Annotated in this window: 58 protein-coding genes (2 of these 58 only partly in view); 16 read left to right on the top strand and 42 right to left on the bottom strand. The window is 46.4% G+C overall.

Annotation, left to right across the window (positions count from 1 at the left end; translation table 11 throughout):
* The 13 genes from LQ567_RS20570 to LQ567_RS20510 form a co-directional block, all read right to left on the bottom strand.
* Positions 1-639, bottom strand: partial view of a hypothetical protein gene (locus LQ567_RS20570; protein ID WP_231007627.1) — the 5' portion only. It extends 75 nt beyond the left edge of the window; only the first 639 of its 714 coding nucleotides appear in the window; the start codon lies at positions 637-639; its stop codon lies beyond the left edge, outside the window.
* Positions 640-769: 130 nt separating this feature from the next.
* A complete protein-coding gene (locus LQ567_RS20565) occupies positions 770-1,795 on the bottom strand; it encodes a glycosyltransferase (RefSeq protein WP_394800424.1) in 1,026 nt (341 codons plus the stop codon).
* Between the two features lie 129 nt (positions 1,796-1,924).
* Complete coding sequence (locus LQ567_RS20560) at positions 1,925-2,506, bottom strand: acyltransferase (RefSeq protein WP_231007625.1); 582 nt, start codon at positions 2,504-2,506, stop codon at positions 1,925-1,927.
* Positions 2,490-3,437 (bottom strand): glycosyltransferase family 2 protein, encoded by a 948-nt coding sequence (locus LQ567_RS20555; RefSeq protein WP_231007624.1) that lies wholly within the window; start codon positions 3,435-3,437, stop codon positions 2,490-2,492. Before LQ567_RS20555 ends, LQ567_RS20560 begins: the two co-directional genes overlap by 17 nt.
* Before the next feature lie 140 nt (positions 3,438-3,577).
* Positions 3,578-5,125 carry an oligosaccharide flippase family protein gene (locus tag LQ567_RS20550; RefSeq protein ID WP_231007623.1) on the bottom strand — a complete coding sequence of 516 codons (1,548 nt, stop codon included), beginning with the start codon at positions 5,123-5,125 and terminating at the stop codon, positions 3,578-3,580.
* Positions 5,126-5,326: 201 nt separating this feature from the next.
* A complete protein-coding gene (locus tag LQ567_RS26225) occupies positions 5,327-6,328 on the bottom strand; it encodes a Gfo/Idh/MocA family protein (protein WP_231007622.1) in 1,002 nt (333 codons plus the stop codon).
* Positions 6,329-6,332: 4 nt separating this feature from the next.
* Positions 6,333-6,911, bottom strand: coding sequence for an acyltransferase (locus LQ567_RS20540; RefSeq protein WP_231007620.1), 579 nt, complete (start codon positions 6,909-6,911; stop codon positions 6,333-6,335).
* Between the two features lie 58 nt (positions 6,912-6,969).
* The gene (locus LQ567_RS20535) at positions 6,970-7,374 is read right to left on the bottom strand and encodes a cupin domain-containing protein (RefSeq protein WP_231007619.1); all 405 of its coding nucleotides are present in this window, start codon (positions 7,372-7,374) and stop codon (positions 6,970-6,972) included.
* Position 7,375: 1 nt separating this feature from the next.
* The gene (gene rfbA, locus LQ567_RS20530; RefSeq protein ID WP_231007618.1) at positions 7,376-8,233 is read right to left on the bottom strand and encodes a glucose-1-phosphate thymidylyltransferase RfbA; all 858 of its coding nucleotides are present in this window, start codon (positions 8,231-8,233) and stop codon (positions 7,376-7,378) included.
* A 73-nt stretch (positions 8,234-8,306) separates the two neighbouring features.
* Complete coding sequence (rfbB, locus tag LQ567_RS20525) at positions 8,307-9,359, bottom strand: dTDP-glucose 4,6-dehydratase (protein ID WP_231007617.1); 1,053 nt, start codon at positions 9,357-9,359, stop codon at positions 8,307-8,309.
* Between the two features lie 86 nt (positions 9,360-9,445).
* A complete protein-coding gene (locus LQ567_RS20520; RefSeq protein WP_231007616.1) occupies positions 9,446-11,815 on the bottom strand; it encodes an exopolysaccharide transport family protein in 2,370 nt (789 codons plus the stop codon).
* Between the two features lie 53 nt (positions 11,816-11,868).
* The gene (locus LQ567_RS20515; RefSeq protein ID WP_231007615.1) at positions 11,869-12,696 is read right to left on the bottom strand and encodes a polysaccharide biosynthesis/export family protein; all 828 of its coding nucleotides are present in this window, start codon (positions 12,694-12,696) and stop codon (positions 11,869-11,871) included.
* A gap of 9 nt (positions 12,697-12,705) precedes the next feature.
* Positions 12,706-13,200, bottom strand: a complete 495-nt coding sequence (locus LQ567_RS20510) for a UpxY family transcription antiterminator (RefSeq protein ID WP_231007614.1) — start codon at positions 13,198-13,200, stop codon at positions 12,706-12,708.
* A gap of 172 nt (positions 13,201-13,372) precedes the next feature.
* On the opposite strand from LQ567_RS20510, the gene LQ567_RS20505 reads away from it, so the two are divergent.
* A complete protein-coding gene (locus tag LQ567_RS20505) occupies positions 13,373-14,554 on the top strand; it encodes an acyltransferase family protein (protein WP_231007613.1) in 1,182 nt (393 codons plus the stop codon).
* On the opposite strand, the gene LQ567_RS20500 is transcribed toward LQ567_RS20505, so the two are convergent.
* Positions 14,555-15,127 (bottom strand): 2'-5' RNA ligase family protein, encoded by a 573-nt coding sequence (locus LQ567_RS20500; RefSeq protein WP_231007611.1) that lies wholly within the window; start codon positions 15,125-15,127, stop codon positions 14,555-14,557.
* 119 nt (positions 15,128-15,246) lie between these two features.
* Between LQ567_RS20500 and LQ567_RS20495 the strand changes: the two genes are divergently transcribed.
* The 3 genes from LQ567_RS20495 to LQ567_RS20485 all read left to right on the top strand — a co-directional run bounded on the left by LQ567_RS20495 (position 15,247) and on the right by LQ567_RS20485 (position 17,912).
* Complete coding sequence (locus LQ567_RS20495; protein ID WP_231007609.1) at positions 15,247-16,131, top strand: penicillin-binding transpeptidase domain-containing protein; 885 nt, start codon at positions 15,247-15,249, stop codon at positions 16,129-16,131.
* Positions 16,132-16,308: 177 nt separating this feature from the next.
* Positions 16,309-17,313 (top strand): VWA domain-containing protein, encoded by a 1,005-nt coding sequence (locus LQ567_RS20490; RefSeq protein WP_231007606.1) that lies wholly within the window; start codon positions 16,309-16,311, stop codon positions 17,311-17,313.
* Entirely contained in the window at positions 17,310-17,912 is a 603-nt protein-coding gene (locus LQ567_RS20485) for a tetratricopeptide repeat protein (protein ID WP_231007604.1), read from the top strand. Before LQ567_RS20490 ends, LQ567_RS20485 begins: the two co-directional genes overlap by 4 nt.
* Positions 17,913-18,090: 178 nt before the next feature.
* On the opposite strand, the gene LQ567_RS20480 is transcribed toward LQ567_RS20485, so the two are convergent.
* Together LQ567_RS20480 and LQ567_RS20475 are read right to left on the bottom strand one after the other, a co-directional pair.
* Positions 18,091-19,350: a DUF4861 domain-containing protein gene (locus tag LQ567_RS20480; RefSeq protein WP_231007603.1), complete on the bottom strand. Its 1,260-nt coding sequence runs from the start codon at positions 19,348-19,350 to the stop codon at positions 18,091-18,093.
* A 13-nt stretch (positions 19,351-19,363) separates the two neighbouring features.
* Positions 19,364-19,801 (bottom strand): nuclear transport factor 2 family protein, encoded by a 438-nt coding sequence (locus LQ567_RS20475; RefSeq protein ID WP_231007602.1) that lies wholly within the window; start codon positions 19,799-19,801, stop codon positions 19,364-19,366.
* Between the two features lie 111 nt (positions 19,802-19,912).
* On the opposite strand from LQ567_RS20475, the gene LQ567_RS20470 reads away from it, so the two are divergent.
* On the top strand, positions 19,913-20,491 hold the full coding sequence (locus tag LQ567_RS20470; RefSeq protein ID WP_231007601.1) for a C40 family peptidase: 579 nt from the start codon (positions 19,913-19,915) through the stop codon (positions 20,489-20,491).
* A gap of 119 nt (positions 20,492-20,610) precedes the next feature.
* Here LQ567_RS20470 and LQ567_RS20465 read toward each other — a convergent pair whose 3' ends face one another.
* The 6 genes from LQ567_RS20465 to LQ567_RS20440 form a co-directional block, all read right to left on the bottom strand.
* Positions 20,611-20,856 (bottom strand): DUF6952 family protein, encoded by a 246-nt coding sequence (locus LQ567_RS20465; RefSeq protein WP_231007600.1) that lies wholly within the window; start codon positions 20,854-20,856, stop codon positions 20,611-20,613.
* Positions 20,837-21,151 carry a thioredoxin family protein gene (locus LQ567_RS20460; RefSeq protein WP_231007599.1) on the bottom strand — a complete coding sequence of 105 codons (315 nt, stop codon included), beginning with the start codon at positions 21,149-21,151 and terminating at the stop codon, positions 20,837-20,839. The genes LQ567_RS20465 and LQ567_RS20460 overlap by 20 nt, the downstream gene beginning before the upstream one ends.
* Positions 21,152-21,161: 10 nt before the next feature.
* Positions 21,162-21,797 carry a peroxiredoxin gene (locus LQ567_RS20455; protein WP_231007598.1) on the bottom strand — a complete coding sequence of 212 codons (636 nt, stop codon included), beginning with the start codon at positions 21,795-21,797 and terminating at the stop codon, positions 21,162-21,164.
* A 205-nt stretch (positions 21,798-22,002) separates the two neighbouring features.
* The gene (locus tag LQ567_RS20450) at positions 22,003-22,662 is read right to left on the bottom strand and encodes a phosphatidylserine decarboxylase family protein (RefSeq protein ID WP_231007597.1); all 660 of its coding nucleotides are present in this window, start codon (positions 22,660-22,662) and stop codon (positions 22,003-22,005) included.
* Positions 22,663-22,992: 330 nt separating this feature from the next.
* Positions 22,993-23,811 (bottom strand): energy transducer TonB, encoded by an 819-nt coding sequence (locus tag LQ567_RS20445; RefSeq protein WP_231007596.1) that lies wholly within the window; start codon positions 23,809-23,811, stop codon positions 22,993-22,995.
* Between the two features lie 88 nt (positions 23,812-23,899).
* A complete protein-coding gene (locus LQ567_RS20440) occupies positions 23,900-24,475 on the bottom strand; it encodes an ExbD/TolR family protein (RefSeq protein ID WP_231007595.1) in 576 nt (191 codons plus the stop codon).
* Positions 24,476-24,568: 93 nt separating this feature from the next.
* On the opposite strand from LQ567_RS20440, the gene LQ567_RS20435 reads away from it, so the two are divergent.
* Together LQ567_RS20435 and LQ567_RS20430 are read left to right on the top strand one after the other, a co-directional pair.
* Positions 24,569-25,138 carry a pentapeptide repeat-containing protein gene (locus tag LQ567_RS20435; RefSeq protein ID WP_231007594.1) on the top strand — a complete coding sequence of 190 codons (570 nt, stop codon included), beginning with the start codon at positions 24,569-24,571 and terminating at the stop codon, positions 25,136-25,138.
* Positions 25,139-25,190: 52 nt separating this feature from the next.
* Complete coding sequence (locus LQ567_RS20430) at positions 25,191-25,853, top strand: mycothiol transferase (protein ID WP_231007593.1); 663 nt, start codon at positions 25,191-25,193, stop codon at positions 25,851-25,853.
* 94 nt (positions 25,854-25,947) lie between these two features.
* Here the strand turns inward: LQ567_RS20430 and LQ567_RS20425 are convergent, their stop codons facing one another.
* The 6 genes from LQ567_RS20425 to LQ567_RS20400 form a co-directional block, all read right to left on the bottom strand.
* Positions 25,948-27,897: a M1 family metallopeptidase gene (locus LQ567_RS20425; protein ID WP_231007592.1), complete on the bottom strand. Its 1,950-nt coding sequence runs from the start codon at positions 27,895-27,897 to the stop codon at positions 25,948-25,950.
* Positions 27,898-28,282: 385 nt separating this feature from the next.
* Positions 28,283-29,284, bottom strand: a complete 1,002-nt coding sequence (locus LQ567_RS20420) for an aldo/keto reductase (protein WP_231007591.1) — start codon at positions 29,282-29,284, stop codon at positions 28,283-28,285.
* Positions 29,285-29,418: 134 nt separating this feature from the next.
* On the bottom strand, positions 29,419-30,657 hold the full coding sequence (locus LQ567_RS20415) for a multidrug effflux MFS transporter (RefSeq protein ID WP_231007590.1): 1,239 nt from the start codon (positions 30,655-30,657) through the stop codon (positions 29,419-29,421).
* A 77-nt stretch (positions 30,658-30,734) separates the two neighbouring features.
* On the bottom strand, positions 30,735-31,646 hold the full coding sequence (locus LQ567_RS20410) for a helix-turn-helix domain-containing protein (protein ID WP_231007589.1): 912 nt from the start codon (positions 31,644-31,646) through the stop codon (positions 30,735-30,737).
* A 602-nt stretch (positions 31,647-32,248) separates the two neighbouring features.
* Positions 32,249-32,986, bottom strand: coding sequence for a nucleotidyltransferase family protein (locus LQ567_RS20405; RefSeq protein WP_231007588.1), 738 nt, complete (start codon positions 32,984-32,986; stop codon positions 32,249-32,251).
* A gap of 47 nt (positions 32,987-33,033) precedes the next feature.
* Positions 33,034-34,518, bottom strand: coding sequence for a RapZ C-terminal domain-containing protein (locus LQ567_RS20400; RefSeq protein ID WP_231007586.1), 1,485 nt, complete (start codon positions 34,516-34,518; stop codon positions 33,034-33,036).
* Positions 34,519-34,692: 174 nt separating this feature from the next.
* Between LQ567_RS20400 and LQ567_RS20395 the strand changes: the two genes are divergently transcribed.
* On the top strand, positions 34,693-35,241 hold the full coding sequence (locus tag LQ567_RS20395; protein WP_231007585.1) for a gamma carbonic anhydrase family protein: 549 nt from the start codon (positions 34,693-34,695) through the stop codon (positions 35,239-35,241).
* A 200-nt stretch (positions 35,242-35,441) separates the two neighbouring features.
* Here LQ567_RS20395 and rsgA read toward each other — a convergent pair whose 3' ends face one another.
* Positions 35,442-36,371, bottom strand: a complete 930-nt coding sequence (rsgA, locus tag LQ567_RS20390) for a ribosome small subunit-dependent GTPase A (protein WP_231007584.1) — start codon at positions 36,369-36,371, stop codon at positions 35,442-35,444.
* Between the two features lie 68 nt (positions 36,372-36,439).
* The gene (locus LQ567_RS20385; RefSeq protein ID WP_231007583.1) at positions 36,440-37,246 is read right to left on the bottom strand and encodes a 2,3,4,5-tetrahydropyridine-2,6-dicarboxylate N-succinyltransferase; all 807 of its coding nucleotides are present in this window, start codon (positions 37,244-37,246) and stop codon (positions 36,440-36,442) included.
* Positions 37,247-37,420: 174 nt separating this feature from the next.
* On the opposite strand from LQ567_RS20385, the gene LQ567_RS20380 reads away from it, so the two are divergent.
* From LQ567_RS20380 to LQ567_RS20370, 3 genes are all read left to right on the top strand, one after another.
* Complete coding sequence (locus LQ567_RS20380) at positions 37,421-38,590, top strand: glycosyltransferase family 4 protein (protein ID WP_231007582.1); 1,170 nt, start codon at positions 37,421-37,423, stop codon at positions 38,588-38,590.
* A 3-nt stretch (positions 38,591-38,593) separates the two neighbouring features.
* On the top strand, positions 38,594-39,160 hold the full coding sequence (locus LQ567_RS20375; protein WP_231007581.1) for an L-threonylcarbamoyladenylate synthase: 567 nt from the start codon (positions 38,594-38,596) through the stop codon (positions 39,158-39,160).
* 713 nt (positions 39,161-39,873) lie between these two features.
* A complete protein-coding gene (locus LQ567_RS20370) occupies positions 39,874-41,286 on the top strand; it encodes a CCA tRNA nucleotidyltransferase (RefSeq protein WP_231007580.1) in 1,413 nt (470 codons plus the stop codon).
* Between the two features lie 123 nt (positions 41,287-41,409).
* On the opposite strand, the gene LQ567_RS20365 is transcribed toward LQ567_RS20370, so the two are convergent.
* Together LQ567_RS20365 and LQ567_RS20360 are read right to left on the bottom strand one after the other, a co-directional pair.
* Positions 41,410-42,591, bottom strand: coding sequence for a TlpA family protein disulfide reductase (locus tag LQ567_RS20365; protein WP_231007579.1), 1,182 nt, complete (start codon positions 42,589-42,591; stop codon positions 41,410-41,412).
* A 148-nt stretch (positions 42,592-42,739) separates the two neighbouring features.
* The gene (locus LQ567_RS20360; protein ID WP_231007578.1) at positions 42,740-43,027 is read right to left on the bottom strand and encodes a hypothetical protein; all 288 of its coding nucleotides are present in this window, start codon (positions 43,025-43,027) and stop codon (positions 42,740-42,742) included.
* Positions 43,028-43,357: 330 nt separating this feature from the next.
* Between LQ567_RS20360 and LQ567_RS20355 the strand changes: the two genes are divergently transcribed.
* Entirely contained in the window at positions 43,358-44,257 is a 900-nt protein-coding gene (locus LQ567_RS20355; protein WP_231007577.1) for a DUF6528 family protein, read from the top strand.
* A 21-nt stretch (positions 44,258-44,278) separates the two neighbouring features.
* On the opposite strand, the gene LQ567_RS20350 is transcribed toward LQ567_RS20355, so the two are convergent.
* The 4 genes from LQ567_RS20350 to LQ567_RS20335 all read right to left on the bottom strand — a co-directional run bounded on the left by LQ567_RS20350 (position 44,279) and on the right by LQ567_RS20335 (position 49,369).
* Entirely contained in the window at positions 44,279-45,151 is an 873-nt protein-coding gene (locus tag LQ567_RS20350) for a carbohydrate kinase family protein (protein WP_231007575.1), read from the bottom strand.
* 58 nt (positions 45,152-45,209) lie between these two features.
* A complete protein-coding gene (locus LQ567_RS20345; protein WP_231007573.1) occupies positions 45,210-46,658 on the bottom strand; it encodes an alpha-L-fucosidase in 1,449 nt (482 codons plus the stop codon).
* A gap of 9 nt (positions 46,659-46,667) precedes the next feature.
* Positions 46,668-48,137 (bottom strand): alpha-L-fucosidase, encoded by a 1,470-nt coding sequence (locus tag LQ567_RS20340; RefSeq protein WP_231007571.1) that lies wholly within the window; start codon positions 48,135-48,137, stop codon positions 46,668-46,670.
* Between the two features lie 260 nt (positions 48,138-48,397).
* A complete protein-coding gene (locus LQ567_RS20335; RefSeq protein ID WP_231007569.1) occupies positions 48,398-49,369 on the bottom strand; it encodes an aldo/keto reductase in 972 nt (323 codons plus the stop codon).
* Between the two features lie 274 nt (positions 49,370-49,643).
* On the opposite strand from LQ567_RS20335, the gene pyrH reads away from it, so the two are divergent.
* From pyrH to LQ567_RS20320, 3 genes are all read left to right on the top strand, one after another.
* On the top strand, positions 49,644-50,351 hold the full coding sequence (gene pyrH / locus LQ567_RS20330) for a UMP kinase (protein ID WP_231007567.1): 708 nt from the start codon (positions 49,644-49,646) through the stop codon (positions 50,349-50,351).
* 105 nt (positions 50,352-50,456) lie between these two features.
* Positions 50,457-51,104: a pyridoxamine 5'-phosphate oxidase gene (gene pdxH / locus LQ567_RS20325; RefSeq protein ID WP_231007565.1), complete on the top strand. Its 648-nt coding sequence runs from the start codon at positions 50,457-50,459 to the stop codon at positions 51,102-51,104.
* 94 nt (positions 51,105-51,198) lie between these two features.
* The gene (locus LQ567_RS20320) at positions 51,199-52,446 is read left to right on the top strand and encodes a PepSY-associated TM helix domain-containing protein (protein WP_231007563.1); all 1,248 of its coding nucleotides are present in this window, start codon (positions 51,199-51,201) and stop codon (positions 52,444-52,446) included.
* Positions 52,447-52,524: 78 nt separating this feature from the next.
* Here LQ567_RS20320 and LQ567_RS20315 read toward each other — a convergent pair whose 3' ends face one another.
* The 4 genes from LQ567_RS20315 to LQ567_RS20300 form a co-directional block, all read right to left on the bottom strand.
* Entirely contained in the window at positions 52,525-52,644 is a 120-nt protein-coding gene (locus LQ567_RS20315) for a 30S ribosomal protein THX (protein WP_231007562.1), read from the bottom strand.
* Positions 52,645-52,796: 152 nt separating this feature from the next.
* Complete coding sequence (locus LQ567_RS20310) at positions 52,797-53,066, bottom strand: HU family DNA-binding protein (RefSeq protein ID WP_231007561.1); 270 nt, start codon at positions 53,064-53,066, stop codon at positions 52,797-52,799.
* Between the two features lie 301 nt (positions 53,067-53,367).
* Positions 53,368-53,685, bottom strand: coding sequence for a DUF4286 family protein (locus LQ567_RS20305; RefSeq protein ID WP_231007560.1), 318 nt, complete (start codon positions 53,683-53,685; stop codon positions 53,368-53,370).
* The gene (locus LQ567_RS20300; RefSeq protein WP_231007559.1) at positions 53,685-54,452 is read right to left on the bottom strand and encodes an exodeoxyribonuclease III; all 768 of its coding nucleotides are present in this window, start codon (positions 54,450-54,452) and stop codon (positions 53,685-53,687) included. Before LQ567_RS20300 ends, LQ567_RS20305 begins: the two co-directional genes overlap by 1 nt.
* 96 nt (positions 54,453-54,548) lie before the next feature.
* Here LQ567_RS20300 and LQ567_RS20295 point away from each other — a divergent pair, with 96 nt between their 5' ends.
* Positions 54,549-55,298 carry an LOG family protein gene (locus LQ567_RS20295; RefSeq protein WP_231007558.1) on the top strand — a complete coding sequence of 250 codons (750 nt, stop codon included), beginning with the start codon at positions 54,549-54,551 and terminating at the stop codon, positions 55,296-55,298.
* Positions 55,299-55,302: 4 nt separating this feature from the next.
* Here LQ567_RS20295 and LQ567_RS20290 read toward each other — a convergent pair whose 3' ends face one another.
* Positions 55,303-56,853, bottom strand: a complete 1,551-nt coding sequence (locus tag LQ567_RS20290) for an ArnT family glycosyltransferase (RefSeq protein WP_231007557.1) — start codon at positions 56,851-56,853, stop codon at positions 55,303-55,305.
* 8 nt (positions 56,854-56,861) lie between these two features.
* A protein-coding gene (locus LQ567_RS20285; protein ID WP_231007556.1) for a phosphatase PAP2 family protein crosses the window boundary here: on the bottom strand, positions 56,862-57,416 show its 3' portion. 105 nt of this gene lie beyond the right edge of the window; 555 of the gene's 660 nt are visible here — the last part of the coding sequence; the start codon falls outside the window, past its right edge — the gene reads right to left on this strand; the stop codon is at positions 56,862-56,864.

Raw genomic sequence — 57,416 nt, 5'->3', positions numbered from 1 at the left:
CTCAGAAATAATTTTATACCCCTTTCTATGAAGTATGGTTTTTACTTCCTCTGTTGTTGCCCCATATACGCCATGTGTTTCAACAATAATCACCCTTGGCGAATATGAAAGGTTCGATAAAATCATTTTTTCAGATCCCTCACAGTCCAACTCTAACACATCACAAAATGGAAGACTTTCTATAGGAAATCCCGGCCCATGAGTGCCATATACATGCTCTGAACTACCAATAAAGCTATTCTCAACAATTATACTTTCCTTTGGAACTAGATGTTCATTGTAAGATATGCTGTCCTGTACATACTTAACATATTCTTTTGATCCTTCAAAACAAAATAGTTTGCCATCTTTACCGATTTTTTGGAGAGCTCTTACCACTGTCACTCCGTATCCTCCCCCCACGACCACCACTGTGTCGCCACTTGTTACATGCTCATTTATAGCATCGACTATTGCATCTTCATAACAAGGGATGTCCTTCATTGGCTTATGAAAGAAGGAAAAATATTTATCCAATGCTTTTATCGGTTCTACTCGCACTTCATTATACTTTACGTATCCTCGTACCGGCAGGAGGTTTCTTATAGTTCTTCGATAAGCAAAGCCAAATAATCTAGGGAAAAAATCTTTACTGGTCATATTCTTACTATGATGATTAACAAACTCAATTAGTGTGGTACAAAAGCTACATCAGAAACACCATTTAAATACCTTTAAAAATAATGCATATAAGAATTTGAATATAAATGTAACGATGTCCTGATCTATGCTATCTATATAAATCTGCTATTTTCGCTAAATAAGTATCCACAGAATACGTTTTCAGGCAACTATTATAATCACTCAGAGAAGGTATAAGCTTTGCTTCCAGGATTGATTTAACTTTATCAATAAAGTCTCCTACATCATACGGATTAAAAAAAGTTGCTGCGGATTTGGGAGCCACCTCTTTAAATGCCGGTATATCAGAAACGAGTAATGGAAGCCCAGCTCTTACTCCCTCCATTAGAGCTATTCCAAAAGTTTCAGAAGTTGAAGCTGAAGTAAACAAATTATACTTATCTAAGACTTGAGGAACATTGGCGACTTCGCCTTTGAATCGAATGTTATCCAATTTCAGAGCACTGACACGCTGCCGATATTGGGCAAGAGAATCGCCACCGCCATATATATCGATTGAAACCGGAAAATCTCGCAACCCATTAAATGCCTCAATATAGAATGAGTAATTCTTTTCACTTTTGATCGTTCCAACAGCTACCATATTTAATTGTTCTTTCGAATAATAATTCACAACTCTATTTATAGCTTCTTCACCTAAAACAAAATTAGGTACGCAAACATTTTTTCCTTTTGGAAACGTTGAATTAAGTATTCGCTCAACATATTTTGAAACGCCAACCCTGGTTAGTAACTTTCTTTCTGTCAACCTGTCTAAAACAATCATTCTTCTCACTGACTTTTTATCCTTCATTGTATCATAATCCGCGAAATGATAATGATTGATAACTTTAACATTTTCAGGCGCAGCTACTCTAGAAACAATATTTGTCCAATAAGAGTGCGCATGCAATACATCCGCCTTATATTTATTTATGAGTTTCCGTAACAGGAGAATTGCAAACAGATTACCACCTTTCCCCATCTTGTTTAAACAAATCACATTGGCATTTTGCACATCATTTTCCAATGTATTCGGTGAATGAAAATAGATAAGATAATTTTTACTACTATCCATTCTATTAATTGAATCAATTAATATGCGCTCCGCCCCACCCCGGCCTAAGGAATCAATTATATGAAATACAGTTCTCAGCTAAATAAATTTAAGTAATAATGAATTATCATTATCAATTTTCGGAATCAGAAGTTTGTCTTTTGCCACTTCATTTGATCAAATCAATTAAGAACGTCTTTACAGGTCTCAAATGTGTTTCGAGTTGTTTGCTCCTATATGAGAAATATCTCCTCTGGTTATCACTTTTATCTTTCTTGCAGGCGCACCCACATATACTGCGTCACCATCCAATTTGTTTTTTACAATCGAATGAGCCCCAACTACACAGCCATCCCCGATATCAGAACCTTTTAAAATGGTTACCTTAGCTCCTATCCATACATTTGCGCCTATGAAAATTGGTGCAGTATTAAATTGTGACAAATCATTTATCTGATGGTCCTGGTCGCGGATCACAACCATTTCCGCAATCTTTGTCCCTTGTTCGATCCTTATTAGTTCCCTCGCTACAATAACACAGTTGTCACCAATATAACTATTTCTGATATAAACTTCACCTCCATGATCTGCAATAATTTTTGTTCCCCTCTCAATAAAACTATTCTCGATAACAATTACGGATCCCTTCACGCAAATAATCTTACACCCGGAAGCAATAGTAGACCCAATAATTTTCAAACCAGGATAAAGCAACTTTAAAACTCCTATCCTGATGGTACTTCTTGCAATATCCACTTGTGCAGTTATGAATCTAAACAACCTTCTCAATATGTCTCCTTTTGGGTATTAAAAACAGAATCAAATATTTCAAAGCCGTTTTATAATAATAGGGCTCATTTTTAAAATATCGAAACAAACGTAACCAGTCACCTCGCGTTAATATATCACTCTTTAAATTCTTATACAAAAGATTATGATAAATCTCATCTATTGCCTTTTTTTTCCATTTCTCAGCCTCCCGTGTGCCGATATAAGGCTGCGCGAATTCAGCAACATGTGTCCGAGATTTTATTTCTCGTTCAACATATTTTTCCAGTTTTTTTGATTCATTAGCAGAATGAATATTCCACACTCCACAAATCCTCTTATCGAGTATCACTTCGCCCAATAATGATAGCTTAGCTATGGAATTCAAATCCGAAAATAAAGTATCCCATTCATAGAACTTAACACGGCTTGCATTGAAATGATTATAGATTGTTGTAAGATGGGACCGCGCGTTTAGCGAAAAAAAATTAATAAAATAATCTGTTCCATTTATCAAACAAATATCATCCGGTATTTTTGGGATACTTTTAAACGTCTCCTCCGGAGTAACAACCTCAATGGCCGACTGGTAAAAAACAATCTCATGCCCTTTCCTTTGATATCTCAAAATTGCATCGATAGCGTTCGTTATAAATTTAGGATTCTTATAGTAGTCATCACCATCCAGATTCACCACCCACTCACCGTTAACCAACTCGTTAAATAACCTCTTATAATTACCCACTCTTCCGAGATTAGCTTCATTCCGGAAAACCTTTACAACTCCCGATTCATATGTCTTAGCAGCTGAAAAAGTGCCGTCTGTAGAGGCATCATCGCAAACTATAATTTCAAGATTCTGATAATCTTGACAAATACAGCTCTCAATAGCCCTACAAATTGTAAGCTCCTGATTATAGGTAGGAATTTGAATGGAAACTTTCGGGAACATAATATATAGAGATCTAAATGTGTAAAAGAGATATCCTGCTAAATTGATAACAAACTAAAAATAGTAAAAGATCTGGCCAATAAATTCAAACATTATTTTTCTGATACTTTAGATTATCAAAATCGGTCTTTTAACGTCGCTTAGCTGTCACCTGTCCTGGACATTTCTTTTCCATGCCTTATAATCTTATTGTATATCAGAAGCAGAGATGTTCTAGTATCTGTTATTAAAAATGCGTATAGTGTAAACAACAAAAGGTTTATACCCATTAACTGGATCAGATTAAGATCAGGGTAGTAGAGCTTCTGAATGTATCTTCCGCCCACGAACACTATTATAGCAACACAGACAGGAACACTCAATATATTTTTCAGCCAAAAAATATACTCCCCTTTCATATAAATCGAATGAAAAATCGGAAGCGATACCGACAGCAACAAGGCATTGTATATTAAGGTACAACTAGCGGCACCAACGGCGCCATACTTTATTGTTAAAACAAAAATTAATGGCAATATTACTAATAGACTGAATAGATTTTGATAGAGTCCAAACCTTGTATTTCCCTTTGCCAAAGTATAAGAATAAAAAGTAGATGCTATGCTGTTCATTATAGCTCCTAAAGAGGCTACTCTAAGTATTGGAGCTGTTACCAGCGCAATTTTTCCATTTTTAGTCCATAAAAACAAAATATCGGGAGCAAATACCGCAAGCGCCAATCCTGCAGGCATTACGAGCACTATCACCCATCGATTATACTTATAATACAGTGAGCGGAGTTCATCGAATTTATTTTTTGCTTCCAGTTCATTAAACTTGGGGAGCGCAATTTTATGAATGGGAGCTGATATCATCACCAGCAAATTTGACAGCAAAAATGCAATATTATAGTACCCAACAACCTCCAGCATTAAAAACTTTGAAACAACTACTTTATCAATGCCTGATATAAAAAAAGTAACCACTGCAATTCCAGTCATGCCAACGGAATAGCGTCTGATTCCCAGCAGCATTTTTCTGGAAAAAAATTTCTTAACAGACTTGATACTAATCACTCGGTAGGCATATATCCTAAGTATAAGCGTTCCGAGCAATGTAATCACGGCCTGCCATATAAAGAACGCAATGATACTAGAATTAACGTACTTTAATATAAAGACAACTCCAACTGCTTTTACTATTGCTGTGGATAATGTAATTAGTTCCTGCTGTGCCTGTTTCTGTAGCCCAGCTAATGTACCTTCATATACCGATGAAGGCATCTGGCAAATAAAGAGACCTCCCATTAGCATAACACAATACAAGACGACCTGGGAGTCCAGTTCTTTCGTATTTACCCAATGCCCGGCAATAAAAGGAGAAAGCATTATAATAAGTACTCCCAAGCACATAACGATTCCCCAATACAGTACCTCTATGCTTAGCAAAAGGCTTGCCATGCGTTCAGGGCGGGCATTTTTTGCACGCAAAACCGCAAATTCCCTTGTACTTGATGAACTCAGACCTAATACAAGTAAGGTTAAAGCAGCGGAAATCGTTGAATAAAATGCCACCAACCCATAACTTTCTGCGCCCAAATATCTAATATAAATTGGCAGAAAAAATACACCAATCGCAGCTGCAATAATACGGCACCCAAAGATCAGCCCAATTTTATAGCTCGTAGAGCCAAGCAAGGTTTTAAACATTCACTTTCTTATCAAGAAGCACCGATAAAGTCGGAATAAAAATTTTTCACCAGATTATCACGGCATTTTAAAAGGGTGGAACTTCCTGCAACTCCGTAATGCTCGCATAATTACCCTTTAGTTGTAGTAGAATACAATTTTTAGAACTGCCACTATTATTTAGCTTATTTGAGAATAAATCGATCGTTTAGAACTTTCACTTTAATAGAGACCTGCCTGCGTATTGCATTTGTACATCGTTTCGATTATCTCAACTACTTTTACTCCTTCGCTAACACTGACGTAGCCTCCTGTTCCTTCTTGCAGTTCAAATATAATATTCCTGACAAATTCTCGATGATTGCTATCCTTTTCACGGCTATTTGCTTTTAGTTTATCTGAAGCAACATAGTTCTTAATATCACAATATGCAATTTCATTCACATACTGCCCACCTACCTTTACCGACCCATTCTCCGCAATTACCGTAATGCTGCTCTCCAGGTTTTTGTCCCATACAGCCGTGCTATAACTCAAACACCCCATACCTCCGTTTACAAAATCAAAGTGGACAATCCCCGTATCTTCTATTTCAATAGAATTACCATGACTGAAATTGTTCAGTTTTGCCTGGATATTGGTTAAGTCTCCAAAACACCAAAGCAGCAGATCTATAAAATGACTAAACTGTGTAAACAATACGCCACCATCCATTTCCTTGGTACCATGCCAACTGCCTTTTTTATAATAGCGCTCGTCCCGGTTCCAGAAACAATTAACCTGAACCAAAAAAATCTTGCCCAGCACGCCGCTATCAACAACTTCTTTTAACCAGGCACTTACGGGGCTAAACCGGTTCTGCATCATCACAAACACCTGCCGCTGCACATCGGCTGCTTTTGCTATAATGGCTTCAGCATCGGCGCTGTTCAATGCCATCGGCTTTTCAATCAGTACGTGCTTCCGGGCGTCAAGACATTTTAAAGCATGTTGCGCGTGCAGCCCGTTGGGTGTGGCGATTACCACTATATCTGTCTCCGCGGCATCCGATGACTCCAGAAAATGATCCAGATCCTTATAAAAAGGAATGCCGGATAATTCCTGCTGCGGGTGCATATCGATCACTGCCGTTAACGCACAATCAGGGTGCTCCCCAATCACACGTACATGCCGTTTCCCCATATGTCCGTACCCGACAACTGCAAACCTTGTTTTCCTACTCACCTCTCTAAGACTTTTTATATACGGCTCCGCTTCTCAGTTCATACGCGACACCACTTTCCGGACAAATGGCTATTCCTGCTGCATCAAACTGTAGCTTGTGCCCACACTCACTCATCCATCCCGTTTGGCGCGCCGGGTTTCCTACTACCAGGGCATAGGCCGGTACATCTTTGGTAACCACAGCACCTGCGCCAATAAAAGCATATGCCCCGATCATATTTCCACAAACGACGGTTGCATTGGCACCAATGGTTGCACCCTTTTTCACCAATGTCTGTTTATATTCATTTTTACGACTGATGGCGCTGCGCGGATTCATCACATTGGTAAAGACCATACTGGGCCCCAGGAATACATCATCCTCACAAATGACGCCTTCATAAATGGATACGTTGTTCTGTACCCGCACATTATTGCCAAGAACCACCCTGGAAGCGATCATCACATTCTGACCGAGATTACAATGTTCCCCGATAGTGCATCCTGACATGATGTGTGAAAAGTGCCAGATCTTTGTACCGGTACCAATAACGCAGCCTTCGTCAATAATCGCAGAAGGGTGTGCAAAGAAGTTTGCAGACATCAAGCTGTAAATTCTAAATCCGAAATTCTAAATTCAAAACAACCAATACCGATACTGCCTAAACCGGATACCGGTGCTCATCATTGGTGGTACCCACAGGGTGGTCGGCCATCACTACAATTTTTGAGTGCGCTTCTAATGCCTGTAAGCAAAAAATATGCCCTGGCGGTATATGCAGCACATCAAGTGCACCGGCATTTAATATAAAAACAACAGCGTCGTTCTCATCCAGCTTCGGTTCCTGCCAGTTGTTGACGGGTTTTACTTTTACCTGGAATCCGCCGCTAACGACGGAAAACCATCGGTTTTCAATTTCATGCCCCATCCATCCCCTTACCAGGGACGTGTTATTATGCTCGATTGTATAGATCCGCCTTACAGGTTCCAGCTCAAAATCATTATTGTACAACAGCTGTCCCCGCTCATCAACATGACTTCCACCTTGCAGTAATCGTGCTTCCATATTACTTAATTTTCCGGAGATACTCCCCATAGCCACTTTTGGCCAGCTCCTCTGCCAAAAAGTGCAGCTGTTCTCTATTAATAAACCCGTTCCGGTACGCAATTTCTTCAATACAGCCGATCTTTAAGCCCTGTCGTTTTTCAATTACCCGAACAAACTCAGATGCATCAGTTAACGAATCAAAGGTGCCGGTATCCAGCCAGGCTGTGCCCCGATCCAGTACGGCAACCTGCAGCCGGCCGCTTTTCAGGTATTCTTTATTTACATCCGTGATCTCGTATTCTCCACGGGGAGACGGCTTCAGATTTCTGGCGATCTCCACTACACTGTTATCATAAAAATAGAGGCCGGGCACCGCATAATTCGACTTGGGCTCAGCGGGCTTCTCTTCTATCGATTGCGCTACCCGGTTTTCATCAAACTCCACCACGCCATACCGCTCAGGGTCGGATACCTGGTACGCAAATACATATCCGCCTTCAACATCGGTCAATTTCTTTAGTTGCGAACCTAGTCCTACCCCGTGAAAAATATTATCCCCCAGCACCAACGCTACTTTATCCGTACCGATAAAACCGGCCCCGATCACAAAGGCCTGTGCCAGTCCGTTGGGTTGCTCCTGTACGGCAAATTCAAAGCGGCAGCCGATACGCGCGCCGTCGCCCAGCAGACGTTTGAATCCCGGCTGGTCTTCCGGAGTTGTAATAATAAGCACCTCCCGGATCCCCGCCATCATCAGCACAGACAGCGGGTAATAGATCATCGGTTTATCATAGATGGGCATCAGCTGTTTGCTGATTGCTTTAGTAATAGGGTATAAACGCGTGCCGGAACCTCCGGCTAAAATAATTCCTTTCATGAATGCGAATTATAACTTTCCTTCCAGAAAAAGACCTCCATTGACATATTTCATTTCGATTCGTTGCATCCGGTTAATGCGCATACTGCTGCTCATAATACGCCTGGTACGCGCCGCTCGTCACATGATCCAGCCATTCTTTGTTTTCCAGATACCAATCGATCGTTTTGGAAAGGCCTTCCTCAAAGGTAACGGAGGGCGCCCAACCAAGCTCTTTATTGATCTTGCTGGCATCAATGGCGTACCGCAGATCATGTCCGGGCCGGTCTTTTACAAACGTAATGAGTTGTTCGCTGGTACCTGCCGGACGTTCGAGTTTTTCGTCCATCTGTTTGCACAGCAGTTTTACCAGGTCAATATTCTTCCACTCATTAAAGCCCCCCACATTGTAGTTTTCTCCAACAGTGCCCTGATGAAATACCTGGTCAATTGCCCGGGCATGATCGATTACATACAACCAGTCGCGCGTATATTTTCCATCACCGTACACGGGTAACGGCTTGTTGTGAATGATATTGTGGATCATCAACGGGATCAGCTTCTCGGGAAAATGATTGGGCCCGTAATTATTGGAGCAGTTGGTGAGCACCACCGGTAATCCATACGTATCTGAATAGGCATATACAAAATGGTCGGAGGATGCTTTGGAGGCTGAATAGGGTGAATGCGGATCATATTTGGTCGCTTCCGTAAAGAACCCGGTTTCGCCCAATGCCCCATACACCTCGTCGGTGGAAACATGATGAAACCGTTTACCACTATAATCCTTCTTCCACAATTCTTTGGCTGCATTCAGAAGATTTACAGTTCCTATTACATTGGTGTACACAAAGTCCAGGGGCGATGTGATCGAACGGTCTACATGACTCTCAGCCGCCAGGTGAATGACCCCATCCGGCTTATATTTATCAAATACCGCTTTCACCGCTTCAGCGTCAACAATATTTGCTTTTTCAAAAATGTAATTGGGATGATTTTCTATATCCTTAAGATTTTCAAGATTCCCTGCATAGGTAAGCGCATCCAGGTTGATGATGGTATATTCCGGATACTTCGTTACAAACAACCGCACCACATGCGACCCGATAAATCCTGCTCCGCCGGTAATAATAATTCTTTTAGACATTTGATATAGACATTAAATATTAGATGCCGGATATTGGAACATCAGGCGTTCTGTTCATTACGCAAAATCCCTGCCATCACCGACCATTATCGCTTTTTAGCTTTTCCCAATGCGCTGAAAAAGCCTTTCTTCTTCTTTCGCTCAATGAATGTATCATCCTGGTAATAATCGTTCCCGCTTCTCTCACCATACCCGTACCCATAGCCATAATTACCATAGTATCCGCCACCGGTAGGTAGTTTTGTATCATTCAGTACAATAGAAAGATTGGGCATCTTTTTATTCTCATACATTTCGTTGATCAGGTTCAGCTGCTTCTTAAAGGTATGTCCCTGGCGGGTTACATACAAGGTACAATCTGCATACTTAGCCAGGGTAAGCGCGTCACTTACCATTCCAATGGGTGCCGTATCGATAATGATATAATCAAACTTATTTTTCAGTTGTGCAAATAACTGATCTGTTTTCTCATTCAGCAACAATTCGGCCGGATTAGGTGGTATGGGACCGCAGGGCAGCACATACATATTCTCTTCTCCCGCCACGGGAATGATCAGGCTGTCCAGGTCTACATCCCCGATCATATAATTACTGATCCCCTGACGTTTCTGCATATCCAACCCGCTCAGCACCTTGGGCTTCCGCAGGTCAAATTCCAGCACGATCGTTTTTTTATCGGTCAATCCGTAAACAGCCGCCATATTGGTACTGATAAAGGATTTTCCCTCTCCACCAAAGGAAGAGGTGACCAGGATCACCACTTTATCCCGCTTGCCGGTAATATACTGCAGGTTGGACCTGAGGAGTCGGAACTGCTCTGCAATCAGCGTGCGCTTGGTTTTACTCACCACCAGGGTTTGATCCGATTTAGAATGACCAATTTCTCCCAGTATCGGTGCGTTGGTGGCCCGTTCGATATCCGAACGGGTGTTCACCCGGTCATTCAGGGCTTCTTTTAATACGATAAATAAACCGGGGATCGCCAGTCCGAAAAGGAGGGCTGCTAATTTTACATTCCTGGGACTGGGTTTTACCGGAACCAGGTCGGGCTCTGCTTTTTCAATGATCTTCGTGTTGGAAATGGTACTGGCCCGTTTAATGGCAGCTTCTTCCCGCTTTTCTCCCAGTACTTTAGCCAGCGCCAGCTTGGAGGTCAGGTCCCGTTCAATTTCGGCTTGTTCTGTAATTTTTGCCGGCATTTGCAGGGCACCACCCGTGTTTTTCGATTTTTCAGACGAAACAAGTCCCAGGTTTTTCCGGTAACTGTTTTTCAGGGTCTGAATGTTTGTCAATGCTCCTTTCCGCAGGGTTTCAATGGTTTGATCCAATTGCTTTATCTGTGGATTGTCGACGGGTACATTTCCATCCACCAGGTTTTTACGCTGCAATTGCGCTTCATTCAGTTTTGTCAGCATATCGCCCAGTCCTACATCTTTTACGCCCAACGCCGAGGGTGTAAGTACGCTATTTTCTCCCTTTGCTACCCCGCTTTCCAGAAGATCGAGCGTATTAATGGCCATTCGCTGTTCCTGGCCTGCGGCATCCTGTTCCTGGGCCCGCTGCAATAATGCTGTAATTTGCAGGTTGGCATCCACCAGGTTATTATTTTGCTGGTAAGCGACTAACTTCCGCTGCAGACTGTCAATATCGTGCTGCACAATCCCCAGGCGGTTGTTAATAAAATCGATGGTCAGATCCATGGAAGTATTGCCTTGCTCTACTTTCCAAATGGTGTATTCTTTCATCAGGGTATTGACCACATCTGACGACAAATAGGGATTGGCGGAGTGATATTCGACCAGCAAAATACCCGTATTGGCCAGTTTGGGTTGCACATTCAGATCTCGTATCATATTGGCAGCAATCACATCTTCGTGATTATAGGTGATGGTAAACTCTGCACCTGGCTCCGGCAGTCCGCCGCTTTTCACCAGCTTAAAGACGCCATTCTTGGTTTGAAACAATTGGTCAAAACTGTACAGGGTGTTTTTCTTATCGACCCGGAACTGGTTGGCATTGATGAAATCGATATCCACCGAAAAAGATAACGCTGAATCCACCAATTGTACCGGAACAAATGCAAAGGATGTCCGTTTATAGGCATTCATATTCTTTACATTCCCCTTTTTAACATATCCCACCTGTAAGCCGAGGCTTCGTACCACACGGGTCATGAGGGGGCGCGACTTCAACACCTCTACCTCGTTCAGCAAATTTGTGGTTTTGCTTTTGCCTTCGATCAGTTCCTCCACTTTATCACCCTTAGACTCCTCCGTAGTAATGAGCATATTTCCTATGGAACTATATTGCTCCTGGGTATAACGCAGGTACAGCCAGGCGACAAAAAAGGCCAAGATCAAACTGAGAATAATAATGGGAAGGAAGCGGATATACTTATAAAAAAGCTCCCTTGCACTAAGATTGCCCGATATTTCCTTTTTCTCGATGGATTGCATAACTGTGATTGCAGTATTTTATGATATGAATGGCTGAGTCAGCCGCTTCTATATTATTTTCTTGTAATGGTAATAATGATGGACGCAATTACTGCGGCTGTAGATGCTATCGATGTAGCAAATGAAATCCGGCTTAAACGCCTTGTTTCATCTTTTACTTCCTGCTTATCCTTAACCGGATCAATGAGCAGGATATCATTTTGTTTCAGGTAATAATAAGGAGATGTAAAAACAGTTGCAGAGGAAAGATCCACAACCCCCATTTCCCTCTTACCATCCTGCTCCCGGATCACTTTTACCTCATCCTTCTTTCCCCATTCAGTAATACCACCGGCCATGGAAATGGCTTCAAAAATGTTTACTTTTTCTGTGGGGATATTGAGCACCTGCGGACTATTGAACTCTCCGATGGTTACGATCTTATAGGTTTGAAAGCGGATCAGCACCGTGGGGTTTTTCAAAAGCTCTACCGGCGTCGTCAACCTTTTTTTAATTTCTGCCTCCAATTGTTTTTTGGTAAGTCCCTCTGCATGAATTTTGCCCAGCCTTGGAAAGTCGATATTTCCCTCGCCGTCTACCAGGTAACCGCTGGCAGTACTGGTATTACTGGCTGTGTTACCGGTACCTGCTGCTCCGCCTCCGCCCGGCAAGGGCTGGTTGTACAGAAGGTCCGGATTCGGATCTTTTGTAGGTATAAAATCACTGTACACCTGGATGGCCAGCTGGTCATTCTTCTGGATGATCAACTCGGGGAATTGGGTTTGTTTTTCGATCGACTCATTGCTAGCGCCCTCAAGGTATTGGGGCAGTTTCCGCTGGGTAGCACAGGATACAATCAGCAACACTACAGCCAGTGTTGATGTATAATTAACAAGTTTCATAAAGTTGATTTAGTTATTGATCAGTTTTGATTTATCAAACAAGGCCACGAGGTTATAGTGAAGACTTTCTATAGCCACTTCAACCTTGTTATTCTTTAAATCGATCACCCGGCCTGCCTCCTCTACCAGAATACCCTGGTTTACCATAACCCGCTGATTCCTTTGAGGATTAAAAGGTTCCAGTTCCACATTCTCAAACTCACTTAAAAATTTCCGGATCCGGACCACTTCAAAATCCTTAATAATGGCAGGTTTCCCTTCAATATATACAAAATTAATCACCCCCGGTGTTTCTCTTACTTTTTGCATCTCGGTTATATCTATATAAACAAATAAATAGGACGGCAATAGCGGGACCCAAACGGTTTTCATGCGGTCGCTCCATTTTCGTCTTACTTTGTTTAGGGGGCAATAGGTCATAACGTTCCGGTCTGTAAGTAGTTTTGATACTTTTTTCTCCCAACGGGGCTTTGTATAGATCGCATACCAGCTTTTCTCTTTCATTTGTTTACACGGCTTCGCCCCCTCAGTCACATCCCTATCAAACGTGACCGGAACAAAATGCTACAGGAACATCCCTGCAAATATAGCGGTAACAATGTTTATACGGAAAATTCTCTCCTGCCCGTAATATTATATGGGTTAAATTTGTATTTTACCATCTTATTCATTAAAAATGAGAATTCGGTACCGATCGCTTGACGTTTTCAGAGGAGCTACTGTTTGCCTGATGATCCTGGTCAACAACCCCGGCAGCTGGGGCCATATTTATGGTCCGCTGGAACATGCACCCTGGCATGGCCTTACCCCTACGGATCTCGTATTTCCGTTTTTTTTATTTGCCGTTGGCAACGCTATGGCGTTTGTGATGCCGCGCTTACAGGAGGCCGGATCAGGCGTGTTCTGGAAAAAAGTCCTCAAAAGAACGCTGATGATCTTCGGGATCGGACTCTTTTTAAACTGGTATCCTTTTATACGCTGGAACGAAGGTGCGCTGGAACTGATCCCCTGGACCTCCAGCCCTGAAAAAGGGGTCCGCATCTTTGGGGTATTGCAACGCATCGCCGTTTGTTACTTTTTTGCCTCCGTTATCGCCTATTACCTGAAGCCCAGGGCCGCGGCCCTGCTTTCCGTGGTACTGCTATTGCTGTACTGGGCCCTGTGTATTATAGGCAACCCCGCCGATCCCTATAGCCTCGCCGGCTGGTTCGGAACGGAACAGGTAGATAAGCTGATTCTGCATACCGCCCATATGTATAAGGGAGAAGGTGTTCCTTTTGACCCCGAAGGCATTGCCAGCACGTTACCGGCTATTGTACAGGTCGTTTTTGGCTATTTTGTGGGAATGTATATCCGGAACAGCAGTGCAGAGATGCCCCCCAACCTGGATAAAAACAGCCCGGCAAATCCCATGTTTAAAATGCTGACCGGACTTTTTGTAGCAGGTATCGCGTTGTTATTCACCGGTTTTTGCTGGGATATGACATTCCCCATCAACAAAAAGATCTGGACCAGCTCCTATACGATATACACCACCGGTCTAGCCGTTGTGACCATCGCAACGATGATCTATTTTATCGAGATCCGCGAAAAAACCGGCTTTTTAGCACGCTTTTTTGAAGTTTTTGGCAAAAATCCGCTGTTTATTTTCGCCCTAAGCGCATTTTTGCCCAAAACGGCAGCTCTTTTTAAAACAAAAGACGGAGTTACTCCCTGGAACTGGCTTTACACAAAGGTGCTGGTTCATACACCCGGTGCAAAGGAGAATGGATCTCTTTTATATGCTATCTGTGTTATTATTTTTATGTGGGCCATCTGCTACTGGCTCGATAAGAAGAAAATTTATATAAAAGTATAGCTAGTCTATAATTAACTGATTTTCAAATAAAAACCGTTGCTCCACATGCCATGAGCGATAGCCCTCCAGCTGTCGCAGCAGGAGCATCCCGTTCATAATAAACTGGGTTTGAAAGGGTTCCTTTTCAAAATAGGGCCATACCCGTTCAAATTGCCAGGATTGCAGGTTACGGGCCAGGGATATGCGCGGCAGTGTGTTAAACCGCTCATTACTCCAGGAAGCCGGCAGGGCTGCTATCTTTTCAGTTACTGCGTTGATCCGTTCCCCTTCCGTTACCGGTATATAAATTTCTTTCTTTTCAAGATGAGCAACTCCTTTTAAATGAATTTTCCAGGGCATGGTTGCCAGCGCAATCCGGTGCAGCTGGTCAGTTACCGCCATTTCATCGGGTTCATACACAGAAAAACTTGCAAGATAGATAACGGAACTGCTACCGGCCAAAGGCGTTCCCGGGAATAACGCATCCAACCGGGTACTGATGTCCGCTATTTTCCGCTTTACCGCCACCGGCGTATCCAGAATCAGCCGGTAGTTGTTTAAAGCCGCTCTTTTATAGGTTATAATATCCTGCACAATAGGAGGTTATATATAAAAAAGGATGCAATTCGGGTGCCAGAAATTATTAAATCCTTCCCAAAGGCAAACGGGTCGTATTTTTGCGGGCGAATTCAATCTTTTGTTCAATATTTATTATGTTTTTTACTAACGCAACAAGAAAAAAGAATGCCCCCATAAGCCGGATCCGTAAAGCCACTCACCTGCTTTGGGGCCTTGCAACGGCCGTTTCAATCGTATCCTGTAACCAAAACAATGTAAAACAGGACAATTCTTTAAAAAAATATTTTGACGAGCACCAGCTTAACGGCACTTTTGCCCTGCTGAACAATGGCACGGGCGAATTTACCGTGTACAATCTGGCCCGCTACCGTGACAGCGCCTATCTTCCGGCAAGTACGTTTAAAATTGTAAATTCACTGATCGGGCTTCAGACGGGAATTATTTCCAGCGACAGCATGGTGATTCCCTGGGATGGCATCCAGCGGGCTGTTCCTGAATGGAATAAGGACCTGAATATGTACCAGGCTTTCCGCGTTTCGGCCGTTCCTTATTACCAGGAAGTAGCCCGGCGGATCGGCAAGGAAAAAATGCAGTACTGGCTGGATTCCCTTCATTATGGAGCGGGAAAAAAAGATACCCTCTTTAAGATCCGGTCCGCAGTTGATACGTTCTGGCTCGATAATACCTTAAAATTAACCCCGGATGAGAACCTGGGACTGGTAAAAAAGCTATACTTCAATGAACTTCCCTTCTTCAAACTTTACCAGGAAAAAGTGAAAAATGCAATGCTGTTTGAAGACAATGCCAATTACAAGCTGGCCTATAAGACCGGCTGGGCCACTACAGACAAAAGCCATGCACTTGGCTGGATCGTTGGCTGGATCGAGGAAAACCGCCACCCTTATTTTTTTGTACTGAATGTAGAATCTCCCGATCTCAAATACGACATGACCACGGTGCGGCTGAAAATGCTTAAGGACATTTTAAAGCAACTGGGCTTTTTTGAGGGAAAAATGTGATCCGTTAGGCATGTAACATATTCCATTCTAAATATTAAATGAAAAAGCAGCGAACCCGTTGCGGCTCTGCGATACAGGTCCTGAGGGCTCTGCGTTTCTATCTTTTATATTCCCGCAAGCTACCTTATCAACTTGTTAACGTTTTAACCCGCTCAACTTATTAACTTTACGAAGTCAATGAGTTTTGAATTTCAATACATTTATTTTATCTGGCTGAGCGCAGCAGTGTTGCTGTTTCTCCTGTTGTTTTCTGTAGTAAAACAATGGAAAAGAAGGACGATCCTTAAAATAGGAGAACCAGCCCTGGTAAAATCCATGATCCGGGGATATAGCCCATTCCGGTTTAATTTCAAATTTATCCTGCTGTGCCTGGCCTTCCTGATGGGCGTGCTCTGTACCATGAGCCTGCGCAAACCCGGGGGTAGCGACGGCATTAAACGGGAGGGTATTGACGTGGTTTTTGCCCTGGATCTTAGCAAAAGCATGCTGGCCGAAGATGTAAAGCCCAGCCGGCTGCTGCTGGCCAAGCAATTTATCAGTAAAATGATGGATGCCATGCCCAATAACCGCATCGGGTTGGTATGGTTTGCCGGTAAAGCCTATATACAGATGCCGATCAGTGCCGACCATAGCGCCGCCCAGATCTATGTGAACGATGCCTCACCGGATGTGGTGCCTGTAAAAGGCACTGTTATCGGGGATGCCCTGGAAGAAAGTTTCAAAACCTTTGGAGAGCGGGAAGCCAAGTTTAAGGCGGTAATTCTCATCTCCGATGGAGAAGATCATGATGAAAAAGCCCTGGAGCTTTCAAAGGAAATGCAGAAACGCGGGCTAATGGTGAACACGGTGGGCATCGGGTCTCCCGGGGGTACATATATACCGGATGACTCTACCGGTGGCAATAAACTGGATCCGGAAACGGGCCAGCCGATCGTTTCAAAACTCAACCAGAAAGAATTACAGCAGATCGCAAACAACACCAACGGGGTGTATGTGCAGCTCACCGATATTGATGCAGCCATTAAAACGATCAATGCACAGTTGGCGCAGATCGACAAGAAGGTAACCGGAGATGCCAATCTGATGAGCTTTTCCTATTATTTCTGGGTATTTGCGGCGGCCATGCTCTTACTCTTAGTGGCAGAGCAGCTATTACCCGAAGGTAAAAAAGCAAAAGAATGAAAAGCCATTTTGTATACCTGTTACACCTCATCGCCCTTCCTCTGCTGGCCCAGGACGGAAGCAGCTTTATAAAACAAGGAAACGAATACTACAAGGAGGGCAAAATGGAGGAGGCTGTAAAAGCCTATGATAAGGCGATGGACGGTCCTCAGAAATACACCGCCCTGATGAATAAAGGCAACGCTTTATACCGGCTGAAAAAACAGGATGAGGCCATAAAAACATATGCGCAGGTGGCTACATCCCGGCAAACCAGTGATGAACTGCGTGCCGGCGCCTACTATAACACGGGTGTGGTATACTCCAACCAAAATAAGCTGGAGGCAAGCATTGAAGCGTATAAGAATGCGCTGCGCTTTAACAGCAATGATACAAAGGCGCGTGAGAACCTGCAAAAAGCCTTACTGGAAAGGAAGAAGCAAAGCGGCGGCGGACAGGATAAAAAGGAAGACGAAAACCGGAAGCCCGACAAATCCAGACTCAATCAGCACCAGGCTCAAAACCAGCTTAACAAGTTAGAAAATAAGGAAAAAAACACCCAGCAGCGGATCTCAGAGGATAAATCACAATATGGAACCAGCAACGGAAAAGACTGGTAGTTGCTTTTTGCTGGAATCTAATAACTAATTTGAGATATTGGAAAGCGAAGATACCGTTACTATTCCGGCATCTCCCCGGATAAAATGTATATCTGTATCCCAAAATTGGGGAATTAAGCACCCCACATCCGGCAGACACAGCGCTAACCCGGAGGGTTAAATAGTTACCCCTGCAATCTTACCGGATCACCAATGGTTTGGCAAATTTTTCGGCCTCCGCTGTGATCATTTTTTCAAATCCCTGTTGCGTGGCAAAGGCATTATCGGTCACTTCCCATCCTACATAGTAACGGTACACCATGGGCCGGCCGGCCTGCACCTTCATATCCAATGTAAATACATTCGTAACATCTGTGTTCTGTGCGCTAATATGTCCCCAGCCTTTTACATCCGATGCCGCTGTTAAAATGCCCAACCCCAGCTGATCTTTATTTTCGCTTTGCTGATCATAGGTATACAGACCCGCAATTCCTGAACGGTTTATTTTATGCTCCTGTTTGCTGTAAAAATCGATCGTACCCGTTACCAGTGATGCGTTGGCCGGCAGGTTACTGAAAGTTACTTTGTTTTCGAAAAAATATTGTCCGCCCCAGATACTGATCTGCTCTGTAACATTGATGGGCATTGCATCCAGAAGATACTGCCAGTTCTTGTACTGTATTTCAAACACGGAACGCAGCGGTCCGGAGCTTAACTGCCGGTAAACCACTTGCTGTACATTACGTCCAAACCGGATGAGCGAATCTTTTCCGTTTACTTTTGTACGAAGCGCCAGGGCACCCGCTCCCAGCGATTTCCCTACTTTCAGAATGTCCATTCCCCAGTCTGATAAATTATGGTAGCTGTTTCCCGGATGGGCCCCTACCTCATCCAACACCATATTGGATACCCGTTTTCCCCAGATATCATTGGCATTCCGTATATCAAAATATTTGCGAAAGCCCACCTTGTCATTTTCCCATGCCGGTCCTTCCGTTAAATAAGGCGGCAATTGTTGTTTTGAAAAGTCCGTTGGGATATTATTATACGGCATGGTATCCGTTACCACATTATCTCCAAAACTATTATCCGGAAGCCGGTGCTTCTGCCGCACATAGGCACGTACTACGGCCTTTATCGCTGCAGGCCGGTCGCCGGCAGCCACGGAAAGCACCCGCTTTTGTTTGGGAGCCAGGTTTAGCAGCAACACCGCTTCATCCCAGATTCCGTCGCCGTCCAGATCATCAAACTGTACCAGCTGCGGTACCTTTTTATCTGTAACCAGCAGGTATTGCCCTTCTTTCAAAGCAGGCAGTTTTCGTTTGATCCATGTGCGTTTCAATACCACCAGCTCGTCTTTCCGTTCCATCGCCGAAGGATTGATCACCTCAATGGTTTTCGTTTGGGCAGACACAACCACTCCAACAGCGACGGCTATTGTTAAAAAAAATCCTTTCATGTATTCGTATATTTTATTGGGCCTTTACAGCCTGACGGGCGATCAATACCCATTGGTTGCCTTGTTTTGTCCAAACGGTCATAATCTTCAATGTAGTATGCCCCGGTTGCTTATTATCATTGGTATCTGCATCCAGCAAATGACGTACGATAGCGGTATTGTTTACGATATAAACGGTTTGATCTTTAATATCGATCTTTGTAAAATCGCTGGCCCCGGTTTTAAAAGATTCCAGGAACTCCGCCTTATTCTGCACTTTGCCGCTGGAATGCCCGTAGGTCAATTGCCCCGATGCCAATGCACTCAATACGGGTATATCACTGTCCAGCATAGCCTTGGTGAGCTTTTTAACGGCAGCTTCCACCTGACGGGTGGTTTTTCCCTGTGCCCATAAAGTAGTAACTGGAGCAAGCAGGATTGCTAAAACGAATGCAAAAAATCGTACACGCATAAGATCATTGTTTAACCCACAAATATACCCGATAATTTCTCAAAACGAAGCGGCTTCTATTTAAACGGTAATACGCCGGTACCGGCATTATAATTGCTGCGTAGGTGAACGATGACACAACCGTCCTTACGGCTCCTTCTGATATTGCTGCTGGCGCTGAGCGCCTGTACCGCTTCAAAAAAAGGCAGGCGTTCCCCGGCGCCTGTTAACACTCCGGCTTCCGGCTCTGCAACGGCCAATCCTTCCGAGCAAGGTACCCGTACTCCTGATGCCACCATGGCCCTGTCGATGGACCGGCCATTGCCTATCGATCGCAGGGAATTTACCGCCTATGCCAAAACCTTCCTGGGTACTCCGTATAAATACGGGTCGGCCGATCCGGGGAAAGGATTCGACTGCTCCGGTTTCCTCTATCATATTTTCCGGCATTACCATGTAAAATCGCCCCGCAGCTCTTATGATTATGAATATGTGGGCACGGCAGTAAGTCCGCAAAAGGCATTACCCGGCGACCTCATCCTGTTCAGGGGAGAAAACAGCCGCAGGATCGGGCATATCGGGATCATTACTTCCAATAAAGAGCCGCTGAACTTTATTCATGCCGCAGGCAGCGGCACCGGGGTTATCATCTCTACCTTTTCGGGTTATTACAAAAAGCAATTTGTAAAGATCATCCGGGTGCTGCAATAAGGAATCATTCTTTTGTCTTAACCCATAAGGGATACAGGACAGCGCAACAATCCACTGTAACACATAAAAAAGCATCCTGCTTTTGACAGGATGCTTAAAAAACAATTGTAATAACCACCTTAGCGGTCTATCGATCCCAGCACTTTTTTTGAAAAATGATTCAGTGCATCCGACTCCCGCATGCCGCTCTTCACCAGTTCATGCACCTCAATGGCACCGCACAGGTTGGTGATCAGCTCACCGGCAACATCCAGCTCTTCATCTTTTATATTCATCTCAGAAAAGGCTTCCAGCACTTCTACTGTTGCCTGCAACTTCTCCGGAGGAGCCGCCTGGTATAATTTCCTAATTATTGGTAATTTCATTAAATAATTCATTTAAAGATGCAGCCTGGTTCGTTTGCACCTGGTTTAACAACTGACCATTCTTAAAGGCCGCAAAAGTGGGCAGGTTGTCTACTTTCGCCAGCTTGCGGGATTCGGGCAACTTTTCGGCGTCCACATAAATAAAAGCAACACCTTCATTTTCGCTGGCCAGCTTTTTAAACTTGGGCTTCATGATCCGGCAGTTGCCGCACCAACCAGCACCGTATTGCACCATCACCTTTTCATTATCGGCTACCAGTTGCTGTAAATTATCTTCACTCAATTCTACGTACATAATCTTTTTTTTAATTCTCACTAAAATAAGCAGCCACGCCTTCACGATCAGCGTTCATCGCTTTTTTACCCTCCTCCCAGTTTGCCGGGCACACTTCTCCATGTTTTTGCACATGGGCATAGGCATCAATCAACCGCAGGTATTCCTGAACATTCCGTCCCACAGGCATATCATTTACACTTTCATGAAATACTTTGCCTTCCTCGTCGATAAGATAGGTAGCGCGGTAGCTGACATTGGATCCGCTTAGCTTTACCTCACCGGTTTCATCGTTTACCTCATAATCAGCATCCAGGATACCCAGTTCACCCGACAGGTAACGGTGTGTATCTGCAAGAATCGGATAGGTTACGCCTTCAATTCCTCCATTATCCTTAGGTGTATTTAACCACGCAAAATGCACTTCCGCTGTATCGCAGGACGCTCCGATAATGATTGTGTTGCGCTTTTCAAACTCCTGGATGGCTTCCTGAAAAGCGTGCAATTCTGTAGGACATACAAACGTAAAATCCTTGGGATACCAGAATAACAATACTTTCTTTTTATTTTCTACGGCTTCTTTGTATACATCGATCTTCAACGTATCTCCCATCTCAGACATCGCGTCAATGGCCACACTTGGGAATTTCTTTCCTACTAAAGGCATACTTTCTGTTTTATAGTTTATGAAATATGATTTATGTTTTTCAATTGCGGTGCAAAAGTACCACAAAAAGCAAGGTGCTTCAAATGATAGTTTCTATAGCCCATAGATAAAATCTATAAAACATCATTTGATATAGACGCCACGACACACCGCATAAAAAAAGCTCCGTACGGGTAACGCACGGAGCTTAAATTTTTCCTGCCTGTTACCAGCGGGCAACCACGGTTACGCCTCCTACTGCTACATCACCGATCTTTACATTTATTTTTGCATCCAGCGGCAGCAGCAGGTCTACCCGGGAACCGAACTTGATAAATCCCATTTCCTCGTTCTGCTTTACCTTTTTACCCACCTGGTTATAGTTTACGATCCGTTTGGCCAATGCGCCCGCAATTTGTTTGGTAAGCACCTCTTTTCCGCTGCTATGCCGGTACACATTGGAATGCCGCTCATTTTCCGTAGAAGATTTCGGGTGCCAGGCCACCAGGTATTTTCCCTTGTGGTACTGGTTATATACGATCTCGCCATTTACCGGGTTGCGGTTCACATGCACATTCAGCGGGCTCATAAAAATGGATACCTGTATCCTGCGATCTTTAAAATATTCATCAGCCTCCACTTCCTCAATCACCACCACCTTGCCGTCGCAGGGAGCAATCACCGCGGTGTCGTCCATGGTATAATTCCGTCCGGGAATCCTGAAAAATGAAATGATCAATGCAAATACCACGATCCATGCCGTTTCGAGGATCCAGAAAATAACCGGATATGCCTCAAACAGGAAATAGTAAAAAACAAAACTTACGATTAAAAACAATATCGTACTAATGGTTATGGTGGCCCGGCCTTCCCTGTGTAATGTCATTTGTTTTTATTTAGGCCGCAAAATTACGCAAAAGCTGCGAGGTTTTATGATCTGTCCTCTGCCTCCTAAAAGATCGACCTGCCCTCAACTTTTCCTGAACAGACAACCGTTAACTGTTTTCATGACCAATTCAACTTTCTAACCATTTTTTAAATATTCCCGGATTTTAGCGCAAGCCCGCAAAAAACCGGGGCAACAGCTCCCCGGTTCCTGCAGATGGTTTAATATCCCTGATCCACATTACTGAAAATGAGCATCATGGACCAGCCGGTATTTAAACCGCCATCAATTTCCTTAACAGATCGAAGCAACCAGCACTCCATCCGGCTATCATTGATCCAATACTTCGAAGGTGATCGGTTGTTTCCGGTAGGCCTTTACCGGATATCCATTTTGAATAGCCGCTTTCCATTTTCCCGACTTTTTAATTACCCGGATCGCTTCCGCGCCCATACCGAAACCGGGATCTTTTAGCACCTTAACATCACTTACCGTTCCGTTTACATCTACCACAAACTGCACCAGAACCTGATATCTGCCCGGGGTTGCTCCATTATCTACCGGTATTTCACCACGGAGGTTCGTTGTCAGAAACCGAAGCCAGTCTCCGGGATAACTAGCCTCCACCTGAACGATTTCAAAGATTTCCGGTATTTTCTCCTTTGGTTTCACGTCTAAGATCCCCTTCCCGTCTGGAAGACCATCCGGTGGCACCGCAATATTCCCCAATTTCTCTCCTTCAACATTTTTCAACCCGATCTTTACATCCGCCAGGTCGTCCTGCGTAGGCGGTGGTGTTACCACCTCTTTGTCCTGTACAATTTTGGGAATTACAAATTGTGTAGTTGCAATCTTTTTAGGTTCCTGCAGTTTGGGAGGTGGTGGCGCCGGCGGCTCTGCTTTTTCCGGTTCCTCTATTTTGGTAAGATCCACAACGTGGCTTATAATAGGAACCGGTGCCTTTTTGGATTCGGCACCTTTCAAAGCGGAAGCCCCCATAAAAGTAGCAATGATCAACCCGGTGGCACCCAGTGCTTTTATCAACCGGCGGTTATAGGTGTTCCGTAATTCATAAGCGCCATAGGCTTTGTTTCTTCCATCAAACAAAATGTCGAGGAAAGAAGCCGACAGGATTTTTGTTGTTTCCATCGTTTATGTTTTAGTTATTAAAATGCATAGCGGGGCCCGTTCCCGAACCGCCGTTCAGAAAAGGGAGTATCAGTACCCTTACGATCTATCAGGGAATGTACTTCAGTTCTTCTGCATCCGGTGCCGTTAGCGCATAGCGTGCGATACGGTTGACCAGCATTTCATCCAGCACCTGCACCACCGTTTTGTAATCGGCATTTTTACCCGGCTTTATGATGACCATCAGTTTGCCCTGGCGGCATGTTTCCGGTGAGCGATGTTCCGCCCGCGCCTTTGCTTCGCAAGCCGGATCGGGCACATACTGCGCCATCACTGCTTTCTTTTTGCGTATCAGCGTGGTGCGCAATGTAACCGGTGTAAGCGGATGCAGGTTGGATGCGTCCGGCTGCAGCTGCTCCTCGTAATAAGCAAGCCTTCCATGATCCCCGACCAGGATCGTTAATGCGCCGGAAGCTGCTGTTGGCGCCGGCGGCCCATCCTTGGGCATAAACAGATCCATGGTAGAAGGATCGCTCATCGCAGTTGTGTAAATAAAAAACGTGATCAGCAGAAAGCCCAGATCTACCATCGGCGTCATATCGATTCTGATGCCGGACCGGCTAAAACCAGCGCCCCTGTTGCGTTTGCGGCCAACGGGCTCCAGAATGGTTTCCATGCTACTCATAGTGTATGCGTTTACCTATTAGACCAGAAGCCTTCCGGATTCCATAAACTTTTATTTCCCGTTTTTTGAAAAGCTATCTTTGATCAAAAAGATATGAGCCGATATTTTGAAGATATGGTTTACGAGAAGCAGGACTATGTTCAAAAGGTATTGCCCAAAGGCGATTATGAGGGGTGCCGGTTTAAGGGTTGTGTTTTTTCAGCTTCTGATCTCTCTGCCGTCAACTTTATCGACTGTTGTTTTGAAGATTGTGATCTTAGCGGAGTGCAAATCGGGCAGGCTTCTTTCCGGGATACGGTGTTCAAAAATTGCAAACTGGTGGGTGTGCATTTTGAAGAAGCAAACACCTTTTTATTTTCTCCGCGGTTTGAAAACAGCACGCTTACCCTGAGCTCTTTTTACAGCGTAAAAATGAAACATATTTCTTTTCAGGATTGCCTGTTGCAGGAAGTAGATTTCGTGGATGCCGATTGCAGTGCCGTTGTATTCAGCAACTGTGATCTTTCCGGTGCCCGGTTTGAAAACACCAACCTTGAAAAAGCGGATCTTTCCAGTGCATATCATTACCGGATCAACCCGGAAACCAACAAGATCAAAAAAGCTGTTTTCAGTCTCCCGCATATTGCCGGGTTGCTGGATAAGTATGGTATTATTATTAGGTAATTTATTGTACCTTGTAAGGGGTTATTATTACTCATTTCTAAACTTATACACCATGCAACCCCTTCGATCCAACCGCAGAAACTTTCTTATCAACAGCGCAGTATGTACGTTGGGCACCTTGTTGCCCCTGACAGCGCCGGCAGGTATACCCCACAGCCGTACACCAAACGATGAAGCGCTTTTTACAATCGGGCCGGTAAAGGGTTATACCCCGCAGATCGGAACTCTTGTATCGATGCTGAACTATAACCGGTACACGGTAATCCAGGCCGTGCAGAAACTGAACAGGGAACAGATCGATTTTCTTTTTGATCCCCATGCGAATACCATTGCGGCATTGGTTATGCATTTAGGTGCTACGGAAACATTTTACCAGATCAACACCTTTGAAGGTCGCCAGGAGTTTAACGCGGAGGAAAAAAAGCTATGGGAAGCTCCTATGGAACTGGGCGATAAAGGCCGTAAGGAAATTAAAGGCAACGATATTGGTTATTACCTGGATCTGATTGCAGCAGTAAGAAGCAAGACGCTGGCCGCATTTAAAGAAAAAGACGACGCCTGGCTGATGGCGGTGGATCCGAAATGGTCGAAACCAGACCGCCCGCTGAATACCTACTGGAAATGGTTTCATGTATGCGAGCACGAGTCGAATCACCGGGGTCAGATTGCGTTCTTAAAAAGCAGGTTACCGGGAAGTAAACCCTCATCAGAATAACATGCGCATTCTTTCAGATAACAGCAGCTTCCTCCGCTGCAATAAAAAGCGGCTGCTCTATTAAAAAGCAGCCGCTTTCATTATTTCTTATTCTTTATTTCCGGATCCAGGTATTGTTAGTCCGGTCCCAGTCCAGTACTTTTTTATCGGGGTCAATGGTCACTTCTGTAACCGGTGTGGTGGTAGCTACCTCAAACGTATATGCGTTGCCACGTTGCCATATCTCCACCGGCAGGTTAATGGTTTGCTGCTTTCCATTGCTTTCCTTTACAAGGACGGTTACCGGCATGGGCATCTGCTCCAGGTTCTCAAGGGTGATCTGTGCACCATTGGCAGGTATCCCATTCTTATATTTTACACCGCGCACCGCCTGATCAATTCTCCAGTTATTAAACACCCAGCCTCTCCAGAACCAGCCCAGGTCTTCTCCACCCACGTTCTCCATTGTACGGAAAAAATCCCAGGGAGTAGGATGCTTAAATGCCCACCGGCTGATGTATTCCCGGAAGGCGGCATCAAATCGTTTTTCACCCAGCGCCGTATTCCTGAGCGCATGCAACATTAATGATGGCTTAAAGTAAGCTGTATTTCCCAGGTTGGCCTGCTGCACCACATCCGGCTCGGTAAGTAGAATATCACTGGCATCAGCGAAAATAGATTGAACGGTTTTGGCAGCTGCCGGATCATCAAAATAACTCTGTTTTTTAAATTCACCTTTATTAAACGCTGCGCTGGACAGGTCGTTGATAAAGGTATTAAACCCTTCGTCCATCCAGGCATACTTGCGTTCATTGCTGCCCACGATCATGGGGAACCAGGTATGCCCGAACTCATGATCCGTTACGCCCCAAAGTTCGCTGCCCATTGCCTTATAACTGCAAAATACAATACCCGGATACTCCATTCCGCCTACAATACCCGCTACATTGGTAGCTACCGGGTAGGGGAATTCGAACAACTGCCGGGAGTAAAATTCGAGCGATCCCTTTACCATCTCGGTGCTGCGCTGCCAGCCATTGGCCCCGATAGACTCAACGGGGTAGGCACTTAATGCCAGCGATTTTTTACCACTGGGCAGGTCTATTTTTGCACCATCCAGTACAAATGCAGCAGATGCGCCCCAGGCCGCATCCCTTGTATTCTGGATCCTGAACTTCCAGGTGGTTTGTCCTTTTTTTGCACTGATGCCCCCTTTTCCGATTGCTGCGGCATCGCGGATCATCGTTGTTTTATCACTGAGTTTTGCGGCGGCATACCGCTTGGCTTCTTCCGGAGTAAAACATTCAGCGGGGTTCAGCAACTCACCAGAGCCTACAACGATCATATTGGCCGGAGCGGTGATATTAAAATTGATATCCCCATACTCCAGATAAAACTCACCCTGCCCGAGATAGGGAAGCACATTCCACCCCTGGATATCGTCGTACACGGCCATCCGCGGAAACCATTGGGCAACCTCATAGATCCATCCGTTCTTTGTATTGAGTCTTCCCATACGGTCGCTGCCGTATTCCGGAATCTGGAAGGCATACTCAATGGTCAGTTTTATTTTTCCACCGGAAGCCCTGAGCGGACTGCCCAACCATACCTGTGTACGGGTGTCGGTGGTGGTATATTCCGGTGTATACTTTTTGCCATTTTCTTCAATTGCTACCGACCGGATCACCTCGCCTTCGGTAAACATAGCATTGGCCCAGCGCCCGCCGGAGGCGGTTGTAGTGGCGGTTGCCCGGGAATCTTTCCGGTATGCGTTCTGATCTGTTTGCAACCAAAGGAATTTTAAATTATCCGGACTATTGTTGGTATACAGGATCTCTACTTTTGCAGAAACGGTATGACCTGCCGTATCGAGGGTGGCGCTGATCGTATAATCAGCACGGTTCTGCCAGTATTTGGGGCCGGGCTCCCCGGATGCGCTCCGGTACTCATTGCCCGGTGACGGATAGAAAAAGGGGGCAAATGCTTCCGTATGACTGTATTTGGATTGTGCCTCAACAAAAACGAATGCCAGCGTAAAAATCGCCAGCAGGCTGCTTTTCTTCATATAATATCAATATTTACCGGATGAAAATAGCAAAATAATAGCTCTTTTGCCATTTGCACCCGGCAAAATATGACAAACTGCTCCAGGACTGTACAAAAGGTCCGTTTACAGAATATGACCGATATACTGCTTTTTCAGCCGGCATGCAAACGGAAGCAGCGCCAGAAAGATTAATACACGCATTGTTTTAAGCTTTGCGATGAAGACGGCGGGTAACAGTTCCGTTGCAACAAGGCTACAGGATATTAACGTTTCTTTACAAACCCAAAGCGCTCCATAGGATTTTATGAATGCACAGGTTGATCAGGCATATATTAAAAACAGGCAAAAAGCCAGCTCTGTAAGGTTTTCAAAATCTTACAGAGCTGACCCGCGGCTGGTCGTACTAATGGTTTACCAGCTTCATGGCGCCTTCGCTGTAACGGGCACCGGTATCCGGATATTTTTTTACCAGCGCGTCGATCGCATCCAGGTCTGCTGTGGTTAAAACAACATCCACGGCACCGGCGTTCTCCTCCAGGTATTTTCTTTTCTTGGTGCCGGGAATGGGGATGATGTCATTGCCCTGCGCCAGCACCCAGGCCAGGGCCAGCTGCGCCGGTGTACAATTTTTATCCGATGCCAAAGCAGCAAATGCTTCCACCAGCCGCTTATTGTTATCTGCCACGGCCTCCTGGTAACGGGGCAATGTTCGTCTGAAATCATTTTCTGCCAGTGTGCTGGTATCCAGGGTGTGGGTTACCAGGCCTCTTGCCAGCGGTGAATATGGTACCAGTGTAATACCCAGTTCCCGGACCGTGTTAAGGATGGTGCCTTCCACATCTCTCGTAAGAATGGAATATTCACTTTGTAACGCTGCAATCGGGTGTACCGCATGCGCCTTCCGGATGGAGGCTGCCGAGGCTTCACTCAACCCGAGGTAACGTACTTTCCCCAGCTTTACAAGTTCGGCCATGGCACCTACCATTTCCTCAACCGGCACATTGGGGTCAATCCGGTGGGCATAGTACAGATCAATGGTGTCAATCTTTAACCGCTGCAAACTCTTGTCCACCGCCTGTTTCAGCCATTCGGGCCGGCCGTCGAAATATGTGCCGCCTGCACTGCTGGGCCCCGCAACCCCATCCTTAAACCGGAATCCGAATTTAGTTGCAATAAATACCTTATCACGGTTGGGCACAAGCACCCTGGAGATCAGTTCTTCGTTGGCTCCATTGGCATACATATCTGCCGTATCCCAGAAGTTAATGCCCAGGTCCAGCGCCTTGTGCAATGTAGCAATGCTTTCGGCATCATCAGTAGGGCCATAGGCAAAGCTCATGCCCATACAACCCAGTCCGACAGCGGAAAGGCTTTCTCCTGTTGTTCCTAATTTTCTGTATTGCATATTTTTTTATTTAGTGAGCATTGATAGGTGGTTCAGTAAACTGTTTTCAGCGATCGTTAGGGGAACGATGAACTGAGCGTAGCAACCCGGCCGCCACCTGTACTGCAGCCGGCGCCATAAAAATAAATACGGGTTTAAACCGGCTCCTGTTGTTTTTTGACCAGCAACTGTAAGATCAGCAACGCGATGACCCCCATAGCAAGGTACCCATACCCCAGTACTGCCTGCGACTGCGGACGCAAAATTCCTACAACGGTGTAACTGGTAACCGCTGTAACAATAAAGTTGGCACCTCCGCTCAGTCCGCTGGCCAGGCCCGCCATCTGTGGAAATCTTCCCAGGCAATAGGCGAAATAATTGTTGAAGATAAACCCTACGCATACATGAATGAGGAATGCGAAGAGTAACAGTGTATAGAGGTTTTGAAGCCATATAGCTGTTACGATCATCCCGATGGTAAACAGCAGCTGCGCGGCGTTGCTCCTTCTTAACTTGGGCAGGAAGGCCTTGTTTAAACTGGCTTTTCCCAGGAAGCCGCCGCACATCCAGGCGAGGCCCATTACCAGGGCGCCATACCCTGCCACCACTGATGAATAATGCATCTGGTGTTCGATAATAAACGCCCCCGCCAAACCAAAGATCATTGTGGTTCCGTAACACAGGCCACAGATCAGCAAGCCATAGGCAAATGTGCGGCTACGCATCATAAACCGGTAGTCTTTCAATACCGCATTCCATTTAAAAGAACGGTATACCGGCACCGTTTCTCCGGAAAAGATCCATTCCAGTATCAACATCAATGTGCCGTAAATGGCCAGCACATAGAAATTGGCCTGCCAGTTAAAATACAGCTGCAGGTAGCCGCCGATAAACGGTGCGATCACCGGTGCAGAAGACCAGACGATGGACATCAGGCTGAGGTAGTGTTTCCGTTCTTCCCCTTCATATACATCCACAAAAAATGCCCGTTTGGCCACAATGATAAACCCGGTGGTAATGCCCTGTACGATGCGCATAGCATATATGAGTTCGATCTGTTTGGTAAAAATGATCACAAAATTACTGGCAATAAAAACCACCAATGAAACCAGTGTAAGGCGAAACCGGCCGTAGCTGTCGATCAGGCTGCCGGTAATAAACTGTGCCAGGCCATAGCTAACCAGGAAAAGAGTTAACGTAAGCTGAATGGCTCCTTCCGGCCGGTGCAGTTCCTGCGCCATATGCGGCATGGAAGGGATATAGATATCCGTGATCAGTCCGGACAGCGGAATGAGCAAAAACGAGATCAGGGTTGCTGCTTTTTTGTTCTTTTCCTGCAGCCGTTTTACACCGGGTTGTTGCTGACGGGCTATCATTGATTGCGTTGGAATCATGTGGTTGTTTTACACCACAAAATTAGAGGGGCCTGATTGTTTTGGGGTTACCCCAATCAAACCATTACTTACAAAAATCAAACAATTGCCTTTCGCTGGGCTGCGGGACTTTGACCCGTCTTCTTTTTATAAAAATTAGTAAAATGCGCCGGATATTCAAACCCGAGGCTATAGGCGATCTCTGAAATATTCCAGTCGGAATGCCTTAAAAGGGCTACCGCTTCCTTTAGTACACGGTCTGAAATAAGCGCGGAGGTGGTTTTACCCGTAGTTTCCTTCACCGACCGGTTGAGGTGGTTGACATGCACAGACAACTGGTGAGCATATTGCTGCGGGGTATGTAGCTGTAATGTAAGATCGGGCGCATCGATGGGAAACTGGCGTTCCAGCAGTTCCAGGAATAAATGCGTGATGCGGGCACTGGCATTGACCGGCTTTTCAAACCGGTCTGTAGCACTCCATTTCATAGCCTCATGGATTACCAGGTGCAGATAATTGCGTAATACGCTGAACTTATGCACATAGTCCGACTGCAGTTCCTGCTGCATTTTCCGGAAGATATTGCCGATCTCCTCCTGCTGTTGCTCATTTAAAAAGTAAACCGGGCGGGCGCCGGCCTTGAACAAAGGAGCGTCCTGGAGGCTGATCATCCGCTCATCGTGCCGGATAAATTCTTCGGTGAACAAACAGAACCATCCCCCCTGCTCTGCAGATTCCGCCTCCCATGAATAGGGCACCAGCGGATTGGAGAACATGAGTGCGGGCCGGTCGATATAGATCCACTGATTGGCATAATACAATTTTCCGGTGCCGATGATATACGAAACTTTGTAATAATCGCGCCTGGAATAACTGGTATGCGGGGAACAGAATGATCTTGGAAAGATATTGAAATGCCCCAGACCCAGGCCTACATTATGCAGGGAGAGCCTGGAGGTATTATGATTGATCCGTTTATAAAACGCTTCGACGGTTTCTGGCTTTTCCATTGATCAAAGTTACAGAAATCAAACAAAACGGAGAGGCAAAGGCCAATATGCCAGGAAGTCATTCAATACGTTCCGGACGCTACTTTGTGTGCTCCTGGACGGCGCCGGTACGTTTTGTACACTTTATTTAGAGCGTTCAGGCACCGCCGCTGATTCGCAGATTTCTTTACTCGTTTCCGCTGAACCTTAAGTGACTAAATAATCGGCGCATCTGCAGCCCTATAATAATATCCTGGAAGAACCCGACGTTATGTACTTTTTTTTAATGCCGCTGATTCACAGATTGTTTCGCACGTTTTCCGCTGAGCTTAAATGACTAAATAATCAGCGCATCTGCAGCCCTATAATAATATCTTGGAAGAGCCGGACGTTATGTACTTTTTTAATGCCGCTGATTCGCAGATTGCTTTACGCGTTTCCGCTGAGCTTTAAATGACTAAATAATCATCGCATCTGCGGCCCTATAATAATATCTTGGATGAACCCGACGTTATGTGCTTTTTTGAAGGCCGCTGATCCGCAGATTGCTTTACTCGTTTTCCACTAAGCTTTAAATGACTAAATAATCAGTGCGTCTGTGGCGGCCGGTCTCTCGTTGAGTATCAGGGGAACATGGCCTCGGCCACGGCTACACTTTCCGGCTTGCCCACATCCACCCAGCGATCGTCTTTATGCGGAAGTCCTTTTATGGTATGCGTCTTTGCCAGGTGCAGGTACAGGTCGATCAGTGAAAACTTGCCGGTAAAGGGCATCTGTTCAAATACGCCGTAATCAAAAGCCACTACACAGTCATACGCCCGCTGCAGCATTACCGGCGTTGTTCTTGAAATGCGCTCTTCCCCGGTACTGATATTGCGCCAGCCACAAAGCGTATTTTCCGTATCAAACAACAGGTAACGGGATGTTTTCCGCTCACTAACCGTCATTGAAATCAGCGCATTATTTTCCTGGTGAAATTGCGTTAATGCATGGATGTCCAGATCCGTAAGAATATCTGCATTACAGGTAAGAAAGGGTGCACCCGGAGTAAAGAGCGGTTTTGCTTTGAGGAGGCCGCCGCCGGTTTCCAACACCGCATCGGTTTCATCGCTGATCAGCACTTCGCTACCCCAGCCCCTGTTCTTTTCAACCGCGTTTACAATCTGATCAGCAAAGTGGTGTACATTTACTATGACCCGCGTAATGCCATATTGCTGTAAATATTCAATGTTTCGCTGTAACAGGCTTTTTCCATTAATCACCGCCAGGGCCTTCGGATGCTGATCCGTCCAGGGTTTAAAACGCGTGCCCAGGCCGGCACAGAAGATAAGCGCCTGGTTAACGGGTTGTTTGTTCGTCATGATCTCCATTTATACACTTCCATTGAATTGCTGAAACGGGTTGCCGTTTATGTTGCTGTCTGCGCCGGATCGTTGTTCACGGCTTCGTTGATCCAGTTTTTTGCATCCTGAACCCAGTGGTTCAGTTCTACTTTTACTTTGAATTTATTCTTCAGATGCCGGTTCAATGCATCTGCAGCATATACACTGCGATGCTGTCCGCCCGTACATCCAAAGCTTACCATCAGGCTGTCGAATCCACGCTTAATAAAATCGGCCACGGTGATGTCTACCACATCAAAAACACTGTGCAGGAACTCCGGCATTTTTGTCTGCTGCTCCAGGTACTGTATCACTTCCTTATCGCGGCCGGTCTTTGTTTTCATGCTTCCGATCCTTCCCGGATTTAAGATGCCACGGCAGTCAAATACAAATCCGCCACCATTTTCTTCATCTGTAGCCGGAAGACCTTTTTTGAACGAAAAGCTGGATACTTTTACTACCAGCGGCGTTGTTTCCGTGGCCTGCACGGGTGTAAACTGTTCGATGATTTCATCTGCAATGCAAAGCTGCAGCACTTTATCAAATTCCGGCACCGAAATTCCCATCGCGTTTTTCTGGATAAAGGACCGCAGATTCTTTAATGCCAGCGGAATGCTAGTTAAAAAATGCGCCTTTCGCTCAAACAATCCTCTGAATCCGTAAGCCCCTAATACCTGCAATAACCGAATGAGCACATATCCGTTATACTGGCTTACAAAAGCCGTCCGGTTCAATGGCCGGTCCAGCAGGGGTTCTACGGCATCCATATAATCTTTCAATAATGTTTCCTTCCAGCCTTCTGACAAATTTGCTCTTGCCTGCCATAGTAAAGAAGCCACATCATACTGAGGGGCGCCCTTCATACCGCCCTGGTAATCGATAAAATGAACGGAGCCATCCTCCATTACCTGGATATTACGGCTCTGAAAATCGCGCATCATAAAAAACTTATGGTCGGTATGCGTGAGATATGTACTCAATGCTTCAAAATCATCGATCAGCGCCTGTTTATCATAGGGCTTTCTTAAGGCATCCAGGAAATAATATTTAAAATACAGCAGGTCGGCCATAATCGCCTGCTTGCCAAATTCCTTATTGGTTAAGCATTTATCATAGTCCAGCCCTTTATCTCCCAACACCTGTACCCGGGCCAGTTCTGCAAGACTTTTTTTGAAAAGCGCATACACGGGCGCGCATTCGCCCTGCTCCTCCAGGTGATTGATCAGCGATACATTTCCAAAATCCTCCTGCAGGTAACAAGCCCTGTCTGCACTGATTGCCAGGATATTGGCAACCGGAAGCTGCCGTTGCTGAAAATGTGCCGAAAAGTAAAAAAACGATTCATTTTCCTTGATATTGGCACCATAGGTTCCGATAACAGACCGTCCTTCCTTCCAGATACGGAAGTAGCGGCGTTCGCTGCCCGCCTGCTGTAATACATCCACGGAATCCGGGTTCTGTCCGTTCCACTGTTGAAACAGTTCGGTTATTTTTTCTATTTTATCCTGCATGCAGCAAAAATAGGGAGCCCCTGCGGGGAATGTAAAATAATCAATATAAAATTTTTTAATTTAAGCCGCACACCGGATACCGATAACCCGATGCCGGAATTTTCAAATGCTCAATCTTATCATTTTCTACGTTCCGCATGATCCTTTTTGTACCTTAGCAGGAAAGCAATTTATATGGCTGTTATATTACCAGTAGAAGGGAAATACCCGCAGATGGGTGCTGATTGTTTTGTGGCCCCCAATGCGACCATCGTTGGCGACGTAGTTGCAGGAAATGCCTGTAGCTTTTGGTTCAATACCGTTGTAAGAGGCGATGTAAATTTTATACGCATCGGCAATAAAGTGAATATACAGGATGGGGTAGTGATCCACTGTACCTATCAGAAATGCGGCACCACCATTGGCAATAATGTTTCCATCGGGCATAATGCCATTGTACACGGATGTACCATTCATGATAATGTGCTGGTTGGTATGGGCGCTATCATTATGGATAACGCCGTTGTGCATAGTAATACAATCATTGCGGCCGGCGCCGTGGTTTTGGAAAACACCATTTGCAGCCCCGGCAGTATTTATGCCGGAACCCCGGCTAAAAAGATTAAAGATATTTCCCAGGAGTTATTGAGCGGGGAAATCGACCGAATCGCCAACAATTATATCAAATACGCCGGTTGGTTTAAAGATGCGAATGAGGCGGAGCAGCCGGTTCAGCAGCCCTAAATCGTTACAGAACCGGTGGATATGGTTCGGGACAACAACAGCGTATTATCATCGCAGGGTGCTCTGCGAGAGATATGGCGGAGAAAAACATAGAGCAAGCGTGTAATCGCTCCTTAGAAGATCTATGTGTAAACAGAAAGAGAAATCCGGGAGTGCGGGATGGATGCTGATACAGCCGATTTTACAGGAATGCCGGTTGGTTAATAACCCTTATTTTCATTAAGGCTTTCCAGGATATTCAGATAGCTGATATAGCGTTCTTCCTGAATATCCCCATCCGCAACCGCCTGCTTTACCGCACATTTCGGCTCGTTTACATGGATACAGTTATTGTACTGGCAGTCTTTAAGCCGTTCGCGCATCTCGGGGAAATAATGCGACAGTTCTTCGCGTTCAAGATTGGTAATGGCCAGCTCCCGGATCCCCGGCGTATCGATGATCCGGCCTCCCGCCGGCAGGTCATACATGGTAGCAAACGTAGTGGTGTGCATCCCTTTGCCGCTCCATCCGCTCACATCCTGGGTTTTGATGCCTTCCTGCGGCAGCAGCCTGTTGATTAACGAAGATTTCCCCACGCCGCTATGCCCGCTGATCAGCGTTGTTTTATCCTGCAATAGCGCACCCAGCGTTTCCAGACCGCTTTGTTTTTCTACGCTGACCGCATACACCTGGTATCCCAGCGACTGGTAAACGGCGGATAGTGCTTCATACACCGCCCATTCCTTTTCCCTGTAAATATCTGTTTTATTAAATAGCAGGATGGCCGGTACATGGTACATTTCGCAAACCACCAGGAAACGGTCGATAAACCCCCGGGAGGTACGCGGTTCTTTTAAGGTAGCAATCAGTATGGATTGATCCAGGTTAGCGGCAATGATATGCTGCTGGTATTTTACACGCGGCGATTGCCGGTTGATATAATTAAAACGCGGAAAGATCTCATCAATCATTGCGGATCCTTCCGTGCCTTCTTCGGCTTCTATATTTACCCAATCGCCCACCGCAAGCGGGTTGGTACTGGTGATGCCGTCAATTTTAAAAACGCCCTTTATCCGGGCGTTGTGAAATTTTCCGGTTTCATCTTTAACAATATACCAGCTACCGGTTGATTTATATACTAAAGCTTTCAAAGTTCCAAGTTTAAGGTTTAAGGTTCAACGTTACATTGAACCTCAAACGTTGAACCTTAAACAACCGTTTATACGCTGATCTTGAAATCGCGCAACGCGTCGTTCAGGCTGGTTTTCAGATCGGTGCTTGCCTTTCGCTTACCGATGATCAGTGCGCAATTCACGTGATATTCTCCCGCCGGGAATTTTTTTGCATACGATCCGGGGATCACTACGCTTCTTGCAGGTACCCGTCCTTTTCCTTCAATAGGAATAGAACCGCTTACATCGATGATCTTGGTGCTTTGCGTCAACACCACGTTGGCACCCAGTACCGCTTCTTTCTCCACAATAACGCCTTCTACCACAATGGATCGGCTTCCCAGGAAACAGCCATCTTCGATAATTACCGGGCTGGCCTGCAGCGGCTCCAGTACGCCGCCGATTCCCACACCTCCGCTCAGGTGCACATTTTTACCGATCTGCGCACAGCTGCCCACCGTAGCCCAGGTATCCACCATGGTGCCCTCTCCCACATAGGCACCGATATTTACGTAAGACGGCATCAGCACCACATTGGGAGCCAGGTAGGCACCATAACGTGCCACTGCATGCGGAACAGCCCGCACACCGATATCCTTATAATTTTTTTTCAGCAGCATTTTATCGTAGAACTCAAAAGGAGGTACATCCCAGGTTTGCATTTTCTGAATACCAAAATACATCAAGATGGCCTGCTTTACCCACTCATTTACTTTCCATTTCCGGCCATCGGGTTCCGCCACGCGCAGTGCCCCTTTATCCAATGCCGCAATTACTTCATGAATGGCATCTGTATACTTACTGTCTTTTAACAATTCCCTGTTGGCCCAGGCCGCGGTAATCAAGTCTTGCATAGTCCTTTTTTTGTTCTTTTTATTCGCGCAAAGATAGCGTTTTGAGGAACGTTTAAAGTTTAAGCTTCAAAGTTTCATGTTTAAAGTTCAACGTCAGGTCCTGTGCATGCCTCGGTGCCTGGTGTCCATTTCCACATCTTCAAATTATCAAAATCACACCTTCCCACATTAAAAATGTCTTTCTTTGCAGCTATGAATATCGGGTTCGATGCCAAAAGGGCATATCATAACAATACAGGGCTGGGGTTTTTCAGCCGGGTACTGATCCGCCTGCTCGCTGATCAGTTTCCGGAACATACCTATTACCTGTTCAATCCCCGGCCCGGCAAGTCGTTCCATCCAGACCAGAAAAATATCCGGGAGGTATTACCCAGGGCGGTGTTGCACCGGCTCCTCAGTGCCGTTTGGAGAAGCCGCTGGGTAACCAACGACCTTAGCCGCATGCGCATCGACCTGTATCATGGGCTGAGTCATGAAATCCCCGCCGGTTTGCCTCAAACGGGTATTCCTTCTGTGGTAACGATCCATGATCTGTTTCCCGAGATCTATCCCGAACAGTATAAGCCCATTGACGTAAAGATTTACCGGGCAAAATTGCGTTATGCCTGCAGGAACGCCACAAAAATCATGGCCATCAGCGAGGAAACCAAAAGCCATATTGTAAAGATCTACGGTACCGATCCTGAGAAGATCGATGTGATCTATCAAAGCTGCGCACCCGCATTTATGGTGATGGAGCCGGAAGAAAAAAAAGAAGCGGTGCGGAAAAAATACCAGATGCCGGAAACCTTCTTCCTCCACGTGGGCACCATCATCGAACGGAAAAACCTGTTGAATATCTGTAAAGCCCTGAACCTGGTCCGCAATGAAATCACCACTCCGCTGGTAGTGGTGGGTAATGACGGGGGGTTTAAGGATAAGGTGGTCGCCTATCTGAAAGAAGTACAGCTGGAAGACCGGGTATATTTTTTATCGGAGCAGCTGGCCCTGGCCGGAAAGAAGCCTTTTGTTGCAACAGAGGACCTGCCGGCCTTGTATCAATTGGCCACAGCCATGATTTACCCTTCTTATTTTGAGGGATTCGGTATGCCAATCATTGAGGCAATGGCCGGTGGTGTGCCGGTGATCACCTCCACCACTTCCTGTTTGCCGGAAATTGCCGGTACCGCCGCGTGGCTGGCAGACCCGGATAGCCCGGAAGCAATGGCCGCCGGTTTCCGGAAAATATGTACAGACGCTTCTTTTGCTGCGGATATGCGTAGCAGGGGGCTGGAAAACGCACAGCGGTTCCGGCCGGAAGTGTATGCCGGCGACGTAATGAAACTTTATCAATCGATTTTATAATATATGCACTCTTTTGAACAGGATATCAGGAAAAGCGTAGCCGTACTGGAGCAGGGTGGTGTGCTCCTTTACCCAACCGATACCGTATGGGGATTGGGTTGCGATGCCACCAATGCGGAAGCTGTTGCAAAGATCTACGCCATAAAAAAACGCAGCGACAGCAAGGCCATGATCGTTTTAGCAACCGGCGAGCGTGATGTGATGCAGTATACGGCATCGGTAGATCTTAGTTTATTCGACTACCTGGAAGCTGCGGAGCGGCCGACCACCGTCATTTATGAGCACGGGATCGGGTTTGCTGAAAATCTTACGGCCGAGGACGGCAGTATTGCAATACGTATTTGCAGGGATGAATTTTGCCGGGCGTTGATCAAACGTTTTGGTAAGCCCATCGTTTCCACTTCCGCAAATATTTCCGGAGAAGCCACGCCCGCCCATTTTGATGCCATCTCCGATACGATCAGGGACCAGGTGGATTATATCGTGGAGCACCGGCGCGATGACCATACACCGCACCAGCCCTCCTCCATTATTCGCTGGAAGGACGGGGAAGTGGAGGTGATCCGTTGATCCGGCGTATGCCCCCGGTTCAATTTAACCGCAACGAGCGCAAAGCAGCCGCAACGGACGCAATGAAACCAGATATTACAACGGCCTCAAATGCTTGCGAACCTCGCGAAACCGTTGGTCCCTTGCGGTTCAATCTTAACCGCAACGAGCGCAAAGCAGCCGCAACGGACGCAATAAAACCAGATATCACTACGGCCTCAAATGCTTGGGAACATCGCGAAACCTTTGCGAACATTGCGGTTCAATTTTAACCGCAACGAGCACAAAGCAGCCGCAACGAACGCAGTGAAACCAGATATCACAACGGCCTCAATCTCCTAGCGAGCTTCGCGAAACCTTTGCGAACATTGCGGTTCAATTTTAACCGCAACGAGCGCAAAGCAGCCGCAACGGACGCAATGAAACCAGATATCACAACGGCCTCAATTTCCTAGCGAACTTCGCGGAACCTTTGCGAACATTGCGGTTCAATCTTAACCACAACGAGCGCAAAGCAGCCGCAACGGACGCAATGAAACCAGATATCACAACGGCCTCAATTTCCTAGCGAACTTCGCGGAACCTTTGCGAACATTGCGGTTCAATTTTAACCGCAACGAGCGCAAAGCACCCGGTTTAGCGCTGAAATAGCGAAAGCTGATACTGATTGCTGAAAACGTACAGCCGATTTCCCGATGCTCAATTCTCAAACCTGCGTTATATTTGCCGGTCAGATGGATATTCAACTAAGCGACCAGGAACGGGAAATGATCAATAAGGTAGCCGCTGCTGCACAGGAGCTGGAAATGGAAAGTTACCTGGTGGGCGGATTTGTGCGGGATAAATTGCTGAACCGGCCTACAAAAGACGCAGACATCGTTACCATTGGAGACGGTATTGAACTGGCAAAAGCCGTAGCCGCCAAATGCGTTCCTGCCCCGCAGGTGAATTACTTTAAGAATTTTGGGACGGCGCATATCCATACCGCGGGTTTTGATGTGGAGTTTGTAGGTGCCCGCAAAGAAAGTTACCAGCGTAACAGCCGCAAACCGCAGGTAAGTCCGGGCACCCTGGAAGACGATCAGAACCGTCGTGATTTTACGATCAATGCGATGGCTATCAGTTTGAACAAGCAGGGCTATGGCCGGCTTGTAGACCCCTTTAACGGACAGCAGCACCTGGAGGAAAAGATCATCATCACTCCGCTGGAACCGGATCAAACCTTTAGCGACGATCCGCTGCGCATGTTACGGGCGATCCGCTTTGCCACACAGCTCAATTTTACCATTGCGCCGGAAACACTGGCTTCTATTACAAGAAATAAAGACCGTATCCGCATCATATCACAGGAGCGCATAACGGATGAACTGAACAAGATCATCCGGGCACCGAAACCTTCGATAGGGTTCGACCTCCTGTACAAGACAGGACTGCTCCGGATCATTTTCCCCAAAATGGTGGAACTGGCTGGTGCTGAATTCAAAGAAGGCATCGGGCATAAAGATAATTTTTACCATACCCTGCAGGTGCTGGATAATATCAGTGCCGCATCGGATGATCTATGGCTACGTTGGGCTGCCATCCTGCACGATATTGCCAAACCGGCCACCAAGCGTTTTGAAGAAGGAACCGGGTGGACCTTTCACGGGCATGAGGTAGTGGGTGGCCGCATGGTACCGAAGATCTTTGCACAGTTTAAATTGCCGCAGCATGAAAAAATGCGGTTTGTAAAAAAACTGGTAGAGCTACACCTCCGTCCGATCAGTTTATCTAAAGAAGACATTACCGATTCTGCCATCCGGCGCCTGCTGTTTGACGCCGGTGAAGATTTTGATGCGTTGATGCTGCTTTGTGAAGCGGATATCACCAGCAAGAACAAAAAGAAGGTGCAGCGTTTCCTGGATAATTTTAAACTGGTACGCGAACGGTGCAAAGAAGTGGAAGAAAAAGACCAGATCCGGAACTGGCAGCCTCCCATCGATGGCATTGAAATCATGCAGTTGTTCAATCTTCCGCCCTCCAAACCTGTAGGCATTTTAAAAGATGCGCTCAAAGATGCCATTCTCGATGGTGAAATACCCAATACAAGAGAAGCGGGACTGGAATTTCTGAAGAAAAAAGCAATGGAGCTGGGCGTGCAGAGCTGACAATTGCCAACAACAATACCGGGCTGCCTGCTTAAGTCTCTTGTAAGATGAAGCTGCATGGAATTGTGCAGCCATTCGTCATTTAAGCGAAACGCGATTTCCTATCACAAACGAAATAAGCATCTATTTATCCAAATGCTCCTTCAATATTTTTTCGATACGTTCGAGGTCAATTCCCATGATCACTTTTCCATCGGGTCCGATCAATACATAATGGGGACGGCCTGAAACCTGATAGTTTTTAAGAACAGCCGTATCTCCTTTTGTATGAAGATACAGCAGACGGTTGGCCGCTATCAGTTTGCTGACCTGATTTTCATTTTCAGTGGTAATGCCTATAATTTCTACTCCTTTGGAGCGGTATTTTTCATAAAGAGATTTCATTTTTGGAAATGCCATTATACAATACCCGCACCAGGTTTCCCAAAAATCCAGCAATACATACTTCCCGCTCAAAGCGGCCAGTGATATTACCTGCCCGCCATTTATAGATTCCAGGCTGAATGCGGGAGCTGTTTTATCCAGCAACGGGTAGCTATATTGTTCATTTTTGCGCGGCTGAGGTCTTGAGATGCTGTACCCGGCAAACATAGCAGGCAAAGCCTGCTGAACTATATTGCCTTTATTATTTTTCCGAACCCCGGAAACTTCCCAGGTTTGGGTCTGACGGGTTCCGTTAAAAAGCACTACCGACTGTATTTCTACTACCTGCATTGATTTTTCTGCTATTGTTAACGTAAAAGTTGTAGAAGCATTATAGCTATTGGGCGGATACATAACAGTTACTATATTTCGGTCCTTCGTTTTCCGGAAAGATAATTGCGGATTTTTGCCATATGGATAGTTGGATAATAGGTAGCTGGAAAGATCTTTCCTGAACATAAGGGGTTGCACCAAACTTAGTACAGACCTGGCTTTGGCAGGATTATGGGAGTCGTTCGGAAACAGGTACGGATTCACCTGAAGCAAGGAACTGTCCCGGTGATTCGCTTCTTCGTATAATTGGCCATTGTAATAACTGTCAATACTTCCAAGCTTTCCAAAACTCCTGAGGTGAAATTTGTTTCCAAAAATAGTATCCCGGATATCCGGCATCAACCAAACATCCCCTTCTATCACCCATATGGAATCCTTTACAGATCCATCATGCCAGGTATACCGCATATGATAGGAGATATTGCCGATCGCTTTATGTACACTGTCAAGCTGGTTTAGAAACAATGCTGTTTCTAAACTATCCTTGTTTTGTGTGGTACCAATGGCACTCCATAATAAACTACCTATCAGGAATAACAAGCCTTTCATTTCGGATTTTTAATAAACTTACGAACATTTCGTAATACAAAAAAATTCACTATTTAGTTATTAGGATAAGCGGAAGATCGATACAGACTCTGCACGTTGAATAACACCAGATGATCGGGGCATTCAGTAGCTTGTTCCGGTTAAAGTACTACCCCCAACGCTGTATCAGCGATTCCAGCTCCTCCTCCAATGATTGTACAGGTACAGCGGCGCCTGCGCGACGGTACCAGTAACCGGCATTCCACTCATCGCCTTCTACCCGGTGCAGGTAGGCATGCAACCGGTCAAAGTCACGCTCCCCTTCATGATCCTGCGCCACCTGGTGTGCGGCCTCCCAATTGCCCTTTGCAGCATACCAAAGTCCCTGTTGTAAAACAGAGATACCGGCAGGCGGAACATCGGAAGTTAACGCGTCTTTAAATGCTTTATACGACATGATTGCTGATTTTGATGGTTCAAAAATACCCGTTCCGGTGTCTTTAAACAAAAGCTCCGGGGCAAGCGCATTTCTTATTATACATAAAAACCGCCTGACCGGCAGCCGGAGGTGACCGGTATCACCCTCGGGAGTTTCAAAAAGCGCTCATCAACCATTTCGATCAATGATTTTATCCCAGCGGAATCGGGCGTGTAACGGTTGGTGGATCTTGAATACGTTTGGCCTTTAACGAAATGGTTTCCGCCGAAAATTTGCCCTCAACCGGCGGATGCCCTAACTTTAGCGTTTTATCAACAGATGCCACATCACAAGTCATTTAATACGATCATGAAAACGATACCGTCCGCCTACATCCTGTTTATTTTTTCCTTGCTGATCATATCCTGCGCCTCAAAAACCACAACAGCGGCCGGGGATGCGGATCTTGTAGTATGCGGAGATGATCAGGTACTGCTGCTGAACAGCCGGCAATCGGGCACCACACCCGCCATCACCTGGCGCTGGCAGGTTTCCGAAGCAAAGACATTACCGGCTGCTTATCAGAAATGGATGGTGCCCCTGGATGAATGCAAGCCGGTAAGAAACCGGTCGGCCCTGCTGCTCACCTCATCCGGCGGAGGAGTGCTGTTATTGGATATCAAAACCCGTAAACCGCTTTTTTATGCGCATGTACCCATGGCGCACTCGGCGGCCTTGTTGCCGGGAAACCGTGTGGTAGTGGCCCTTTCTACCCATCCGCAAGGCAACAGTATTGAACTTTATAGCCTGGATCAGCCGGAGCGGCGCCTGTTCAGGGATTCGCTCTATTCCGGTCACGGCGTGGTTTGGAATGAAAAATACAAACGGCTTTTTGCATTGGGCTTTGATGAGCTCCGGGCCTATTCTTTAAAAGACTGGGAAAGTTCCCATCCAAAACTACAGCTGGAGGAGCACTGGAAGATCCCGTCGGAGGGCGGCCACGACCTGTCTGTGATCGACGATGAGCGCATGATCGTTACCACCCATCATCATGTATACACCTTTCATATTCCCAGCGCCGGCTTTGGCGATTTTGAACTCCTGAAAGGCAGGAAAAATATCAAGTCCGCCAACTACAATCCCCAAAAAAAGCGCTTGCTGTTTACCCAGGCGGAGGAAAGCTGGTGGACCTACCATATTTACCAGCGTAATCCAGACAAAACGATTACTATTCCGGATGTAAAACTTTATAAGACCCGTTTCTTCTAATCTTCAGGGGTAAACTGTACGTCAGATCGCCGCAACATCATATTCCGGGCAGGCGCCTTTTTGCGTGGCAATAAAAGAACCCAGCCTGCAGGCAAAGTCCAGCGCCGCTTCGGGGCCGCTGCCTTGTTGCAGTTGTGATAAGAAACCCGCCAGGAATGCATCACCACTGCCCACCGTATCCACTACCGCCACCCGGATACCGGGATGTTCATAAAATGTACCATCTGTATAATACGCGGCCCCATCGGCACCCCGGGTGATCATAATATCCCGGATCGAAAACCGGCGTCCCAGGTCTTCCGCCTGCTGGTGCATGTTGCCGGTAAAGCCATACCAGCCGCTGAGCAACTCCAGTTCATTTTCATTAAGTTTTAAAACCGTAGCGCTGTTCAGTAAGGCTTCAATAATCTCCTGTGTAAAATGCGGCGGGCGCAGGTTGATATCCATGATCCGCGTTTTTGCGTGGGATAGCAGGGTAAACAAGGTCTTGCGCGAATGTGTGTTGCGGGCCGCCAGGCTCCCGAAAATAAACAGTTCGGAAGCGGCTACTATTTCCGGCGCAGCTTCTGTTATATCAATAAAATCCCAGGCAACCGGAAACACAATATCGTACTGCATCTCATAGTTCTTTCCGGGTGTTGCCAGCACTTTCCCGGTTGGGTGTTCCGGATCCGTCTGGATCAGCGAGGTATTTACGCGATGCGCTTCCAGAAAGCGGATCAGCCGCTCTCCTGCGGCATCTGTCCCTTTTTTTGAAAGGACGCCGGTGGCAATACCCAACTGATTCAGGTGATAGGCTACATTCATGGGCGCCCCGCCCGGTTCTGCCCCGTCCGGCAACACATCCCATAGAATTTCACCAAAGCAAAGTGCCGTATAGGTTTGTTTCGCCATAATATGCCATTTGCCATTTTAACGCGCAAAGTTCGTACCAGCACCGGCCCTGCCGGAATTAATACAACGCCAGGTTCGATATCAGCGGTGCAGCCTTTGAGCCGGTAATCCGTACCCGGATCTTTGAAGTAACAACCGGATCAATGCGAAGGATCCGTTTATAGCCGATGGTAGTACCGGTGGCAATTTCCTTCCAGCTTCCGTTTTCCTGCGCTTCAACGCTAAAGGCGCTTACCCGCTGTCCCAGGGCAATGTATTCCTGCAGCAGTACATAGCTGATCTTTTTAACCTTTGGCAGCTCCACTTCAACATCAGCTGCCGTTACGCCATCATCGGTAGCCCAGTAAGTGTTTTGATTTCCATCGGTGATCTTTGCACCGTTATACAGTGCCGCATTGCCTCTTATATTACTGGCTTTTACACGGGCCTGTTTGGCAAGGTTGTTTGTGAGCCGCTCATCCAGCAGCTTTTTAAATCCTTCCAGGGATGCTACATCGGTTGGATGAAAAACTCCATTACGATCCGGCGGTATATTCAGCAATAAGTTCGATCCTCTTCCTACGGAGCTGAGATAAATGTCAAACAATTGCTCCGGTGTTTTTACCTTACTGTCTTCCGAAGCATGATAAAACCAGCCCGGGCGGATAGACACATCCACTTCTGCGGAGATCCATTTGGTTCCGTCTGCCGAACCCGTATTCAGTAATTTTTCAATGCCCGCCTTACCCGCATACAACGTATCGGGCGTAATGCTGTTCCAGTTGGTTTCCCCGGCAATGCCTCTTTCATTGCCTACCCAGCGGATATCCGGTCCTGCATCGCTGAAAAATAATACATCCGGTTGCATGCTGCGCACCAGCTTTAAGGTGGTGGGCCAGTTGTAATACGTAGCTCCGTTGATCTTCCGTTTTTCTCTTGTTCCGCCATAGTAGCCATCGCCCCCATTGGCACCGTCAAACCACATTTCAAAGATGGGACCATAGTTGGTAAACAGTTCTTTTAACTGGTTCCGGTAGTAGGTAATATAGGAGGGAGTGCCGTAATCGGCTCTGTTCCGGTCCCAGGGCGACAGGTATACACCAAATTTTAGTCCGGCTTTCCGGGCGGCATCACTGGCCTCTTTTACCACATCTCCTTTACCATTTTTCCAGGGGCTGTTCTTTACTGAATGGTCCGTGTATTTGCTGGGCCAGAGTGCAAAGCCATCATGGTGTTTGGTGGTAAGGATCATAGCCTTAAAGCCGGTTTGTTTTAACACCGATGCCCACTGGTTCGCATCTACCGTTGCGGGGTTGAAGATCTTCGGGTCTTCATCTCCGAATCCCCACTCTTTATCTGTAAAGGTATTGGTAGTAAAGTGGATGAAGGCATAGGTCTCCAGCCGATGCCAGGCGAGTTGCCGGGCAGAAGGCACGGGATATACCGGTGCCGGGGGCGTTACCTTTTGACTGAGGCCGCTTATCAATAGCCCCACACAAAAAAAAGTGCTGATTACAATTTTCTTCATATACCGTTTTTAGTCATTTACAAAAGAAAAAGCCAGTGCGGCGGCCTGCTTCGTGCCTTTTAGTTTCGCAGGCAGCTGGAGGCTTACCTGATCTCCGGCTACCGTCCATTTTACCTTTTCGCCGGTGGCAACCGATTTTATCACAGACCCTTTCCGGGGAAGGTTGCCCTGCCACCCGATCGATGCCGGCAATGCCGCTTCATTGATCAATGCGATTGCATAGGTTGTTTTTCCGTCCTTTGAACGGGTGAAATAGGTTTGACCGCTGTTGTATTGTTCAATGGAACGGGTGTTATAAATAGCGGTACCGTTTTCTTTCAGCCACAGACCGATCTCATTTAGCCTTGACACGGCTTCTGCTGTTAAAGTACCATCCGCCTGCGGACCTACACCCAACAGCAAGCTGCCTCCTTTGGCAACAATTTCCACCAGCGTATGAATCACTTTGGATGCCGGTTTCAGCCGGTCGCCCTTTACGTATCCCCAGGCTCCCCCCAGGGTCATACAGCTTTCCCAGGGATTACCGATCCGGTGATCCGGTACCCGTTGCTCCGGTGTTTGATAATTTTCATAAGGGCCATGCACGGTGCGGTCAACCATCAGGATACCGGGCTGTGCCTCCCGGGCCATAGCGGCAATCTTCGGCATGTCGATATCCTGTCCAGACTCAGGGATCCTTGCGCCCCATGCCCGCACTTCATCGGTTATGGTAGATATCGGTCGTACCCAGCCCCCATCCAGCCAAAGAATGTCCATACTTCCGTAGTTGTGCATCAGCTCACTGAGCTGGTTATACGTAAAGTCCTTAAATTTCTGCCAGCGCCAGGGAAACTTTTTGATATCATAATTCACATTCCGGTCGGCCGTAGCATACATCGGCCACCAGTAGTTTTCATTATGCCAGTCGGGCTTGGAAAAATAAGCCCCGATCATAAATCCCTGTTTGCGGAACGCATCAAATACATATTTTGCCACATCCGCTTTGGGGTTACTTCCAAACGGACCGTTGGAGATCTTAAAGTCCGATTGTTTGGTATCAAACATGTTAAATCCGTCATGATGTTTAGTAGTAAATACCAGGTAGCGCATACCTGCTGCTTTTGCGGCGGCGGCCCATTGATCCGGGTTGAAATGCACCGGGTTAAAATCTTTCTTCAGTCCCCAGTACCACTGCTTATAGGTGTCATAAGGGATCGTACTGTCGCGGCCGATCCAGTCTTCGGAACAGATTGACCAGGACTCTACAATACCCGGAACAGCATATAACCCCCAGTGGATGATCATGCCAAATTTCTGATCCTGCCACTGATCCAATTTTTGTTTTACAAGTGGATCCGTGGGCCATTCGTACAAGGTTGATTGTTGATGTATACCCTGTTCCTGGCCGTTAACAGCCGTAAACAAACATACCAGGGCTGCAAGCCCCGCCCCCCTTTTTATTTTATTCCACATAACCGCAATCATTTTCTTTTTTACCATTATATCCGGTCATTTATGCCGGCACTGTTTTTCCCGTCAGCGAACGCACAATGGCTTAAGAGATCCGTACCTAAGATGATCCTTTACAACAGGCACGATATATCTAAACGAAGATCTTATGATCTTAAAGCAACACATGCATTGGGATCTATGTTTCTTTACCTTCTGCCTCCGGGTTCCACACTTCTGTTACCGGATGCGGCGTTGTCATTTAACCTGTGATCCGGTCCGGCCGCATCTTCATCCGATAAGCATCTACTTTATGCTGCCAGCCAGTTTTCAATCTGTGCAAGATCTGCCTCAGACAACTTTATCTGTAACGCCCGCGCATTTTCTGCCGCCTGTGCTGCATTCCGCGCTCCTGCCAGTGCAGCGGCAACGGCCGGCTGGTGAAAGGTCCAGGCCAGCACCAGCTGTGCAACGGATACCTGGTACCCGGAGGCCATTTCAGCCAGGTGCGCCGTAAGCCGGGCTACCCGGTCCATATCAAATTGTTTAAAGTAATCGTTCCGGTGATCATCTGCTGAAAAACGGGACGCAGCATTGTATTTCCCGGTGAGCAGGCCGCGTTCCATCGGGCTATAGGCAATCACAGAAAGGCCGTTTGCAAGCGCATAGGGCACCACATCTGTTTCAATTTTTCGTTTTAACATGCTATAGGGCACCTGGTCCGAAGCCAGTTTTACGGTCTGCGCTGCTTCCGCAAGCTGGGCACCATTATAATTGCATACGCCAATGGCTCTTACTTTACCCTCGTCCAGCATTCTTTGCAGGGCCTCCATGGTTTCGCTGATGGGCGTTGTGCTGTCGGGCCAGTGCAACTGGATCAGATCAATATAATCCGTTTGTAACCGCTTTAAGCTGATCTCTACTTCCCGGATCGCATTCTCATAGCCCCCATACTTGTAAATTTTCCTGGCAACACCTGCATTATCTTTACGTTCAAAGGCAAAATCGCCCTTTTCTTGGTCCCATACCATACCAAATTTTGTAAGGATCTGGAGTTGACTGCGGTCATATCCTTTTATTGCCTTTCCTACCAGCTCTTCACTGTAGCCCATCCCATAAATGGGTGCGGTATCAATAGAGGTGATCCCATTATCGATCGACGCTTTAATGGCAGCCAGCGAATCGGCCTCTTCATTGCCACCCCACATAGCACCGCCGATGGCCCAGGCGCCAAGGGTAATGGCCGTTACCGAAACATCACTGGTACCAATTCTATTTTTCATATTGTCTTTTTTTACCTGTAAATTAACGATAAAACCAGCTGGGTGAAGGTACAATCATTCTAAGAAAAAATGCCCGGCAAACAGCGGAAAGGATGCATTCTTTTTTCGCTATTTTGTAGCTTTTTTTACCATCCTATGCAATGTGGGCGGCACCTTTGTAATGCCGCGCAAAAAAACTTTTATACCCACAACCGGAAATAACCCATAAGAAATGTGATCTGAAACAGTATCTTCGCTGCGTCAAAATAATCACCTTCATTCAAAAAGAACATTCATGCCTAAGTATAAAAGGATCCTGCTGAAACTCTCCGGGGAAGCATTGATGGGAAGTAAAAATTTTGGAATGGATTCCGATGTCATTGCGCAGTATGCCCGTGAAATCAAATCCGTAACAGACATGGGGGTGGAAGTGGCACTGGTGATTGGCGGAGGCAATATTTACAGGGGAATGAATGAGGCAGAAACCGGCATTGAGCGCGCGCACGGCGATTATATGGGCATGCTGGCCACTGTAATCAACGGCATGGCCCTGCAGGCCGGGCTGGAAAAAACAGGATTGTTTACCCGGTTGCAAAGTGCCATCAAAATGGAACAGATCGCAGAACCCTATATCCGCCGCAGGGCCATCCGGCACCTGGAAAAAGGTCGTGTGGTGATCTTTGGTGCAGGTACAGGAAACCCTTACTTTACTACCGATACGGCGGGTTCGCTCCGGGCCATCGAAATCAATGCCGATGTGATCTTAAAAGGCACACGGGTGGATGGTGTATATACGGCCGACCCGGAAAAAGATCCTACCGCCACAAAATATGAGGAAGTGAGTTACCAGGAATGCCTCACAAAGAACCTGCGGATCATGGACATGACCGCTTTTACACTTTGTATGGAAAACAATCTCCCCATCATCGTATTCGATATGAATAAGGAAGGTAACCTGAAAAAACTGGTGGAAGGCGAACAGATCGGTACGCTGATCCGTTAATTGCAGGTTGGTTCCGATCGGCCGGAGAAAATGTCTTGGGAATTTACCGCGTTATTATCCCGGTCTGTATCCCGGCCTATTTAAGGAACGCTATTCTTTTACATCATGAAACAGGAAATTGCCGATATACGGATCAATTATTCAAAAAAAAGTCTTTCGGAAACGGAGGTAGCCACCGACCCCATTACCCAATTCGGGAATTGGTGGCAGGAAGCCGTCAACAGCCAGCTTTCTGAAGTAAATGCCATGACACTGGCCACAGCCGGTGCCGACGGGCTCCCTGATGCACGAATTGTTCTATTAAAAGGCTTTAATCCCGCAGGCTTTGTATTCTTTACCAATTATCAAAGCAGGAAAGGAAAAGAACTGGAGCAAAATCCCCATGCCTGCCTGGTTTTTTTCTGGAAAGAACTGGAACGCCAGGTACGGATCACCGGCCAGGTATCAAAAGTTTCCCCCGAAGAGAACGATCAGTATTTTTATTCAAGGCCGGTTGGCAGCCAGATCGGCGCCATTGCCTCTCCGCAAAGCGCGGTGATCCCTAACAGGGCCTTTCTTGATGAACAAACCCAAACACTTACCAACCTTGCCGAAGCCGGCCAGCCCATTATACGCCCTGAGCACTGGGGCGGTTACCTGGTAACTCCCGGCACGGTAGAATTCTGGCAGGGAAGGCCCAGCCGCCTGCATGACCGGCTGCGTTATACCCTGCAGGCCGACCAGCAATGGAAAATTGAGCGCCTGGCGCCCTGATCCCCCCTATTACAGGAAAAATTCCCGATCTCGTAAACAAAACTCCGGATTACGAAAAGATATTGCAGTATCGTAACCGATTTTTGTTTTAACTATGGATACAGAGAAGGTTTCCGCACCCCTTTCCAAGGAAAACCGGAACAGGAAAAAGACCCCGGGCTTTTTTAAAAAATGGGCGTCCAGGCTACATTTGTGGCTGGGGATGGCCGTTGGCATTCTTGTTTTTATCATCGCCATTACGGGGTGCCTGTATGTGTTTAAAGATGAGATCGAAAACCAGCTGCGCAAAAATGCCATCTTTCATCATGAACCGTCCATTGAAACAAAGACCGTTCTTCCGCTTAAAACACTGGAAACAATGGTGCAGCAGCAATGCCGCGAGCCTTACCAGGTGCATTGGGTGGATGTACCTGTTGACAAAAAACGTTCTTACCAGTTCTTTTATTATGAAACCAATCCCCGTGCATGGAACTATTTCAGCGAATATATCATTTACAAATCGGTTTATGTAAACCCGTTCACCGGCAAGGTACTTGCAGTTTATGATGAAAAAAACGGTTTCTTCAACATCGTTAAAATCATTCACTGGAGTTTTTTGCTAAACAGCGGCTGGGGTAAATATGTTACCGGCATACCGGTACTTATTTTTCTTGTTATGCTCATTACGGGCATCATCCTCTGGTGGCCCAAAAATAAGAAGGCGCGGAAACAGCGCTTCTGGTTTCAATGGAAAAATGTAAAGGCCTGGCGCCGGAAAAATTACGACCTGCACAGTATCCTTGGATTTTATGCTTCTTTTATTGCATTGCTCCTTGCCATAACAGGGCTCTTCTATGCGTTTGCCTTTATCCAGAACGCTATTTATTTTGGTTTCTCCGGCGGAAAAACCACGATGCCTGATTTTTCGCATATCACCACCAAGGCCCCGGACAGCCTGCGCAATACGCACACTATCGACAAAATGGCGCACCAGGTAGAAGCGCTTTATCCAACAGCATTCAGCTATTCGATTGACCTGGGCAATGAACATATGGACGACCATGAGCACCCCAACTTTTCAATTTATGTGAAACAGCTGGGCTATTCCTATCATATTATGCACCAGCTGATCTTTGATGAAAACTCGGGCGCACTTCTAAAAAACTATAACTATAAAGAAAAAAATCTGGGGGAAAAAGCGGTGGGAGCCAATTATGATGTGCATGTAGGCGCCATTTTAGGGCTGCCCACAAAAATCATCGCCTTTGTGGCAAGCCTCATCTGCGCCTCCCTCCCGGTAACGGGTTTTTTGGTGTGGTATGGCAGAAGGCGGAAAAAGAAAAAGCCCAAACAGATCGTCTGAGCGTACATAACTTGTTCATAGCCTATAGATCACAGTTCATAGCAGGTCTATGATCCATGATCTATAAACCATCAACCCTTAAGCCTCTTCTTTTTTCTTTGCGGCGGCTTTTGCCTTCTTGGGGTTTGCAGGGCGGCTTTTGCCAAATGATCCCTGGAAACGCTTTCCTTTTGCGGTTTTTTTATCTCCTCTTCCCATGGTTTAAATTTTTGCAAATGTACGGTTTCTTGTCTTTTTACCTCCAAATACGCCGATGAAATTGTAAAACCGGCTATCCAAAGGAAAACAGATGCAATAAAAATGCCCCGTAATCCAGATTACGGAGCATCCATTTTTTTTTCAGCAAGCTGTTAGATCTTAGAAGAAAGTTCTTTACCAGCCTTGAAGCGGGCAACTTTTTTTGCTTTGATTTTGATCACAGCGCCAGTTTGTGGGTTACGGCCGTTACGTGCTGCTCTTTTGGTTACAGAAAATGTTCCAAAACCTACCAGCGTAACTTTATCACCTTTTTTCAATGTTCTTGTTACGGCATCTACAAAAGAATCTAAAGCTGCGTTTGCCTGCGTTTTTGTAATACCGGCATCTCCGGATAATTTGTCGATCAATTCTGCTTTGTTCATAATAAAATATTTAAAAGAGTGTTTTTTATAACGAAACAAAATTAGAGGGTTTTTAATGACAGTAACAAAAAACCTCAAATTTTTTGATTTATTTAATTACCCCGGAAACCCGCTACAGGCAAGCCTTCCAGCAAAAAAACAACCGGTATTATAACAGCCCCGGAATCATCAAACTTCCTGAAACCCGCCACAGGCAACACTTTCAGGGCTATGCCGCCTGAAATCCACGCGGAGCAAGGCTTTTAGGGAATATACAAATAATTTCAAACATTCAGTGCCCCTTCGAAAATGTTATGCACATTCAATTCACAACCTGTAAAGCCGACTCAAAACTATAGCAGTCGGTACCCCAGGTGGCTCTCATTTTTGTTTTTAATGCCGCATAATGCAACTCGGCAAACTGCCTGTAATTGGCCGCAGACGGGGCATAGAACTGCACCGCGTAGGTAGGGTCTCCATCCTCTTCCTGTTGCATCAGTTTTAAGATCATGGCGTCATAAAAACATCCCGTAGCCAGAAAGGCCGGTATGTATTCTTCTTTAAGCCAGGTAAACCAGCGTTCATGAGCCGCAGCAGCTACTTTAGTGGTAATGTTCCATATATATGCAGGTTTCATCATTACTTCAGTTTTAAGTAAACAGGACAGTGGTCGCTATGCTTTACATCCGGATAGATCTCTGCATCTTCCACCATTTTCTTTAATGCATCCGTAACCGTAATATAGTCGATGCGCCATCCTTTGTTATTGAGCCGCACGGTAGGGAAACGCTGGCTCCACCAGCTGTAGCGGTGCGGTTCATCCGGATGTATCATACGGAAGGTATCGTTAAACCCGTTCTTCAGGAACTTCGTCATCCATTCCCGTTCCTCCGGAAGAAAGCCTGAAGAGTTTTTGTTTCCCTTGGGATCATGAATATCGATCGCTTCATGGGCAATGTTATAATCGCCGCAAAGCACCAGCCTGGGTACGGTTCTGCTAAGTTCCGAAAGATAGGTATAAAACTCATCGAGCCACATATATTTGAAGGCCTGCCGCAGATCACCGCTGGTACCGCTTGGAAAGTAGGCATTGATCAGCCGGATATCTCCAAAGTCCATTTGCAACACCCGTCCCTCTTCGTCACTGGTTTGGTGGCCGGTTCCGTAAAGCACATTGTCTGGCTTTATCCTGGTAAATACGGCCACGCCACTGTAACCTTTCTTCTGGGCAGAGAACCAGTAATCCTCATAGCCCAGGTCCCGTAATATACGGGTGTCTACATCATCTTTGAGAGCTTTTGTTTCCTGCACGCAGATTATATCCGCCGGATCGGTCTTCAGCCAATCGCAAAAGCCTTTCTTTATGGCCGCACGGATCCCATTAACATTATAGCTTATAATACGCATCGTATAGAGTACTGTTGATTAAACAAAACAAAAATAAAAGGATTTCGTTATTAAAAAATTATATAAGTTATATTCGTATCCCTGATAAGACAATATATGGATCCAAAAGAAAAGAGCAGGAGCGCCGAACGGATCATCCCGGCCAAGGAACATATCTATTTAGACGGCCCTAAAAGCAGAACCTATGAACTGGGATTTGCCTTTCATGTACTGTGGCAGTTTTTAAAAGGCTTCCGGACCCTTCATTTTGTAGGGCCCTGTATCACCGTTTTTGGATCGGCCCGTTTTAAGGAAGATCATATTTATTACAAAAAAGCGGAAGAGTTTGGGAAAAAGATTGCGGAACTGGGCTTTACCACTATGACCGGCGGCGGCCCGGGTATCATGGAAGCAGCCAACAGGGGAGCTTTTGAAAACGGCGGAGAATCGGTGGGATGTAACATTAAACTACCTTTTGAACAACACTATAACAAATACCTTACCGCATCGGTAACTTTCGAACATTTTTTTGTACGTAAGGTGTTGCTGGTAAAATACAGCTATGCGTTTATCATTATGCCGGGTGGCTTTGGTACCATGGATGAATTTTTTGAAACGGTAACACTGATCCAGACCAAAACCATTACCCAGTTTCCCATTGTATTGTTTGGAAAAGAGTTTTATAAAGAGCTGATGGTAGCCATCGAAAGTATGGCGGCCCAGGGCACCATTTCAAAAGAAGACCTGGACCTGGTGCTGCTTACAGACGATATAGAAGAAGCCATGCATCATATCCGCCAGTACATCACGGCAAACTATAAGATAAAAAAACGCTGGCGTATTCCCTGGCTGTTTGAAAAACGTTAGCCGCCTAATTTGGAATGCCATTGGCACCAATTCCCCCTTTGTAGTACCGGAGCCGGGTAATGTAAAAATAACGCACCACACGTCCCATACGGATCTGGGGCAGTACTACCGTACCTGCGTTTTTCTTAAAGCTTTCCACCAGCCGGCCGGAAGGCCCCCGGTCATAGTTCGATACGGTAACGTAATAGGCATCGCTGCCGGTTTTTAAACCCGGGCGCTGCCGGTTGAGCCACGCAAACTGATGGATCTCGTTCAACGTGCCCACGGCCATAAACGGGTAATGACGGGCTGCTGCCAGGTACCAGTTCAGATGGGCAGCGGGGAACCAGTAATCCGAAAGCACAAAGGCCGACGGCAACATTACGCCCTGTGCCTGGTCTTTCCGGTACAGGGAGTCAAAGCCAGCCGCAAATGTTTTCCACCCGGTAAAATCCAGCATCAGATCCCCCGTTCCTGTTTTTGGTACCGGTTTTGGCGAAAAGGCCACCGGAAGCAGGAAGGAAGCCACCGTAATCAGGAGTACAGCCACAGCAGTTAATACATTGGCCCACCGTACGACCCGGGGCCAAACCGTTACGGCCTCATACCGGCGGGCCAGATATACGGCACCAAACAAGAACAGGGTTACATACGACGGGCCCGTCCAATGCGGAAGCACATCCCGGAACAATGAAAAAAACCATACCAACAGCATCAGGGGCAGCATAAAACTATACAGCAGCCATTGCCGCTGCCGGCACAGCAGCCCGGTACGCCTGCAGTACACCGCGCCCAAAATTCCCAGAACGCAGCACACCGGGTTATTGTAACCCATTTCCGCCAGCACCTCCCGCAAAAAACGATCGACGCGCACGGGAACATGTTCAAGGGTAATACGCCCTGCATGATAACCGGTGCCACCGCCGCCATTATTCATATTCCACCAGGTAATGGGCAACGTTATGCCAAGCGTAAGCAGCAGCGACAGATACAGCACCGGTTCTTTAAACAGGGAGCTCCGGTTCCCAAGCAGGTAAATACCCAGTCCGGCCCACAGCAGTACGCCACTCAGTTTGCTCATAACCGCCAGTCCGCATACCAGGCCAAACAACAGCAGAGAGCGGCGTTGCCGGTTGCGGTCCGTATTACCGCACAGATCCAGTGCCAGCGATAGCGCCAGCAACCAACCCAACAATAAAGGAGCATCCGGCATGATCATAAAACCACTGATCATACCGGCATAAACAGAAGCCGTAAACAGCAGTGCTGCGATCCACCCTGCATACGCATTGTACAGTTTGCGCCCGATGGTAAATATCAGCCAGGTATTGAGCCCGCCGATACCGATGAACCCCAAACGCAGAAACAGTTCCTGCCGGAGCAGCAGGTTAAGCGACCCGAGGTTGATCACCCATGCCACCAGCGGCGGATGATCGAAATAATTCCATTGCCATTGCTGTGCATACGCCAGGTAATATACTTCGTCGTTGCCCAGTTCCAGGAGCACTGATAACAACAACTTACAGAAAATAACTCCTGCAATCAGATACAGTACTTTTTTCTGAAACCGTTCCATAGAAAACGTTAAGCAGGTACGCCTTCTGCCCCGGATACGGCACGTCTCTTTTTAAGCCAGAACGGGCATTGTACAGAAGCATATACCCCGATGGCGGTGGCACTGCCGATCAGCATGCCCACAAATACATCCGGCAAAAAATGCTGCCCCAGGTAAATGCGCGAATACCCCACCATACAGGCCAGGAAAAAAAACAACCACCGGAAGCCCGTGTGCCGGGTATGCAGCCCGCACAGCAACGCCAGGGCGAAGGCGGATGTCGTATGCCCGGATGGAAAGCTGTTATACCCGGAATGGGTAACGCCATCTATAAAATGGCGGTAGGTATCTGTACCCAGCGCAGCCATGGGTCTTGGCAGATGCACCGCCTTCTTTAATACCTGGGCAATGAGCCCGGAAATCAGAAAAGCCAGCAATATGCGAAAGCCCAGCAGCCGGTTATTCAGTACAAAGAGCAGCAGGGCCAGGAAAAGCGAAAAGAGCCCGTCGCCCGCATAGGTATAAGTAATAAAAAAATGATCCAGCGCTTTACAATGAAAAAAATTCAACCAGAAAAAACTGTG

It is taken from the genome of Niabella pedocola (assembly GCF_021044425.1).
In the GTDB taxonomy this organism is placed as follows: domain Bacteria; phylum Bacteroidota; class Bacteroidia; order Chitinophagales; family Chitinophagaceae; genus Niabella; species Niabella pedocola.
Note: the sequence above shows the minus strand (reverse complement) of the source record. Positions and strands in the feature narration are given on the sequence as shown.

Excerpts from the sequence above, each read along its gene's own strand:
- LQ567_RS20300 (WP_231007559.1), bottom strand. The coding sequence starts at position 54,452 with ATGCGTATTATAAGCTATAATGTTAATGGGATCCGTGCGGCCATAAAG.
- LQ567_RS20515 (WP_231007615.1), bottom strand. The coding sequence starts at position 12,696 with ATGAAACTTGTTAATTATACATCAACACTGGCTGTAGTGTTGCTGATT.
- LQ567_RS20470 (WP_231007601.1), top strand. The coding sequence starts at position 19,913 with ATGACACAACCGTCCTTACGGCTCCTTCTGATATTGCTGCTGGCGCTG.
- LQ567_RS20355 (WP_231007577.1), top strand. The coding sequence starts at position 43,358 with ATGAAAACGATACCGTCCGCCTACATCCTGTTTATTTTTTCCTTGCTG.
- LQ567_RS20555 (WP_231007624.1), bottom strand. The coding sequence starts at position 3,437 with ATGTTCCCGAAAGTTTCCATTCAAATTCCTACCTATAATCAGGAGCTT.
- LQ567_RS20290 (WP_231007557.1), bottom strand. The coding sequence starts at position 56,853 with ATGGAACGGTTTCAGAAAAAAGTACTGTATCTGATTGCAGGAGTTATT.
- rfbB (WP_231007617.1), bottom strand. The coding sequence starts at position 9,359 with ATGTCTAAAAGAATTATTATTACCGGCGGAGCAGGATTTATCGGGTCG.
- LQ567_RS20495 (WP_231007609.1), top strand. The coding sequence starts at position 15,247 with ATGTTTTTTACTAACGCAACAAGAAAAAAGAATGCCCCCATAAGCCGG.
- LQ567_RS20420 (WP_231007591.1), bottom strand. The coding sequence starts at position 29,284 with ATGCAATACAGAAAATTAGGAACAACAGGAGAAAGCCTTTCCGCTGTC.
- LQ567_RS20445 (WP_231007596.1), bottom strand. The coding sequence starts at position 23,811 with ATGGAAACAACAAAAATCCTGTCGGCTTCTTTCCTCGACATTTTGTTT.
- rfbA (WP_231007618.1), bottom strand. The coding sequence starts at position 8,233 with ATGAAAGGAATTATTTTAGCCGGAGGTTCCGGCACGCGTTTATACCCT.
- LQ567_RS20455 (WP_231007598.1), bottom strand. The coding sequence starts at position 21,797 with ATGCCTTTAGTAGGAAAGAAATTCCCAAGTGTGGCCATTGACGCGATG.
- pdxH (WP_231007565.1), top strand. The coding sequence starts at position 50,457 with ATGAAACAGGAAATTGCCGATATACGGATCAATTATTCAAAAAAAAGT.
- LQ567_RS20425 (WP_231007592.1), bottom strand. The coding sequence starts at position 27,897 with ATGAAGAAAAGCAGCCTGCTGGCGATTTTTACGCTGGCATTCGTTTTT.
- LQ567_RS20490 (WP_231007606.1), top strand. The coding sequence starts at position 16,309 with ATGAGTTTTGAATTTCAATACATTTATTTTATCTGGCTGAGCGCAGCA.
- LQ567_RS20395 (WP_231007585.1), top strand. The coding sequence starts at position 34,693 with ATGGCTGTTATATTACCAGTAGAAGGGAAATACCCGCAGATGGGTGCT.
- LQ567_RS20450 (WP_231007597.1), bottom strand. The coding sequence starts at position 22,662 with ATGACATTACACAGGGAAGGCCGGGCCACCATAACCATTAGTACGATA.
- LQ567_RS20365 (WP_231007579.1), bottom strand. The coding sequence starts at position 42,591 with ATGAAAGGCTTGTTATTCCTGATAGGTAGTTTATTATGGAGTGCCATT.
- LQ567_RS20440 (WP_231007595.1), bottom strand. The coding sequence starts at position 24,475 with ATGAGTAGCATGGAAACCATTCTGGAGCCCGTTGGCCGCAAACGCAAC.
- LQ567_RS20405 (WP_231007588.1), bottom strand. The coding sequence starts at position 32,986 with ATGACGAACAAACAACCCGTTAACCAGGCGCTTATCTTCTGTGCCGGC.
- LQ567_RS20310 (WP_231007561.1), bottom strand. The coding sequence starts at position 53,066 with ATGAACAAAGCAGAATTGATCGACAAATTATCCGGAGATGCCGGTATT.
- LQ567_RS20295 (WP_231007558.1), top strand. The coding sequence starts at position 54,549 with ATGGATCCAAAAGAAAAGAGCAGGAGCGCCGAACGGATCATCCCGGCC.
- LQ567_RS20305 (WP_231007560.1), bottom strand. The coding sequence starts at position 53,685 with ATGATGAAACCTGCATATATATGGAACATTACCACTAAAGTAGCTGCT.
- LQ567_RS20375 (WP_231007581.1), top strand. The coding sequence starts at position 38,594 with ATGCACTCTTTTGAACAGGATATCAGGAAAAGCGTAGCCGTACTGGAG.
- LQ567_RS20430 (WP_231007593.1), top strand. The coding sequence starts at position 25,191 with ATGCAACCCCTTCGATCCAACCGCAGAAACTTTCTTATCAACAGCGCA.
- LQ567_RS20475 (WP_231007602.1), bottom strand. The coding sequence starts at position 19,801 with ATGCGTGTACGATTTTTTGCATTCGTTTTAGCAATCCTGCTTGCTCCA.
- LQ567_RS20540 (WP_231007620.1), bottom strand. The coding sequence starts at position 6,911 with ATGTCTGCAAACTTCTTTGCACACCCTTCTGCGATTATTGACGAAGGC.
- LQ567_RS20345 (WP_231007573.1), bottom strand. The coding sequence starts at position 46,658 with ATGAAGAAAATTGTAATCAGCACTTTTTTTTGTGTGGGGCTATTGATA.
- LQ567_RS20380 (WP_231007582.1), top strand. The coding sequence starts at position 37,421 with ATGTCTTTCTTTGCAGCTATGAATATCGGGTTCGATGCCAAAAGGGCA.
- LQ567_RS20360 (WP_231007578.1), bottom strand. The coding sequence starts at position 43,027 with ATGTCGTATAAAGCATTTAAAGACGCGTTAACTTCCGATGTTCCGCCT.
- LQ567_RS20315 (WP_231007562.1), bottom strand. The coding sequence starts at position 52,644 with ATGGGAAGAGGAGATAAAAAAACCGCAAAAGGAAAGCGTTTCCAGGGA.
- LQ567_RS20400 (WP_231007586.1), bottom strand. The coding sequence starts at position 34,518 with ATGCAGGATAAAATAGAAAAAATAACCGAACTGTTTCAACAGTGGAAC.
- LQ567_RS20435 (WP_231007594.1), top strand. The coding sequence starts at position 24,569 with ATGAGCCGATATTTTGAAGATATGGTTTACGAGAAGCAGGACTATGTT.
- LQ567_RS20535 (WP_231007619.1), bottom strand. The coding sequence starts at position 7,374 with ATGGAAGCACGATTACTGCAAGGTGGAAGTCATGTTGATGAGCGGGGA.
- LQ567_RS20335 (WP_231007569.1), bottom strand. The coding sequence starts at position 49,369 with ATGAAAAATAGAATTGGTACCAGTGATGTTTCGGTAACGGCCATTACC.
- LQ567_RS20350 (WP_231007575.1), bottom strand. The coding sequence starts at position 45,151 with ATGGCGAAACAAACCTATACGGCACTTTGCTTTGGTGAAATTCTATGG.
- LQ567_RS20510 (WP_231007614.1), bottom strand. The coding sequence starts at position 13,200 with ATGAAAGAGAAAAGCTGGTATGCGATCTATACAAAGCCCCGTTGGGAG.
- LQ567_RS20480 (WP_231007603.1), bottom strand. The coding sequence starts at position 19,350 with ATGAAAGGATTTTTTTTAACAATAGCCGTCGCTGTTGGAGTGGTTGTG.
- LQ567_RS20485 (WP_231007604.1), top strand. The coding sequence starts at position 17,310 with ATGAAAAGCCATTTTGTATACCTGTTACACCTCATCGCCCTTCCTCTG.
- pyrH (WP_231007567.1), top strand. The coding sequence starts at position 49,644 with ATGCCTAAGTATAAAAGGATCCTGCTGAAACTCTCCGGGGAAGCATTG.
- LQ567_RS20410 (WP_231007589.1), bottom strand. The coding sequence starts at position 31,646 with ATGGAAAAGCCAGAAACCGTCGAAGCGTTTTATAAACGGATCAATCAT.
- LQ567_RS20550 (WP_231007623.1), bottom strand. The coding sequence starts at position 5,125 with ATGTTTAAAACCTTGCTTGGCTCTACGAGCTATAAAATTGGGCTGATC.
- LQ567_RS20465 (WP_231007600.1), bottom strand. The coding sequence starts at position 20,856 with ATGAAATTACCAATAATTAGGAAATTATACCAGGCGGCTCCTCCGGAG.
- LQ567_RS20415 (WP_231007590.1), bottom strand. The coding sequence starts at position 30,657 with ATGATTCCAACGCAATCAATGATAGCCCGTCAGCAACAACCCGGTGTA.
- LQ567_RS20460 (WP_231007599.1), bottom strand. The coding sequence starts at position 21,151 with ATGTACGTAGAATTGAGTGAAGATAATTTACAGCAACTGGTAGCCGAT.
- LQ567_RS20370 (WP_231007580.1), top strand. The coding sequence starts at position 39,874 with ATGGATATTCAACTAAGCGACCAGGAACGGGAAATGATCAATAAGGTA.
- LQ567_RS20385 (WP_231007583.1), bottom strand. The coding sequence starts at position 37,246 with ATGCAAGACTTGATTACCGCGGCCTGGGCCAACAGGGAATTGTTAAAA.
- LQ567_RS20340 (WP_231007571.1), bottom strand. The coding sequence starts at position 48,137 with ATGGTAAAAAAGAAAATGATTGCGGTTATGTGGAATAAAATAAAAAGG.
- LQ567_RS20320 (WP_231007563.1), top strand. The coding sequence starts at position 51,199 with ATGGATACAGAGAAGGTTTCCGCACCCCTTTCCAAGGAAAACCGGAAC.
- LQ567_RS20520 (WP_231007616.1), bottom strand. The coding sequence starts at position 11,815 with ATGCAATCCATCGAGAAAAAGGAAATATCGGGCAATCTTAGTGCAAGG.
- LQ567_RS20505 (WP_231007613.1), top strand. The coding sequence starts at position 13,373 with ATGAGAATTCGGTACCGATCGCTTGACGTTTTCAGAGGAGCTACTGTT.